This is a genomic window from Janthinobacterium sp. ROICE36, from assembly GCF_002869965.1.
In the GTDB taxonomy this organism is placed as follows: Bacteria; Pseudomonadota; Gammaproteobacteria; order Burkholderiales; family Burkholderiaceae_D; genus Janthinobacterium.
The window spans coordinates 1-54,291 of the sequence record NZ_PEBS01000040.1 but is presented as its reverse complement, the minus strand read 5'-3'; the positions used below and the strand labels follow the sequence as shown (position 1 = coordinate 54,291).

Below are 54,291 nucleotides of genomic sequence, written 5' to 3'. Positions count from 1 at the left end.
TAGCAAGAAGTGGACGATGCCAATACGGGACTGGAAAGCGGCACTGAACCGCTTCGCCATCCAGTTTGAAGACCGGGTACCGCAGACTTAAACGAAAAACCGTTTACACAGAATTCAGTACACCCCCGGGAAACGTGGATTTTCTCTTTTCTTACGCTCTGCCTCGGCCAACTTCGGCATCAACTCAACCTTACCGACAGGGTTGTCGCCCTTCATCAACGCCTTGGTACGAGCAAGCGAGAACATTTGGCTCAGTGCCCTTTTTACATGGCCGTCAACATATTTTTGTGACCATTTTTCGGGGGCGCTAAACAATTTGTATTCAAAGAACTTATACACGTCATTCGACGTTACTTCATCAAGAAGGACATCACCTTTGAAGTCAATGAACTTGTTCCAAATCGAGATTGCCATACTGAGTGGTTTGGGTCCCACCAATTTCGATTTGTAAGCGATGAATTCGTCATTCATGGCAGACAGGCACGTACCAGCTTGGGGGGCCATGCTCTGTTCAGCCGGTTGCTCGCCATTGTTGCGCGCAGCAATAAACTCATGGGCACTCTTCTCCGATTGTGCAAAAGCACGAATCAGGTCCGGGAACAGAGGGTCTGTTTGTTCGAGTTTATAACCCAAGGTGAGGCTCCAGTCATCGACCGCCTCAACAATATCAGCCCATCGCGACGAGGAGCGCCCTTGGGCCAAAATACTGCGCATGCCGGCATCGGTATGCTTGCAGAATGTCTCGATTTCACGAAGAAGTTCATCGTCAAGCCCGGCATCGCCGTATCGCTCTTTGTTGTCAGTATGGAGCCATGAGTTTAGACGAGCACCACATATTTGCTGAATGAGTGACTTCGTAAGCGGGGTCGACACCAACACTTCTGGCTTTACCGCCATTTCATGGAGGTCATGCCACTCGCGACGCTTCTTGGCAACAATTTCCGCGCCAATCACTTTTGCGCGGCGCAAGTCGGCAGTGCCGGTCGAGCAGCGAAAGGAATGGTCTTTTTTATTAAGGAAAGGCTGGATGGAGGTAGGTGCGGTAAGACGAACATAGTAGTTCACACTACGTCCGTCCTCACGACGATAGAGGTACTTTGGCAAGGCGTTTTCCTTATCTTTGTCACACTGTTTTGTCACACCTGTCTCCAAAAACGCTTTTAGAAACAGTAAGATAAGGGAAATCAACTACTTATGCAATTCTGGCGGAAGCGGTGAGATTCGAACTCACGAACAGTGTAACCCGTCGCTAGTTTTCAAGACTAGTGCCTTCAACCACTCGGCCACGCTTCCTGATGGCAGCATTATACATAAAGGTCAGTGGCTTACCAATGGCTAGTACTGTCGTGGTCCAATTTTTCCCAGCGGCAAGGGCCGTGGGCTCTACCTGCGCAGACGCCAAGGTAGAAGCCCTACAGGCCCCAGTTTTGCCGCAACGCTCTTTCAAACTCCACCGCCGGCAGCGGGCGCGAGAACAGATAGCCTTGCACTTCGTCGCAGCCAGAACTCTTCAGGAAGGCCAGCTGCTCCGCCGTTTCTACGCCTTCCGCGATCACTTTATGGTGCAGCTGCTGGGCAATGCTGATGATGGTACTGGCGATGGCGCAGTCGCTGGCGTCTGTCGGGATGCCGGTGGTGAACGAGCGGTCGATCTTGAGCGTGTTGATGGGGAAACGCTTGAGGTAGGACAAGCTTGAGTAACCGGTGCCGAAGTCGTCCAGTGACAGGGCTACGCCCAGCGCCGTGATGCGGTCCATGATGCCGATCACGCGCTCGATGTTGTGCATCAGGGTGCTTTCCGTGATTTCCAGCTCCAGCCAGGCTGCATCGAGGCCGTAGCGGGCCAGAGTAGTGGCCACCCTGGTGGGCAGGGCCGAGGTGAATTCGCGCGCGGAAACGTTGACAGCCAGACGGATGGGAGGCAGGCCGGCCAGTTTCCACGCCTGCGCCTGGGCGCAAGCCGCTTCCAGCACCCATTCGCCCACCTGCACCACCAGGCCCGTCGATTCGGCCAGGGGAATAAACTCGGCGGGTGGGATCATGCCGTGCTGCGGGTGGAGCCAGCGCACCAGGGCTTCGGCGCCGATGATGCGGCCGCTGCCCAAGGCGTATTTCGGCTGGTAGTGCAGCAACAATTGCTGTTCCGACAATGCCTGGCGCAAGCCTGTTTCCAGGCGCATGCGTGCCTGCATGCCCAGATTCATGTCCTGACTGTAAAAGGCCACGCTTTCCGCTTCGCCGCCGCTGTCCTGCTTGGCGCGGTACATGGCGATGTCGGCCAGGCGCAGCAGGGTTTCCGCATCCTGCCCATCCTGCGGGTAGACGCTGATGCCGATGCTGGCGCCCACGCGCAAGTCGTGGCCTTCGATCAGAAACGGTTGTACCAGGGAAGCGAGCAGCTTTTGCGCCACCATGCTGGCCTCGAAATGCTGGCCGATGTCGAACAAACCAACGGCGAACTCGTCGCCGCCCAGGCGCGCCACCAGGTCCTGGTCGCGCAATACCTTGCGGAAACGCAGCGAGACCTGGCGCAGCAATTCGTCGCCGATGCGCCGGCCCAGGGTGTCGTTGATCAGCTTAAAACGGTTCAGGTCGATAAACAGCACGCAGCCGAGCATCTTGCTGCGCTGCGCCACGGAAAGGGCCTGGTCGACCAGCTTGGCCAGCAAGGTGCGGTTGGGCAGGCTGGTCAGCGGGTCGTAATACGCCAGGTGGTGCAGGCGCTCTTCGGCCAGCTTGCGTTCCGTGATGTCCGTCAGGTAGGCGATGAGTCCGATGGGCTTGTCGTCCATGTCCTGCAGCGGCGACAAGGACAGGCTGGCCCAGAAGATTTCGCCTGACTTCTTTCGGCGGCGCACTTCCATCAGCCGTCCGCCCTGCTCCAGGAAGGCGTCGTGGAAACCCGTGTCTTCATCGTCGTACAGGAACAGGATGTTGCGCCCCACGGCTTCCACCGAGGTATAGCCGAACAGGCGCTCGGCGCCCTTGTTCCAGCTGGTGATGTAGCCGGTCAAGTCCATCGTCAGCACGGATTCATGCAACTGGTCGAGGATTTGCGTCTGCTGCGCCAGCAAGGCTTCGACTTGTGCGTAGGCATGCGTGGAACGTTGCGCCAGCGAATGCACCTGCAGCACACCGGCCGTCAGCAAGGCCAGGCTGGCCAGGTGGCGCCGGTCGACGTCGCTGTACAGGCTGCGTCCAGCCACGCTGAAATGGCCGAAGCAATGGCCGTCGAAACTGATTTCCTGCAGCAAGGCGGGCGTATCGCGCGCAAACAGCGCGGACGCTGCAGCGGCGTCCATGCTGGCCGCAGGCAGGAACTGGCCATGCGGGCTGGCCATCACGACACTGGCGATGCGGCCCAGTTCGGCCACCAGCGCGGGGCCACGCAAACGCACGACGGCATCGCACAGGGCGGCGCTGTCACCAAGGTAATCCGACACCGGCAGCAAGGTCATGCTACAGGTTCCGGCTGACCTGGATGGCCCATTGGTAGGCCTGTAGCAGGCTGCGCCAATAGGTTTCTCCATCGATGCCGGCAAGGCGCAAGCCTTCGGGCGGCGGCGTGGCGCTTTCGACCAGCGCCAGCAAGGTACCCAGCTCGCCATTGCGCTCCAGCAAGGCGTCGCTCACTTCGGGCGCCAGGTTCAGGGTGGCGATGATGTCCGGCATGGGCATGCCCAACAGGACGTCGAGCAGCGAAAACACGCCCGCCATGAAGGCCAGGTCTTGCGCATCGCGGTCGCCGCCGCGCAGCTGGCACAGCGCTTCCATCTGCGCCGCGCGCACGGCCGCCAGCGGCAGCAGCGCGTGGATCTTGCCATCGTCTTGCTGGCGCGCATACAGCAGCAGTTGCAGCCAGCGCTGCAGCTGGCGCCGGCCCAGCAGGGTGATGGCCTGGCTGAAGCTGATAATCGGCGCCGTGAAACCGAAGGAGGCTGAGTTGACCAGTTTCAATAAATGATAGCTGAGCGATGGGTCTTGCTTGAGCGGCACTTCCAGCTCGTGCGCGTCGGCATCGCGGGCCAGCAGGCCCAGCAGGCCCAGCAGACGCCGGCGCGAGGTGGCGTCTTCCGGCTCGCTTTGCTGGCGCGCATGGTGCAGGGCGTAATCGCCGGAAAACCAGCTTACGCCCAGCGCTTGCGAAGCAGCAAACTGCTCGGCGTCACCGATGTTGTAGGCCAGGTGCGGCCCAGGCAAGGGCAGCAGCTGATGCAGGGCCGGGCGTGCGCCCGCCGCGTCAAAACTCAGCGCGCGCGCGTCGACCTGCGCCGCCACCACGGCACCGGCATCGGCGCCATCGAGAAGGATGCGATAGCCGGCGTCGCGCCATTGCTGACATTTTTTCTGAATCTGCTTGTCGCCGGCAAACTGGGCCGGCAAACGGAAAATGGTGCGTTGCGGCGCCAGTTGCGCCAGCACGGCATCGTCCACGCCATGCGGGTCGGCCAGGGGAATAATGCAGTCGAGCGGCGCCAGGAAGGCATACGCATCGGCGGCTGCCAGCGCCGCCAGCAGCGGCGCCGTCGAGGCCTGCGGTACATGCAAGGTGACAGCGACCCACTCGTTATGAGCATTGGCCACTGCTTGTAATCCCACCAACGGAAACAGGTTTGATTCAGACGCTGACATCGGTATCTCAGTGTGGGTAGGGCGCCATAGTAAATAAACTGACCAGCATTGGCAACCCTGGCCCGACAGGGATGCCCTCGACAGTGAGAATCATTCTATCCGAATCTCACCCGTGAAACAGTTTAATTTTGGCAATAAATGTTCAAAAAGAACATTCCCCCGGGAGACCCGCCTGTCATGCGGGTTTGTAAAAACCCGCCGTGACGCCAGTGCCGTTCAGGCGCCGCCGCCATGCGCATGCTCGACCGCATATTTGATCAATTCGGCCTGCCCTTCGATGCCCAGTTTGCGCTTGATGTTCAGGCGGTGCGTCTCCACCGTGCGCACGCTCAGGTCCAGGTCGCGGGCAATCTGCTTGTTCGACTGGCCCGCCGCGATGTGCTGCAGCACTTGCTGCTCGCGCGTGGTGAGGAAGGAATCGTGCACTTGCGGGCGTGACAATTGCCGCGCCAGGGCTGCGCTGTAATAAATGCCGCCGGACATCACCGTCTCGATGGCGAAGACGATGTCTTTCCCTGGGGCATCTTTGAGCACATAGCCGCGCGCACCGGCGGCGATGGCTTGCGACACATATTCGAGCTTGTCGTGCATGGACAGGATCAGCACGGCAATCTGCGGAAACGCCTGCTTGAACAGCGCCGTCGCTTCGATGCCGTTGATGCCGCGCATATTGATATCCATCAACACGAGGTCCACCTGGTGAAGGCGCGCCTGGGCCAGCGCCTCGTCTGCACCGCCCGCCTCGGCCACCACGTCGAAATGCGCCACCTCCTCCAGGCGCGCGCGCAAGCCGTCGCGCACCAGGGGATGGTCGTCCACCAGCAGGATGTTGATCTTCTCGGTCATGTCTCGGTATCTTTGAATTAATGTGTCGGTGGAAGGGCGAGCCGCGCCAGCACTAGGGTGCCGGCCGGAGACGATGTGATGTGCAGGCTGCCGCCGATGGCTTCCATGCGTTCCGTCATGTTGCGCAGGCCGATGCCGCGCTGCGGATGCAGGGCGATGCCATCGAAGTCGAAGCCGCCGCCATTGTCGCCGATGCGCAACTCCACCGCCTTGCCCGCCTCGTGCAGGCTCACTTCCACGCTGCTGGCGTGGGCATGGCGCTCGCAATTGGTCAGCGCTTCCTGGGCGATGCGGAACAGCACGGTATTTACCATGTCGGGCAAGCCCTCGCCCGCCGCCGCCGGACTGGCCGTGAAACTGGCTTGCGCGCTGCTGCTGTCATTGAATTCGTGCACCAGGTGGTCGAGCGCGGCGGCCAGGCCCAGGTCGTCGAGGATGGCCGGGCGCAGGTTGTGCGAAATGCGCCGCACCTCGCCCAGTACCTTGTTCAGCTGCTCGGCGGCCCGTTCGAACGTGGCGGGCGCCTTGTCTTTCTGCTCGGCATTGCCGGCCAGGCGCGCGATGCCCGCCTCGATCTGCAATTTGATCGACACCAGCCACTGGCTGATGCCGTCATGCAAGTCACGCGACAGCCGCGCCCGCTCCTCCTCCTGCGATTCGACCACCCGCTGCGCCAGCACTTTCAGCTTGGCATCGGCCACGCGCAATTCGCGCAAGTTCAGCACCAGGCCGCTGGCGGCCACCAGCAGGGAGCCGAGGATGGCGATGGCGGCGATCAACTCCATGGTCGAGCGGATATTGCGCGACTGCTGGGCGTCCACCTTGGCCAGCGCCTGGTCCACGTCATCCATGTAGATGCCGGTGCCCATCATCCAGCCCCATTCCGGCATCAATATCACATAGCCGAGCTTGGGCGCGGACTTGTTCGTCGACGGCTTGATCCAGTTGTAGCGCTCGAAGCCGCCGCCGCTCTTCGCCCGCTGCATCAGGCGCTGGATGGTCAGATTGCCGTCCGCGTCGCGCAACTCCCACAGGTTTTGCCCCACCAATTCAGGCTGGCGCGGATGCATCAGCGACTTGCCCTGCAAATCATAGATAAAGAAATAGCCATCGTCGCCATAGCTGAGGGCAGACAGGATGCGCTTGGCGTCCTCTTGCGTGGCGGCATCCTTGCGCCCCGAACCATACAGCGAGGCGATGGAATGGCTGGCCAGGGTCACGTAATGCTTGAGTTCGGCTTCCTTGCTGGCCAGATACGCCTGTTGGATGGTGGCGCGCTGCTGCTCGGCCAGGGTGTTCGCTTGGTGCCGCACGGCAAATGCGATGGCGCACAGGGCGAGTATGAGCGGCGTGATGGCCAGGAAGATGACTTTCTGTCTGAGTTTCATGGCCTTGCGCGCTCCGGCGACGTCGATGCTGGTGGGAATGCGTGATTTTACGTCGCGGCGCCGCGATCGCCCTGCGTAGTAATACTGAGCGTTACTGCGTAGTCTTGCGCTTGCGGCAATTATACGATTCCTGAATACTCGCCATAAGCTGCAAATACACCAAAAGTAACATCAAACTGGCGACGACCAGGACCCGCAGCACACATCATCGCACGGCACAGCGCCCGTCAATCTCTGGAGGAAGCATGAACCGCATTTTCAAACAACTCGGCTGGGCAGCGCTTGCGCTGGCCGGCGCCGGGTCCCTGGGCGTCGTCGCCCTGCAACGTGGCGAACCGATCAGCGCGATCTGGATCGTCATCGCCGCCGTCTGCGTCTACCTGATCGCCTACCGTTTCTACAGCCTGTTCATCGCCGACAAGGTGCTGGGCCTGGATCCTCGCCGCATGACGCCCGCCTTCAAGCACAACGATGGCCTCGACCACGTGCCGACGAATAAATATGTGCTGTTCGGCCACCATTTCGCGGCGATTGCCGGCGCCGGCCCCCTGGTCGGTCCCGTGCTGGCCGCGCAGATGGGCTATTTGCCCGGCATGCTGTGGATTTTGGCGGGCGTGGTGTTTGCCGGCGCCGTGCAGGATTTCATCGTGCTGTTCATTTCCATGCGCCGCGACGGCCGCTCGCTGGGCGACCTGATCAAAGCTGAACTGGGCGAAATTCCCGGCATGATCGCCTTGCTGGGCTGCTTCATGATCATGGTCATCATCCTGGCCGTGCTGGCCTTGATCGTCGTCAAGGCGCTGACCGGTTCCCCATGGGGCAGCTTCACCGTGATGGCGACGATTCCCATCGCCCTGTTCATGGGCGTGTACTCGCGCTTCATCCGCGTGGGCCGCATCGGCGAGATTTCCATCATCGGCTTCGTGCTGCTGATGCTGGCCATCATCGGCGGCCAGTACGTGCAGGAATCGGCCGTGCTGGGCCCGATCTTCACCTTCACGGGCACGGAACTGACCTGGATGCTGATCGGCTACGGCTTCATCGCCTCCGTGCTGCCCGTATGGCTGCTGCTGGCGCCACGCGACTATCTGTCCACTTTCCTGAAAATCGGCACGATCCTGGGCCTGGCCATCGGCATCATCGTCGTCGCGCCGTACCTGAAAATGCCGGCCATGACCAAGTTCATCGATGGCTCCGGCCCCGTCTGGTCGGGCAATCTCTTCCCCTTCCTCTTCATCACCATCGCCTGCGGCGCCGTTTCCGGCTTCCACGCGCTGATTTCTTCGGGCACCACGCCGAAGATGATTGAAAACGAAAGCCACGCCCGCTTCATCGGCTATGGCGCCATGCTGATGGAATCGTTCGTTGCCATCATGGCCCTGGTGGCCGCCTCGACCATCGAGCCGGGCATCTATTTCGCCATGAACAGCCCGGCCGCCCTGATCGGCACCACGGCCGAGTCCGCCGCACAGGCGATTTCGCAATGGGGTTTCTACGTGACGCCGGAAATGCTGACGCAAACGGCCAAGGATGTTGGCGAGCACAGCATCATCTCGCGCGCCGGCGGCGCACCGACCCTGGCAGTCGGCATGGCGCAGATTCTCTCGGGCGCCATCGGCGGCAAGGTCATGATGGCCTTCTGGTACCACTTTGCCATCCTGTTCGAAGCGCTGTTCATCCTGACAGCCGTGGATGCGGGTACGCGTGCGGGCCGCTTCATGCTGCAAGACTTGCTGGGCAGCTTCGTGCCTAGCCTGAAGCAGACGGAAAACGTCATCGCCAACCTGCTGGCCACGGGCCTGTGCGTGGCAGCCTGGGGTTACTTCCTGTACCAGGGCGTGGTCGATCCCTTGGGCGGCATCAACACCCTGTGGCCGCTGTTCGGCATCGCCAACCAGATGCTGGCGGCGATTGCCCTGATCCTCGGCACTTGCGTGCTGTTCAAGATGAAAAAGGGACAATACGCGTGGGTCACGATCACGCCGACCATCTGGCTGCTGCTGTGCACCCTGACGGCGGGCTGGCAAAAGATTTTCGACGCCAACCCGCGCGTCGGCTTCCTCGCGCATGCCAAGAAATACTCGGTGGCGCTCGATGAAGGCAGCTTGCTGGCGCCGGCCAAGTCGGTGGCGCAGATGCAGCAGATCATCTTCAACGATTACCTCGATGCCGGCCTGGCCGCCTTCTTCGTCATCGTCGTGATCAGCGTGCTGTTCTTCGGCATCCGCACCGTCATGAAGGCGCGCGCCGACAGCCAGCCTAGCACCAGGGAAACGCCGTTCCAGGCCATGCCCACGGTGCAATGATGCTAGACGAAATCATCAAGGCTGGACGGTATCTGGGACAAAGCATGCGGCTGATGTGCGGCTTGCCCGAGTACGACACCTATGTGGCGCACCGGGAAGTGACCCATCCCGGCGAGCCGATGATGACGTATGAAGAGTTCTTCCGCGAACGCCAGGAAGCCCGTTACGGCGGAGCTGGTAAACGCGGCGGCTGTTGTTAATAGTGGGGTCAGCCCCTTCGGGACTGACCCCACCCCTCGTTGTTTCATCTTCAGTAAGTTCCCCTCCCCTCGCTCCCCTTAGACCCACATCAATATCTGGGTGTGTCTTCGCGTCTATATTTTTCCAATAGGCATTAAAAAACAAACAATGGGCCGACCGGGGAAGCGCCGCAACCATGTTCAATTTCCAACGCTCCAGCATCAGCCAGAAGCTGACCATGATTTCGGTGCTGTCGTCGGGCTGCGCGCTGCTGCTGGTGTTCGTGGCGTTTGCGCTGACGTCCGTGCTCAGCCACAAAAACGATGAAGGCAAGCAATTGCTGTCGCTGGCGGGCGTGATCGGTGCGGCCAGTGCGGTGCCTTTGCTGGCGGGCAAGCCTGCCCAGGCGCAGGCGGAGCAGGTGCTGGCGGCGCTGGCGGCGCGCGACGAGATCACCCAGGCGGCCCTGTTCGACCGGGGCGGGCGCCTGTTCGCCCTGTACCGCGCGCCGCAGCGCGCCGAGGGATTGGCTACGCCGGAAGACATGGACCCGGCTTTGCTGGCCGACATGGCCGTGCAGCCCGTCACGCAGGGCGCGGGCACGACCCTGGCGCCGGCCATGCGTTTGTACCGTCCCGTCTACCGGCCAGGCGAGGCGCAACAGCTCATCGGCGCCGTGCTGATCGAAGCGGACCTGAACCACATGTGGCGCGATATCGGCCGCCACGTCGGCGCCATCGGCGGCGCCACCATGCTGTCCTTCCTGGTGGCCGTATTCCTCGCGCGGCGCTTCAAGAGCGTGATTGCCGAGCCGATCACCAAGCTGATTGATACAGCGCAAAAAGTGTCGAGCAGCCAGACCTACAGCCACCGCATCGCGCACCAGCGCAGCGACGAGCTGGGCATGCTGATCGACAGTTTCAACGACATGCTGGCGCAGATCGACAGCCGCGACAGCACCCTGGCCGATTACCGCGACCAGCTCGAACGCCAGGTGGGCGTGCGCACGGCGCAGCTGGAAAAGGCCAAGGACGCGGCCGAGGCGGCCAGCCAGGCGAAGAGCGCCTTCCTCGCCACCATGAGCCATGAAATCCGCACGCCCATGAATGGCGTGCTGGGCATGACGGAACTGCTGCTGGCCAGCCCTTTGAGCCCGCAGCAGCGCCACTACACGAGCATGGTGCAGCGCTCGGGACAGAACTTGCTGGTGATCATCAACGACATCCTCGACTTTTCCAAGATCGAAGCGGGCAAGCTGAGCGTGGAATACATCCGCTTCAATTTCCGCGAATTGCTCGACGACATAGAACACGTGTTCGCGCCGCAGGCGGAAGCGAAGAATATCAGTCTGGAATTCGCTATCGCGTTTGACATTCCCATCGCCATCTGCGGCGACCCGAACCGTTTGCGCCAGATCATCGTCAATCTGCTGGGCAATGCCATCAAGTTCACGGAAACGGGCAAGGTCACCGTGAAAGTGGCCGTGTGCAGCGAAGATGCGCCCAGCGTGGGCTTGCGCTTCGAGGTGCACGACACGGGCATCGGCGTATCGAGCGAGGCGCAGACGCGCATCTTCGAATCGTTCTCGCAGGCGGACGGCTCGACCACGCGCAAGCATGGTGGCACGGGCCTGGGACTGACGATCTCGAAACAGCTGGTGGAACTGATGGGCGGCACTATCGGCGTTGATAATGCTTTAACGCAAGGATCGATCTTCTGGTTCGAAGTAAATTTCGATAAGCGGCGCGTCGACAGCGACGACCCGTCCTTCAACCTGAAAACCACGCGAGGGTTACGCGCCTTGATCGTCGACCACACACCCGCCACGCGCGCCGTGCTGGAACGGCAGCTGGCCAGCTGGCACATCGTCAGCGACAGCGCCGGCACGGCCAGCGACTGCCTGGGCAAGCTGCGTTCAGCGGCGCAGGCGGGCACGCCGTATGCCGTGGCCCTGCTCGACATGGAATTGCCGCGCACCAGCGGCCTGGTCCTGGCCGCCACCATCAAGAGCGACCCGCTGCTGGCCGACCTCAAGCTTCTGCTGCTGAGCACGGAGCAGGCGGCCGCCGACCCCGTGCAGCGGCGCGAGGCGGGCGTGGCCTTTCAGCTGATCAAGCCGGCGCGCGAATGCGACCTGTTCGACTGCATCGTCACGCCGCCGCGCGCCAGCGAGGGCATGCGCATCCATCCGCCATACGCGGCGCGGCAGGTGGGCCGGCGCCAGCGCCGCCGCGTGCTGCTGGCCGAGGACAATCGCGTCAACGTGGAAGTAGCGCTGGCCATGCTCGACAGCCTGGGCCTGGACGTGGTGTGCGCGGGCAACGGCGAAGAAGCCTTGCAAGCGGCGCAGGCCGAGGATTTCGATCTGATCCTGATGGATTGCCAGATGCCCGTGATGGATGGCTTTGCCGCCACGGCGGAAATCCGCCGCCATGAACAGCAGTGCGGCCACGCGCGCGTGCTGCCCATCGTTGCCATCACGGCCAATGCGCTGCAGGGCGACCGCGAAGCATGCCTGGCGGCCGGCATGGACGATTACCTGAGCAAACCGTTCACGCAGCAGGAACTGGGCCACACGATCGCGCGCTGGATCACCCTGCCGCGCGCGGCCACTGTGCACCACAGCGACGCGCCGGAACCGCAAACACCGCAGGAGGCGCCACCCGAGGCGCAGCAGCCGGCGTCCGCCACCGCGTCCACGGGCCAGCCGCTGAACCGGCAGGCGCTGGAAAACATCCGCGCCCTGTCGCGCGCCGATGGCGATGCGCTGCTCGAACGGGTCATCCACGCGTTTACCAGCGAGACACCGCGCCAATTGACCGCCATGCGCGCAGCGATTGCCGGCGCGGATGCGGAAGCGCTGCGCAAGGCGGCCCACAGCCTCAAGTCCGGCAGCGCCAACGTGGGCGCCGATGGCCTGGCGCAGCTATGCAAGGAGATGGAAAAACTGGGCCGCGCCGGCAGTACCGAGGGCGCCGCTATCCTGCTGCAGCAGATGCAGCAAGCCTTCCTGGCCGTACGCGAATCGCTGAGCGCCATCCTCGTGAAGGAACACTGACATGACAGCGCCCCTGCCTCCCCCACGCGGCCTGGTGCTGGTCGCCGACGACGATCCCATGATGCGATTGCTGATGCGGCAAATGCTCACGCAGGTGGGCCTGGACGTGATCGAGGCCGAGGACGGCGTGCAGGCGCTGGCCTGCTACAAGCACAGCGGGCCGGACCTGGTCATGCTCGACGTCGACATGCCGGCCCTGGACGGCTTTGCCGTATGCCGCGAAATCCGCCGCCAGGAAGTGGGCGGCAGCGTGCCCATCATCATGGTCACGGGCGACGACGAGCTGGAAGCGGTCACGCGTGCCTACGAAGTGGGCGCCACGGATTTCATTTCCAAGCCCATCAACTGGCCCATCCTGGGCCATCGCGCGCTGTACGTGTTGCGCGCCAGCGATGCCATCGCCCGCCTGCGCATCGCCGACGCGCACAACCGCGCCGTGCTGGCCGCCATCCCTGACACCTTCTTTCGCTTGAACCGCGAGGGCATTTATCTCGACTATGAACAGCGGCACGACGCCAGCGCGGGCTTTTCCATCAGCGACTGCGTGGGCAGCCATATCGGCGACGTGCTGCCGCCCGAAATCGCCGCGCGCCTGCTGGACCAGGCGCACGCCGTGCTGGCCACGCAGCACATCGGCTCGGTCGACTACACGCTCACGCATGAAAACAGCACGCGCCATTTCGAAGCGCGCCTGGTGGCGACGGGGGCCGACGAGGTGCTGGGCCTGGTGCGCGACATCAGCGAGCGCAAGCGCACGGAAGAACAGATCCGCCGCCTCGCCTACTGCGACAGCCTGACGGGCATCCCCAACCGGCAAGCCTTCCTGGAAACGCTGGAACGCGAACTGCTACGTTCCAAAGAGCACGACAAGAAATTCGCCGTGCTGTTCATGGACCTCGATGCCTTCAAGCGCATCAACGATACCCTGGGCCACGACGTGGGCGACCATTTGCTCAAGGTAGTGTCCGGGCGCCTGCGCGAAACCATCCGCCCCAGCGACCTGGTGCTGCGCGCCGAACACGAGTTTGAGGCCAGTTCCGGCGCCAGCAACCTGGCGCGCCTGGGCGGCGACGAATTCACGATTTTGATTCCCGACCTGGAGCGGGTGGAAGATGCGCTCAACGTGGCGCAACGCGTCAAGGAAGCCATGCGGCGGCCCTTCATGATCGAGGGGCACGAGATTTTCGTCACGGCCAGCATCGGCATTTCGCTGTATCCGGAAGATGGCGAGGACTGTAATTCGCTGTTGAAATATGCGGACACGGCCATGTACCACGCGAAGAACTGCGGCAAGAACAACGCCAAGCTCTACAGCTCATCGCTGACGATGGAAATCATGAGCCACGTGAAAATGGAAGTGGGGCTGCGCAAGGCCTTGCAAAACAACGAGCTGTACTTGCTGTACCAGCCGCAGATCGATGTGCCCAGCACGCAGATCGTCGGCGTGGAAGCGCTGGTGCGCTGGCGCCATCCCGAGCGGGGCATCATTTCGCCCACGGAATTCATCCCCCTGGCCGAAGAGACGGGGCTGATCGTGCCCATCGGCGAATGGGTGCTGCGCACGGCCTGCAACCAGGCCAAGGCCTGGCAAAGCGATGGCGGGCGCGCCATCCGCATGGCCGTGAACCTGTCGGCCAAGCAATTCAAGGATGAAAACCTGATGCAAATCGTGCTCTCGGCCCTGGCCGACACGGGCCTCGATGCGCGCCTGCTGGAACTGGAATTGACGGAAGGAACGTTGATGGACGATGCGCGCGCCACCATGGTGACCCTGGAGCAATTGCGCGGCATCGGCGTCTACCTGTCGATCGACGACTTCGGCACGGGCTACTCGTCGATGAATTATTTAAAACGCTTCGACGTGCGGGCCTTAAAAATCGACAAGAGTTTTATCGCCGGCTTGCCTCAGGATATGGAAAACGCGGCCATCACGCGCGCCATCATCGCCATGGCGCATGGCTTGAAGATGGTGGTGGTGGCCGAGGGCGTGGAGACGGACGAGCAGTTGCTGATGCTGGAAGAATATGGCTGCGACATGGCGCAAGGCTATTTCCTGGGCCACCCGTCGCCGCACGACACGATCACGGCCATGCTGGTCAGGCAGGCCGACCAGCTGGCCAGCCTGGAAACTAGAGCACTTCAAAGGCAAGGATTTGCGTGACTTGCTGCGCGTTGAAATTGTCGTCGGAAATCATCACCAGGCTACGGCGGCCATTTTCCAGGCGCGGTCCCCAGCTGATGCCTTCGATATTGTCGACTCTTTCAAGGCCGATCTTTTCCAGGTCCAGCAGCAATCGCTTGCGCGCCGGCACATAGGCCGCGCCCGCCAGAGCCGCGATGGACTGGATATCGGTGGCGCCATCCGTTTCCATCTCGTAGATGCGCACGTGATTCGTATACACGCCGTCGGCGTGTTCCACGCCGGCCCGCTCCACCACCAGCACCTGATGCTCATTCACGGCGAGGATTTCCGACACGCCATTGTCCGCTTCGCGTCCCGGCGCGGGCCGCGACGCCACCGGCTCAATCGGATAGGCATACTGGCGCAGCACGGTGCCCGCGCGGTCCAGGCGCGTGATGCGCACCACGGAGCCGCGCTCGGGCGTGGCCAACGGGCCATCCTGGTACAGGGCCGCTTCCATGCCCAGCCACAAACTCTTGCCATCCGACGAGAACGACAGTGCCTCGAAGCTCAAGTTGTTGCGCGAGCCGATTGCATCCTTCGAGACCTTGAACATGGCAGGCGTGGGCAAGGTGGCCAGGTAATGGCCACCGCTATCGGCGTGGCGCACGAAGGGGTGCAAGCCCACCTTGCGGTTGCCTTCGCTGCCGTACCACAGGCTGCCGTCCTGCGGATCGACGCGGATGGATTCGATGTCGGGCACCTGGTCGCCATTCTCCAGCATGGCATGTGCCAGGTTCGGATAGCGGCTGCCGTCGGGCTGCGTGAAGAAATGCACGCTGCTCAGGGTCACGCCCGTAAACGCCTTGCTGTCGTAGCGGAGCGCGGCGCGGTAAAAGCGGGCCGGATTGATTTCCGAGCGGTCATCGCTTTCCATCACCCAGCTCTTGTTGGCCGCATCGTAATCGATGCCGGACAGGCCGCCCACCGTGGTGCCCTCGAACGCGTGTCTGAGCGCGATGCGCTGTTCGCCGATCAGGCGCAGGGCCGTGATCGGCGCATCGTGGGGGAAGCTGGCGCAGGCGGAGAGGGCGATGGCGGCGGACGCCAGGGCAAGCACGCTACGCGCGCGGTGCAACAATGGAGGCATGATCGGTATCATTGAGTCAGCAGGGCGTGGCTTACACCACGCCATCGGTCTTGAGCCGCGCGATGGCGGCCGCGTCATAGCCGAGCGAAGCCAGCACTTCATCGTTGTGCTGGCCCAGGGTCGGTCCCAGCCACTGGGTCTTGCCCGGCGTGGCGGACAGTTTCGGGCTGATGGCAGGCAATTTGACGGGCGTGCCGTCGGCGAAATGGTGTTGTTCGAACATATTGCGGGCGAGAAACTGCGGATCGCTCAGCATGTCGCGCACGGAGTAAATTTTTCCGGACGGCACGTCGGCCGCCTTCAGCACGGCCAGCGCGCTATCGATCGTATGCGTGGCGCACCAGGCGCCGATGGCGTCGTCGATTTCCTGCGTGCGCGCCACGCGGCCATCGTTGCGCGCCAGCTGCGGGTCGCCGGCCATGTCGATGCGGCCCATGGCCAGCATCAAACGCTTGAAGATGGCGTCGCCGTTGCCGGCAATCACTATGTTTTCCCCGTCGCCTGTCGTGTAGGTATTCGACGGTACGATGCCGGGCAAGGAACCGCCCGTGCGCTCGCGCACCACGCCCGCCTGGTCGTATTCGGGCACCAAGGACTCCATCAAGTTGAACACGGATTCGTACAGGGCCACGTCGACCATCTGCCCTTCCCCTTGCTCGCGCCCGCCAGTCACGTCGCGGTGGCGCAGGGCCATCATGGCGCCGATCACGCCGTGCAGGGCCGCCACCGAGTCGCCGATGGACACGCCCACGCGCACAGGCGGCCGGTCGGCAAAGCCGGACACATAGCGCAGGCCGCCCATGGATTCGCCGATGGCGCCGAAGCCCGGTAAATCCTTCATCGGACCCGTCTGGCCAAAGCCGGACAGGCGCACCATGATGAGGGAGGGCTTGTCCTTCTTCAACTGCTCATAGCCGAGATCCCACTTTTCCAGCACGCCGGGGCGGTAATTCTCGACGATGATGTCCGCTTCCAGGGCCAGCTGACGGGCGATGGCCCGGCCTTCCTGCGTTTTCAGGTTCAAGGTCAGACTTTTCTTGTTGCGCGCCTGCACCGACCACCACAGCGAGGTGCCATCTTTCAGCACGCGCCAGGTACGGATGGGATCGCCGCCATCGGGCGACTCGATCTTGATCACGTCGGCGCCGAATTCAGCCAGCATGCGGGCGCAGAACGGCCCCGCGATCAGGGTGCCCAGTTCGAGGACTTTGATGCCCGTCAAGGGACCAGTGTTCGCGGAGGATACTGTCATATTGTGCTCAGGTTGCCCTGCGGTCGAGCATCGCGCGGGCAATCGTGCCAGCGTCGACGTATTCCAGTTCGCCGCCCACGGGCACGCCGCGGGCCAGACGGCTCACGCGCAAGCCCCGCGCCTTCAGCATTTCGCTGATGTAATGGGCCGTCGCTTCGCCTTCATTCGTAAAATTGGTGGCCAGCACCACTTCACCAACCACGCCATCGTTGGCGCGGCCCAGCAATTTTTCGAGGTGGATATCTTTCGGGCCGATGCCGTCCAGCGGAGAGAGCCGCCCCATGAGGACGAAATACAGGCCCTTGTAGGTCAGCGTCTGCTCGATCATCAACTGGTCGGCGGGCGTTTCCACCACGCACAGCAAGCGCTTGTCGCGCTCTTCGTCGAGACAGGTCTCGCACACTTCGTGTTCGGTAAAGGTATTGCACAGGCCGCAGTGATGCACGGCATCGACGGCCTGGAACAGGGCGCGCGACAGCATGGCCGCGCCTTCCCTATCGTGCTGCAACAAATGAAAGGCCATCCGCTGCGCCGACTTGGGGCCGACGCCGGGCAGGCGCCGCAGCGCCTCGGTCAAAAATTCAAGCGACTTGGACATGGATCAACCCTGCCCCGAGCCACAGATCGAGCGCATGCGGTATGGCATCAGAATGGCATTTTGAAGCCGGCTGGCAAGTTCATGCCGCCGGTCAAGCCTGCCATTTTTTCCGCGGACGTCGCTTCCGCCTTGCGCACGGCGTCGTTGAAGGCGGCAGCCACCAGGTCTTCCAGCATGTCCTTGTCGTCAGCCAGCAGCGACGGGTCGATGGAAACGCGCTTGACGTCGTTCTTGCACGTCATGACGATTTTCACGAGGCCGGCGCCGGACTGGCCTTCCACTTCCACCAGCGCCAGTTGTTCCTGAGCCTTTTTCATGTTGTCTTGCATTGCTTGCGCCTGCTTCATCAGGCCAGCCAGTTGATTTTTCATCATAAGAATGCTCCGTTAATTCAGTTTGTGAGTGTGTTAATCATCAATGCAGGGTCGGCGCGGCGGAGCCGGCCGGTGCAGGGGTAATCGTTCCCGGCACGACAAAAGCGTCGAATGCACGCTTCATGTCGAGCACGAAGGGGTCGCTGGCGATGGTTACTTCCGCTTGCAGCTGGCACGCCTCGCGGTGCGCCTGCGCTTCCGCGCTGGCCGTGTACCAGACGGCGCCCAGTTCCGTATCGACCGCAACCTTGCGGCCAAAGCGCTCGGTGAGCGCGGCCGCCAGTTTTTCCACGTTGGCCGGGCTGCGCCACGTGTCGATCGGTACGCGCAGGCGGAACGTGGTGCTGTGACCATCGTGCAGGCATTCGATCAGCTCGGCCTGCACGGCCAACTGCTGAGCCACGCCGCGCAGCGGCAGCACGGCGGCGACGGCCGGCCAGTTGCCATCCCAATCGAGGCCCGGCACGGGCGTGATCACATACGGTCCGCTGGGCGCGGCTTGCTTGGCGGCACGCTGCGGCATGACGACGGCGGGCTGCTCGGAACTCTGTGCGGCTGGCGCCGCCACGGCAGCAGAGGCGCTATCGTCGGAAAATTCGGTGACCCACGGCGGCAAGTCGTCGTCGGCGGGCGCCTGCTGTGGCGGCGGAGCGGCAGGACGTGCCTGCTGCACGGGCGCTTCCATGACGGCCACAGGCGGCGCATCGTCCCACGGCGCCGGCGCTTTCGCTGCGGCGGGCGGTGGTGGCGGCGCTGCCTGAACGGGCGCTGCCGGAGCTGGCGTGGCTACGGCAGCAGCCGGTGCCGGTGCGCAGGCAGCTGGCTTGGGCGCCGACGATGGTGCCGATGGCGTGCTGCCCGGACGGCCTTTCGAGGCCGCGCGGGCCGCTTCCAGCGCCGCATTGATGGCGGCGCGGGCGGAGCTGATGGGGACGCCCGATGCGGCCGGAGCCGCAGCAGCCGGAGCGGCGGCTGGCGGCGGGACAGTTACAGGTGCGGGTGCTGGTGCGGGTGCGGGCACGCGTGGCGGCGCTTCGCTGCGGGCCATGCTGGCGGCAGCGGCAGCCACCACGGCCGATGGCGCCGCGGTGCCAGCCGTCACGGCCGCGTGACTGGCCACGCTGTTCGTGGCAGCGCGGGCTGCCGGGACCGACGCCCCTGCCGCGGCGCGCGCGGCGGCCACGGCAGCGGGACGGTTGCCCGTTGCAGCGGCAGGTGCTGCCGCCGGCACGCCATCGGCGCCGCCTATGCCGGGCCGAAAGGCCAGCATGCGCAGCAAAGTCATGGTAAAGCCCGCGTATTCGTCGGGCGCCAGGCCCAGTTCATTGCGGCCATGCACGGCGATCTGGTAAAACAGCTGCACTTCTTCCGCGTCAAACGCGCCGGCCAGGCGCACGATGTCCGCGTATTCAGGCAAATCCTGCGGCAAGGCGGCCGGCACGGTTTGCGCCAGCGCAATGCGGTGCAATAAAGTGCCCAAATCTTGCAGGGCGCCGTTGTAGGACAGGCTGCGCGAGGCCATCTCGTCGGCCACTGCCAGCAGATCGGCGCCATCCTGCTGCGCCAGCGCGTCGAGCAGGCGCACCAGGTAGGATTGGTCAAGCGCGCCCAGCATGCCTTGCACGGCATCCAAGGTCACTGCGCCGGCCGCGTAAGCAATGGCCTGGTCCGTCAGCGACAGGGCATCGCGCATGGAACCGTGGGCGCCCTGGGCCAGCAGGCGCAAGGCCGGCTGTTCGAAGGCGATGCCTTCCTGTCCCAGGATATTGTCCAGGTGACTGATGATGTGGCCGGGCGGCATCTGCTTGAGGTTGAACTGCAGGCAGCGCGACAGCACGGTCACGGGAATCTTTTGCGGGTCCGTCGTGGCCAGGATGAACTTGACGTGCTCGGGCGGCTCTTCCAGGGTTTTCAGCATGGAATTGAAGGCGTGGTTCGTCAGCATGTGCACCTCATCGATCATATAGACCTTGAAGCGCGCATTGCTTGGCGCGTAGACCGCTTGTTCCAGCAACTGCGCCATTTCATCGACGCCGCGGTTCGATGCCGCATCCATCTCTATATAGTCGACAAAGCGTCCCGCATCGATCGCCGTGCACGCTTCGCACACGCCGCAAGGCTGGGCTGTGATGCCGCCCGTGCCATCGGGGCCGATGCAATTGAGCGATTTGGCCAGGATGCGCGACAGGGTCGTTTTGCCGACGCCGCGCGTGCCCGTGAACAAATAGGCGTGATGCAATCGACCGCTGTGCAAGGCATGCGTGAGCGCGCGCACGACGTGCTCCTGGCCGACGAGCGTCTCGAAATTCTTGGGGCGGTATTTACGGGCGAGGACTTGATAGGACATGCTGAGATTTTACCATGCGAGTTGCGGTGTGATCCTGCGCGGCGGGCGCAAGCCTCATGGCCGGGCCAAGTCATGTTTAAGTAAAACTTGGCAAACGCGGCAAAGCAGCAATTGTATAACATGGCCACCTAGAAACAGGGAAAACACGGCAAGCCCGGCCATGCTGCGGCGCCACGGGAAAATGTAGCCTTAAAAGCAAAAAAGCTGCCCATGGCAGCTTGATTGATGATACGGATAAAACATTCCCGAAGGAGGCGAGCCTGATCTGCGGCACTCATGGTTAATAGCCGTGGCTGCTTCGTTCCCGACCTGACCAGGTTAGCCATGCCACGATGCGCAGGGGCCCGCCAGGGACAATTATAACCGGTCTGGGGCAGATTGGGGAAGCAAGCTGAAATCCGGTGTCAGACCCCCGATCGCGTTGGCAATGCTCTTTGTGTTATCGGTGCTGAGGGTCTGACCCCAGCCCTTCAAGGATTGCCTTACAGCCCCAGTTTTTGCCAGATGCTGTCAACCTTCGCCTTCACTTCCGGCGTCATGGCAATCGTCGTGCCCCACTCGCGCGTTGTTTCGCCCGGCCATTTATTCGTCGCGTCGATGCCCATCTTGCTGCCCAAGCCACTGACCGGCGAGGCGAAGTCCAGGTAATCGATGGGCGTGTTGTCGACCAGCGTCGTGTCGCGGATGGGGTCGACCCGCGTGGTGATGGCCCAGATGACCTCTTTCCAGTCGCGGATATTCACGTCTTCGTCGACCACCACGATGAACTTGGTATACATGAACTGGCGCAAGAAGCTCCACACGCCGAACATCACACGCTTGGCATGGCCTGCGTACTGTTTCTTGATCTGCACCACGGCCATGCGGTAGCTGCAGCCTTCGGGTGGCAAGTAAAAATCCGTGATTTCGCTGAACTGCTTTTGCAGCAGGGGCACGAACACTTCGTTCAGGGCCAGCCCCAGCACGGCCGGCTCGTCCGGCGGTTTGCCCGTGTACGTGGAGTGATAGATGGGATCGCGGCGCATGGTGATGCGGTCGATGGTAAAGACGGGGAAACTGTCCTGCTCATTATAGTAACCCGTGTGATCGCCATACGGCCCTTCCAGCGCATGTTCGTAGCCGCTCGGATGGTTTTCATCCGGGTAGATATGGCCTTCGAGCACGATTTCAGCCGAGGCGGGCACGCGCAGCTCGCTGCCGATGGCTTTCACCAGCTCCGTGCGGCTGCCGCGCAGCAAGCCGGCGAACTGGTATTCGGACAGACTGTCCGGCACCGGCGTCACGGCCCCTAATATAGTAGCGGGATCGGCGCCCAACGCGACGGCGATCGGATACGGCTTGCCCTTGCTTTGAAGCGCATGCTCGCGGAAGTCCAGCGCCCCGCCCCGATGGGCCAGCCAGCGCATGATGACCTTGTTGCGTCCCAGCACTTGCTGGCGGTAAATGCCCAGGTTTTGCCGCTTCTTGTTCGGGCCCTTGGTGATCACCAGGCCCCAGGTAATCAGGGGGGCGATATCGCCGGGCCAGCAATGCTGGATGGGCAGGCGCGCCAGGTCGACGTCGTTGCCTTCCCAGACGATTTCCTGGCACTTCGCGCCGCGCAACTCTTTCGGCGACATATCCCACACGGATTTCACCAGCGAGCCCAGGCCCAGCAAATCCTTGAAATCCTTCGGCGGTTCCGGCTCCTTCAGGCGTGCCAGCACATGGCCGATCTTGCGCAGCTCGCTGACATCTTCCGCCCCCATGCCCAGCGCCACGCGGCGCGTGGTGCCGAACAGATTGCCCAGCACCGGCATCGTGTGTCCGGTCGGATGATTGAACAGCAAGGCCGGTCCACCTGCGCGCAAGGTGCGGTCGCAAACCTCCGTCATCTCCAAAATAGGTGAAATGGGGGTCGAAATGGGCTTAAGTTCACCCATTTGTTGCAGTTGGGAAATAAAATCTCGCAAATCTGAATATTTCATGTGTTTTTAATTTTTTTGACGTCGGACGCCGTTGCTGAAGGATCTATGCCAAGTAATTGATTTTATTGGCTTTTGGCACAATGCAAGACAAAAAGTAAGACATAAAAGTAATAAAGAATCGATTCTTTAGTATTGACTTGATATAAAACGGCTTCTACAATTCGCCCAACTTGAAAGAGCACGCCGGCCCAGAGCTTGATTTTAGCGTTTCTCTTTCATTCACGGAGTCGGGGCTCCACATGACATTTTAAGGAGTGTTTTCAAAAGGCGTCTGCCTTACCCCCGGTAAAAGTTGTATTGCGACTGATCCAATACCAAAACGGGACCGATCAGCTCAAGCAAGCAATGACGGCGTTTCTCGCACGCATCCATACGCGGCGGAAACGATGATATTTCTGATGCACGGCATTGGCAGCACCCACAACACCGCGAGACCGCAGAGGGACTGCCTGTTGACGCGACATTTCGGGGAACTCTATGACTCATCGTAGCACTGAAGCAGCATTGCCTGCTTCAACCGTGGCTGTCCAGCCAGCGTTGGCGCGTTTGCGCGCCCGCGCACAAGCCATTTCGGCACGTGGCGTATTGACCACGGCGCAACACACACTGACCGTCTTCGGCATTTCCGCCCTGGCACTGATCGCCCTGCTGATGTTCCGCCCCGACTTGGGCAAGCAACTGACGCACAGCCTGTTCCCGCTGCCCATGACAGAGGCGCAAGCCGTTGAAGCACCGGCCCTGTCGGCACTGATGGAAGCGCCGGCTTCCGTGCAAATGGCCGCCGCCGGCGAGGCGCCGCTGAGCAAGGAAGAAAAAGCCTTGCTGGGCACGCAAAAGCAGCAGCAATGGGTCACCAACTGGCTCTCCAAGCGCTACCGCGTGGCCAACGATGCCACCAATATGCTGGTATCGACGGCCTATCTGACGGCCCGCGAAATCAAGCTGGACCCGCTGCTGATCCTGGCGGTGATGGCCATCGAATCGGGCTTGAACCCGTTCGCCGAAAGCCCGGTGGGTGCGCAAGGCTTGATGCAAGTCATGTCGAAAGTGCACCATGAGCGCTTCCAGGAAATGGGCGGCGTGCAAGCAGCCCTCAATCCCGTGGCCAACATCCGTGTCGGCTCCCTGATCCTGAAAGACTACGTCACGCGTGGCGGTTCCGTCGAAGCGGGCCTGAAAACCTATGTGGGCGCCGCCAACTTCACCACCGACTCGGGCTACGGCTCGCGCGTGCTGGCAGAATACCGCCGGCTGAAACAAGTGTCGGCCGGCCAGCGCGTGCCAACCACGACGCCAGTGATGGCATCGAACACGCCAGCGCCAGCCAAGACCCCTGCAGCGGAAAGCGGCAACATGACCATCAAGATTGCACCGCACAACGAGATCGCGGGTCTCTGATCCCCCTGCGCCCCTTTAAAAGCCCTCACAGGGGCGTCCAAAAGAAAAGCCACCAGCACTTGCGTGCGGTGGCTTTTCTTTTGCCCTGCGGCCTTAGCCGCAGGAACTACTTTCTCTCTTACTTGCGCTTGTTGGCGTTGACTTCTTCCTCGCGGAATTTCACTGCCAGCTTGTCCAGCACGCCGTTCACATACTTGTGGCCATCGATGCCGCCAAACGACTTGGCCAGCTCGACCGCTTCGTTGATGACGACGCGGTAGGGGATTTCCATGTTGTTCTTCAGCTCGAAAGCGCCGATCAGCAGGATGCCGTGTTCGATCGGCGACAGTTCCGTGATATTGCGGTCGATCAAGGGTGCCATGCTGTCGCGCAGCGCCAGCGAATCCTTGATGGCGCCGTACAGCAGCACCGTGAAATGATCGCCATCGGCCTTGTCGAAACCATGCGCGGCGCGAATATTGTTCACGACGGTGGTCGCGTCTTCATTGTTCAGCAGCCACTGGTACACGCCCTGCAGCGCGAACTCGCGCGCGCGGTGACGCGGCGTGCGGTTTTTGCTGGGATTGGCGAGCAAATTTTTCTCAGTCATGATTGTTACCTGTTTTTAAATACGTATCTACTGCAAATAGTGACGAATACCGCGGCGCACTGTTGGACAGCACGCTGCGGCGCAAGCACGATTAATCTTCGTCTGTGTCTTGCAACTCTTCTAGCGCTTGCGCTAAATTAGCCATTTCCACTGCCACGCGTGCCGCTTCGGCTCCCTTGACCAGCATGCGCACTTCCGCCTGCTCATCGTTTTCGGTCGTCAACACTGCATTGGCGATGGGGATGCCGTAATCGAGACCGATGCGCGTGATGCCCGCGCCCGATTCGTTCGATACCAGCTCGAAGTGGTAAGTTTCACCGCGAATCACGGCGCCCAGTGCGATCAGGGCGTCGAATTGCTCGGTTTCTGCCATTTTTTGCAGAATCAGTGGGATTTCCAGGGCGCCCGGCACGGTCACGTGCAGGATATCTTCATCGGCCACGCCCAGCTTGCTCAACTCTTCCAGGCATGCCGACAGCAAGCCACCACCGACGATTTCATTGAATCGTGCCTGGACGATACCGACGCGCAAACCTTGGCCGGCAAAATTGGTTTCATAGGTTCCTACGCTCATCATATGCCTCTTTAATTTGGTGGTTCAGGGCGGCATGCACATGCCGTCATCGTTTACTTTCACATCGACGAATCGCGACGCGCAATAGATTTAGTCAGGCGTCTGGCCTGGATGGCACTGAAAACCCGTCACTTCCAGGTCGAAACCGGCCATCGACGGCATCTTGCGGGGGCTGGCCAGCAATTGCATCTTGCTCACGCCCAGGTCGCGCAGGATTTGCGCGCCGATACCATAGCTGCGCAAGTCCATGCTGGCGGCGCGGCCTTTCGGCTTGGATTGTGGCGTGTCCAAGGCGGCGAACTGGGCAAACAGCTCGCCCGACGTCTCGCCGCAGTTCAGCAAGACCATCACACCCCGTTCAGCCTGCTTGATGGCAGCCATCGAGGCAGCCACCGTCCACGAATGGGTGGTCGCTTCGCTTTCCAGCACGTCCAGCAGGGAAACCGGTTGGTGCACGCGCACCAGCGCTTCCAGGCTGGGCGCCAGGTCGCCATGCACGAGGGCCAGGTGGGCCGACGCGCTGGGCTTGTCGCGGAACGCGATCAAACGGAATTCACCATGCGCCGTGTGCAGGGTACGCTCGGCAACGCGCTCGACCAGGGACTCCGTCTGGCTGCGATAATGGATCAGGTCGGCAATCGTGCCGATTTTCAGGCCATGTTGCTCGGCAAACACCAGCAAGTCCGGCAGGCGCGCCATGGTGCCGTCGTCCTTCATGATTTCGCAAATCACGGACGCGGGCGTCAAGCCGGCCATGGCCGTCAAGTCGCAGCCGGCTTCCGTATGGCCTGCGCGCATCAGCACGCCGCCCTTTTGCGCTTTCAGGGGGAAGATATGGCCAGGCTGGACGATATCGCTGGGCTGCGTGCCCTTGGCCACGGCGACCTGGATGGTCTTGGCGCGGTCGGCGGCGGAAATGCCCGTCGTCACGCCTTCGGCCGCTTCGATCGAGACGGTAAAGTTGGTGCCGTAGGCGGTGCCGTTGCGCGACGTCATCATCGACAGGTTCAGCTCGTCGCAACGCTCTTCCGTCAGGGTCAGGCAGACCAGGCCGCGCGCATGCGTGATCATGAAATTGATGGCTTCAGGCGTCACGAAATCGGCGGCAAGCACCAGATCGCCTTCATTTTCCCGGTCTTCTTCATCGACCAGTATCACCATGCGGCCGGCGCGCAATTCAGCGACGATCTCTTCGGTGCTGGATATAGACATTATTCATCCTCTTAAGACGCCTGGCAAAAACCTGCTGCGCGTCGGTATAGGCAGCCTGCGATGCTCACCGTAGCTTCGTACGGTTGCGCTTCTCAGCCATCTTTCCCTTCCGCTCGCGACGGTTTTGCCGGGCGTTGTTAATGTAACTAAAAACTGAACCTGAAACTGAAACATCAAGCGCGAATATTCCGCAGATTTCCGGGAATTTTCTTATAACCTGCTATTTTAAAGGATTTAGCGCTTGCGGACCTGAAATAAGACAGGTTTTGCGGCACGGGCGCCGCCTGCCCCACAAAGCGCCGATTCCCCGATCCAGCGCAAACGGCGACGCTAACACGCGCGCCGCCGGCCTTGCAAAGAGCATAAGATCAGCCAGTCACCGCCACGGCGCTGACACCCCACTCGCAGCGATACCCCACACAGGAGCGGCAATATGAAAACCAACGGATCGGCCATCTGGTCAGGCGGCATCAAGGACGGCAAGGGCGCCATCAGCACGCGCAGCGGCGCCTTGCAGGAATATCCCTACGGCTTTGCCAGCCGCTTCGAAGGCAAGCCCGGCACCAATCCCGAAGAATTGATCGGCGCCGCCCACGCGGGCTGCTTCACCATGGCCCTGTCGCTGATCCTCGGCGAAGCGGGCCTGACGGCGGAAAAGATGGAAACGACGGCCGAAGTCACCTTGGACAAGGTGGACGACGGTTTCGCCATCACGGCCGTCCACCTGACCCTGAAAGCAAAGATACCGGGCGCCGACCAGGCCAGATTCGAGGAATTGACGGGCAAGGCCAAGGCCGGCTGTCCCGTGTCGAAGTTACTTAAAGCTAACATTACCCTGGACGCCAGCCTGCTGCCCTAGATTTTAGGCACCGGCTTGACGGGCGCCACGGCAGCGACGGGCGCCACCAGCGGCAGGCGCGAGTCGCTGGCCGGCAATGGCCGGTTCATCAAGCCGGGATTGAGGGCGGCAACATTCAAGTTATACGCGGCGATGGCCGCCGCCACGGACGGGTCTTGCGATGAAGGCGGCGGCACGACCATGCCCGCAGCTTGTGCGGCCAGTTCTTGCGCCTGGGCATTTTGCTGGGCCAGCTGGGCTTGCGCCGTCGCCAGGCCCGCATCGGCTTGCACTTGCGCTGCGCCTGCCAGCGATTGTGCCCGGTCGGACGCCGTCTGTATCGCCCGCGCGGCCTCCTCCTGCTGCGCCTGCTGATCGGTATTCATGCGTTCGCTGTCGATGCGCTGGGCATCCACGCGCTGGCTGTCTACCCGCTGCGCCTGCAGCAAGTCCTGCTCATCGATGGTGACGGCTGCCGGCACCGCCGGCCGCAATTCCTGCAAGTCGAGGTTTAGCTCTTCCGTTTCCAGCTGCTGCTGCAGTTCGAATTGCCGTTGTGCAATGGCAGCAGTTTGTGCCGGCGCCCCTTGAAGCGTGGCCTGCACGGCGCTGGCCGGCAGTGCTTCGCCCGTCAAATCCGCTACCACAACGGCAGCCAGCGGCGCGCCCTGTTGCTGGACCAGCACGGCACCCACCTGCGCCAACACATCCGTTCCCTGTTGCAGGGCATCCAGGGTGGCTTGGCTGTCGGCCGCATACGCGGCCTGCAAAGTGGCTGCATTAACATCTTCATTGCGCAAATCGATGCCCATGCGGGCCAGCTGTGCTTGCGTGAGCAAGCTGCCGTCCTGCGCCAACGCGGCCGTTGCATCCGTGGTGCCGTCGCCCGACAACAAATCGTAGCGCTGCGCCAGGCTGCCCGGCGTGTCGCCAGCCGTCGCCAGCTGGCTGGCATCGATGCCGCTCGTTTGCAACTGGGTGAACGATTCCGTCAGCTGCCGCGCCAGCGCCAGCAAGTCGTCATTGACATTCACGGGGGTATTTGCCGCTCTGGCCTCATCCGTGGCGCCCTGCAAGGCCAGCAGTTGCCGGCGCGACAAGGCCACGCCGGACAGGAACTGGCCCAGCGGGGAGATGTCGACCTGGGTCGAGGACAGGCTGGCAAGAGCCGCCGCCGCGCTGGACGGCGGCACGGGCAGCGCCGGCGCCAGCGGCGCTAGAGGTGCCGTTGCGCCCACGCCTGACGTTGCCGGGATGGTGTTGGGCACGGTTGCGCGCGAAATCGGGTCCATGGTTAGCCTCCACTGGGGAAAGCTTCATAGTATGCGCGTCTGCAGGAAAAGCAACACCCGCTTGGCAAGGCGGTGGCTGTGTTGCGGTGTTCTTATATCAGGCGGCAGCCTTGTCCAGCGACAGCATGCGCTCGACATAGCGGGCGATCAGGTCGATTTCCAGGTTCACCTGGCCATCGACCGTCAGGTGTTTCAGGGTCGTCATGGCGATGGTGTGGGGAATCAGGTTGATCGAGAAGCGGCAGCCATTGACGGCGCCCGCGCCCAGGTCTTCCACGCGGTTGACGGTCAGCGACACGCCATTGACGACGACGGAACCCTTGAAGGCCAGGTATTTCGCCAGTTCGTGCGGCGCTTCGATGAGCAGTTCCCACGATTCGCCCACGGCTTCGAACTTGCGCACGGTACCCAGGCCGTCGACGTGGCCCGACACCAGGTGGCCGCCCAGGCGCTCGGCCAGGGTCAGGGCCTTTTCCAGGTTCACTTCCGTGGTGGTATCGAGGCCCACGGTGCAATTGAGGCTTTCGCGCGAGACATCGACGGCAAAGCCCGTATCCGATTTTTCCACCACCGTCATGCAGGCGCCATTGATGGCGATCGAATCACCCAGGGCTACATCGGCCAGCGGTAGTCCGCCCGCGTGGATGCTCAGGCGCACGCCGGCATCGAGGCCGCCTTCGAGTGCTTGCACGGTTTCAATCTTGCCAATGGCGGCAACAATTCCTGTAAACATGGAGCTAACCCTATCGTTAAAAGTATGAAAATATTAATTGCGCTGGGCGAATCTTGCAAGGATACGCACATCTTCGCCCACTTGCTGAACCTGGTGAAATTGCAAAGTGCGCTGCTGTTTGATATCCGTCAATGCGGGCAAGGAAAACATGCCTTGCGCATCGCCCAGCAAGGTGGGCGCCAGGTAGACCAGCAACTCATCGACGCAGCCTTCGCGGATCAGCGAGCCGTTCAGCCGGGTGCCGGCCTCGACGTGGACTTCATTAATTTGCCGGCGCCCCAGCTCCAGCATCAGCGCGGCCAGGTCGACCTTGCCGTCCGCGTTTGGCAACAGAATGACTTCCGCGCCCAGGGCGCGCAGCTGCGCTTCTTTCCCGGGATGGGCGATGGCCGCCACGATCCACGTGCCGCCGCCCTGCAAGATGCGCGCATCGAGGCTGATGTCGAGCCGGCTATCGATGACGATGCGGCGCGGCTGGCGCGGCGTCTCGACGGCGCGCACGTTCAATTGCGGGTCGTCGGCCTTGACCGTGCCGATGCCCGTCAGGATGGCGCAGGCGCGCGCGCGCCACGCATGACCGTCGGCACGCGCTGCCGGCCCCGTGATCCACTGGCTTTGTCCATTGTGCAAGGCCGTCATGCCGTCCAGGCTGGCTGCCGTTTTCATGCGTACCCACGGCTTGCCGCGCTGCATGCGGGAAAAGAAGCCGATATTCATTTCATGCGCTTCGTCCGCCAGCACGCCCGTGGTGACGGCGATGCCGGCCGCTTGCAGCTTGGCCAGCCCCTGCCCCGCCACCAGCGGGTTCGGGTCCGTCATGGCGGCCACGACACGCCCCAGCCCCGCGCGCACGAGCGCATCGGAACAGGGCGGCGTGCGGCCATGGTGGTTGCACGGCTCCAGCGTGACGTAAGCCGTGGCGCCGCGCACATCGTTGCCGCGCGCCGCCGCATTTGCCAGCGCTTGCACCTCGGCATGATCCTGTCCCGCCGCCTGCGTCACGCCGGCGCCGATCACCTGGCCATCCCGGACGATCACGCAGCCGATGCGGGGATTGGGCGAGGTCGTGTATAAACCGCGCGCCGCCCATTCCAGCGCCAGGCGCATGCCATCGATATCGTTGAGTATTTCCACGGGCTTCTTTGCTAGTGAGTGATAAATGAGTGACAGGAGAGTCGCTTACGAACTGTCGGCCACGCCGCTGCAATTGGTCGCTTGCTGCTGCGGGTCGCACACGCGCACCCTGCCCAGCATATTGATTTTAATATGGCGCACCTGCTTTCCCAACGTCAGGGACAAGGTGCCCCAGCGCGCCGCCAGGCTATTGCTCGCGCTGCAACTGCGTCCTGCGCCATTGTAGGCGATATAAAACGGTGCCGTGGCCGATGAAAACGCGAACTGGGCCGTGATGCCCGCCGGCAGCGGCGCCTGGCGGAACAGCAACTCGTCGCCGTCGTCGAATGCCAGGTCGGTATTGCGGTCGATAAAGACCAGCCAGCCCGTGCCCCAGTCCGTGCCGCCAAGCCCGGCCGGCATCAGCAGTACGCGCTGTCCGCGCGCCATCGCCTGTGCCCGCGTCAATTCGATGGCCGAAAACAAGTCCGTGGCCGCCGCCCGCAGCTGCTGGCGCGCCAGCACCTGCTGCAAGCCGGGCATGGCAGCGGCCGCCAACAGCGCAGCCATCGCCAGCACGGCCAGCAATTCGAGCAAGGTATGCCCCGTCCCGGGTGGACGCTTGCGTGCAGCCATGGCCTAGGGCCAGCAATGGCTGGCGGGGCCGCTGCTGCCGCGCTGGCCCGTGCTGCTCAAGGACAGAATGCCGCAATCGGCATCCTGGAACTGCGCATCGACTTTGGCGGTGCCCGGCATGGCCCGCAAGAGCACGCATTGCCCGATCGTCAAGCCGGGACAGGCCAGCGCCTCGATTTCATACGCGCTGCCGGCCGCGCTGGCAGCCGGTCCGTCGCCGGACCACCACGGAAACGGCGGCGCCGGCGAAGCCGATGAAAATGCCAGATAGTGATTGTTTTGCGAATAATAGCGTTCCTGCTGCTGCATCAGCCGCAGCAGGGCAGCCTGCCCCTGCACGCGTCTGGCGCGCACGATATGGCCATGGTAGGCGGGCACGGCCAGCGCCAGCAGCAGGCTCATGATCGCCAGCGCGGCCAGCAGTTCGATCAGGCTGAAGCCCGGGAGGCCGCCACCGTTTGCAGCGGACCAGTTCCGCCTTGCCAGTGCCCCCATGCGACATCCCTCCCTTGCTAAAAGCGCCAGCCGATGCGATGCGCCGGCCTTTGCATCGTTAACTGTCTGCACGCCACCCATGCCCCGCCTATTTTTTCTTGACCGCCTCGTGCAATTCGCGCCAGTTCGCCACCTCGCGCCAGCTGAGGCGCCGCGCAGGCAGCGGTGCGCTGACGACCTTGAGCGCCTGCAGTGCTCCACTGCTTGCAGCAGGCAAGCCCGGTTGCAGCACGGCCAGTTCCTTGCGCACCTCGGCCCGCCCTGCCGCCGTCGCGGCGCCCACCGTGCTGTTCAGTTCCAGCGCCAGCGGCGGTGCGCGCGCCAGGCCGTCGAACAAACGCCCCGTCTGCGCGCCCGCCTGCACGACACCGGCAGCATCGGCGGCAAAGCCGCTCAGCACATCGAGCACGTACAGGCGCGTGGCCGGTTTGGCGCAAGGATCGCGCCCCGGCAGGACGGTATTGAACAACACCTTGCCGGCGGCCAGTACGGGACTGCTGACGCTGCGTTCGCCCGTCTGCGTGGTATTGAGAAAATCGAGATACCAGCCACGCATGGCGTCGCTACCCGTATAGCGCAGCTCCCCGCCGTCGACGCGCACGCCACCCACCGCCTCGCCCAAGCTGCGCGGCTCCAGGTCGGCCCGGCTACGCGTGGGGGACGCATCGCGCAAATCGTCGTGCACGGCGTAAAACGACTGCGGCAGAAAGGCGGCGGGCCAGGTATCGGCCGCTTCGACCAGCTTGCCCGTACCGAACAGCAACACATAGCCGCCACCAGGCGCGTACGCCACGCTCGGTTGCTGCGTCACGGGCTGACGCCTGCCCTGCACATCGCGCGCGACAAACACGAGCTTGCGCCCCTGGCCATCCTTCCACGGCGGCCCGCCAGCCATGTCGAGGCGCCAGATATTGCCTTGCAAATCGCCCACATACAGATACGCCAGCGCACCGTCGCTGCCCGGCACCACGGCGGGCGGACCCAGCGCCTGGGACATGGCGTCCGCGCCCGCGTTCGCGCCCGCGTTCGCATCCCCACCGCTTTCATGGCCGCCGCCGCTGGCCACGGGTAGCTTGAGGCGGAAGTAATTACTCCCTAACAACCAGGGCGTGCCGGGCGCCTTGTCCAGCGCCAGCAGGAAGATGGCGGCAGCCGATGCGGGCGCCGTCGTATCCTTGCCGTCGTCAACATGGTTGTTGTAGCCGCTGGCAACGATGGCAAAATCGCGGTAAGCCGGCACGCCCTCCTTGCCGCCCATATTAATGCGGGCAAAGGATGGCGGCGCGCGCACGTTGCCCATGAGCTTGTCGTCGCGATCCGTAAATTCCCACAGCGCGCCATCCTGCGCGAAGCGCGCCGGGTCGGTGATATCGAGCGCAAACACGCCTTGCGCCCCACCGCCCATGCCCGACCCCAGCACCGTCTTCCAACGTCCCAGCGCCAGCACTTCCGCCGTGGCCGCCGCGCCGTCGAGCAGCGGGCCGGGGCTGTAGTGAGTGCTCGCAGCGGCTGCAGCAAAGTGCAGCAGCGCCTGCGGCAGATAGGCAAACAATTCGCTGCCCGTGCGCGCATCGAACGCATGCAGCAAGCCATCGTTGGCGCCCAGGTACAATATTTTGCGCCGCTGCAGCAGCAACTTGCGGTGCAAGCCATAGTCGGCGCCTGGCATGCCCAGCCCCGGCGCGCCCACGTACACGAGATTGCCGTACGGCGCCACCCCCAGGCTGCCTGCTCGGCGCCGCAGGAAGCCGCCTGGCTGGCCCACCTCGTGCGTGCGCTTGCCCAGCAGATACGCCAGGCGCGCTTCGCCCTGGCCCGCCTGTCCATCGCCGCCGTCGAATGCGTCGCGCTGTTCCGCGTCGAGACGCTTCCAGACCAGCGGCATCAGGCGGCCCTGGGCGTCGAGCGTATAGACGGGACGCAAGGCTGCCGGCGCGCCATCCGGCACAGCCTTCTCCTGCCCGCCGACGCGCCACCCTGGCTTGCCAGCAAGCAGTGCGCCAGCGGCAGCCACGGCAAACGCGGTGCGCGACAAGGTCATGCTGCCATCGGCCAGGCGCATCTGCGTCTGAAACCAATATGCCTCTTCCGCGCCGCTGGCCAAGGCCATCAGCGCCGGCCCCGCCAGCGTCACCGGCAAGCTGCCCTTGTCGGCGGCCGCAAAAGCTGCGCGCAATCCCCCGATCAGGGCGGCCGGATCACTGCCCGGCAGGTAATGGCTAGGCCAGCGGCCGTCAACGCTCCACTCCTCCAGCGCGTTACCCGTTGCGCTCTTGTAGGGGTTGGCGTCGCCATTCGCATCGAAAAAGCCGCCATATTTGGCCGCCAGCAACAAGGAGGTGGAGGCGGGCACGTTGGCCTGGTCGCCCTGGCGCAAGTCGCCCGCATAGTGCTCGCCTTTTGCAAGGCCGTCGTTCTTGCCGCCAGGACGCAGCGCCTGCACATGCGACCAGTAGGCCAGGCCCGCCGCATGGTAGCTGGCGCCGCCCACTCCGTCAGCCAGCAATTCCAGTGCCGCCAGTTCGGGCCGTGGCGCGGGATTGCCCTGTGCGCCGCCGCTTTCCAGGCTGCCCACCGCATGCGTCCAGGCCATCGCATCGAACGGCGGCGCCACAAAACCATCGGCGGCGCGTGCGCGGTCGCCGTTTGATGCGGGCGTCGCCGGGACATTGCCGGGCACGTAGCGGTCGCCCGCCATGCCCGCATCGCCGAGGCTGACGACGACGTGGCGCTGGCAGCTGGCCGTCTGCGGGTCGCTCCATGCAGTCACGACCGGCAAGCCGCCATCGATGGCAGGCAGGGCCGGAGGCACCGCCGCGCTCGCTTGCCTTCCCTGCAGGTAGCGCAGCGATTCGTACAGCAATTCAGCCAGCGGCGCCGCCCTGGCGTACGCGCCCGGATACCCGGCGTTGCCGCGGCCCAGACTATTGATGTAAGCGATCACCCCGCCGCCAGGGCCCGCGCCTTGGGCCGCAGCTGGCGCTACATATACCCCAGTAGCGGGATTCCATTCGACGTCGGCATTGTCTTGCGGCAAAAAATCAGGCGCGCTCCAGCGCCGCTGGCCCACGTGGGCCAGCGGCGCGCGCAGCACGCCGCCATACACGGCGCCGGCGCCGGCGGGCGCGTCGTTCAAGTGGCCAAACACGCCCACGCGCACTCTGCCGCCATGGCGCTGCACTGCACCCACCGGCTTGTAGTTCTTACCATACGCCTGGCACAAATCGTCGCGCAGCGGCCCCTCATCAGCATCGCAGACGCGCACGCGCGCGAGAAACACGCCGTGCGTGGCAGCTGCGCCTGGCGCGTCGCAACTGCCGCCCGCAGACGGGCTGAGGCTGGCATCACCGAACAGCAGGCGGTTGCGACAGGAAACGATGGCCAGTTGCGCCAGCGCAAACGGTGTCGCCGCCGCCACGCCGGCCTGCAGGAACTTGCGCGGGAAAAAGGCGGGATGGGCAAAGAAGTCGATGGGGCCGTCGGCATCGGGCAGCCAGGCGCGCTGCAGCACCGTCTTGCGCACTTCGTCGATGACACGGTCGCCGCCCGTCAAGGCATAGCGCACGATGTCGAACATGCTGCTACTGGCCCAGTTGAGAAAGTTGCCGCTGAAACTATCACCGCCGCAACCGTGCAGCGCATCGGCCGGTTTCAGCACGGAGAAGTAAGCGGTCGCTACGCGCAAGTCCGGCAGCATGACACCGTCCTTGCTGCGATACGGATAGCTGTAGCACATGCGCGCATGAAAATAGCCTGCGTACTCGCGCTGCGGCGCATAGTCGCCGCCATGTGCGGCAGCGGCGGCCGCATGCGTGAGGGACAGGTTGAGCAGCAAATTAGGCGGCACGCGAGCACCGTGCAAGCCCGCGTCGGCCCGCGCCAGCGTCACCGTGGGAGGGGCCGCGACGGCGGCGCAAGCCAGGCAAGCCAGCAGCAGCAAACAGACGGAGCAAAGTGCCCTCATGGCCCCGCTCCCGTCGCCTCTTTGCGGTAGTAGCTTTGCAGCACGACTTGCGTGCTTTCCTGCGCGCCAAACCCCATGGCCGTGATGCGGTACACATAGCTTTCCGTGGCCAGGCCAGCTGCCACGGCCGCCGCCTGCGCGCCGGGCGGGTGAAACGGCAGCAATTCGATCAGGTAGCGGGGCCGGCGCGACGGCAGGAAACCCTGCCCCGTCTGCATGACGGCGCCCGTAAACTGGCCATACGGCACCGCGCGGTTGCCAGCGTCCGCGCCATCCAGGTTCATGCTCAACCAGAGCGCCGGCGCATCCGCAGCTGCGGGCAGGCAAAGGCCCAGTGCGCCTTCGTCGCCGCAGCCATCTGCGAACCCGGCTGCACTGCCCGGTGCGAAAAGGCTGCTACGTCCCGGTGCGCCGGGCAAGCCTTCGATATCGTTTTGCGCATCCACCAATGCCTCCTCTGCCGACTGAAATGCAATTTGCCGGTCGCGCTCGCCGCGTGCCGCCTTTTCGCCCTGCAAGGCCGTCTGCGCTGCCGATATGCCCAGCAGCAAGATGATCACCAGCAGGCAAAGCACATACACCAGGGTGGCGCCACGCCGCCGCGCGCCAGGAGTGCAGCAGCCTGGGCAACAGCGGGCGCCCGCGCCAGCCATCATGGCGCCCGCCTAGGCCGGCCCGTTGCGCAGCATGATGCTCGTCTGCACCAGTTGCCGCAGCCTGGAGCGCGTTGCAGCCGGCAAGGATGCGCGCACGATGCGCACGCCCGTGTCGCCGGCGCCGTGCGCCTCGGCATACGCCTTGCCGAACAGGTCGAATTGCGCCGCTCCCAGTTCCGCCATCTTGTCCTGCTGGCCCGCCTCTCCATGCAAGAGCAAGGCCACGCGCACGCTGGCGACGCGCTTCCAGTGCGTGCGCCGGTGAAAATCGCGCTGGCGTGCGGCCGCATCCGCGCCCGCCAGCAGCAGCGCCGCATCGTAAGCGTCGAGCGCGCTGGCATTGACATAGTGGTTCGCCACCCCATCGGGCGGCGTATCCGTGTCGAGGCCATACAGCACCTGAAAGCCGTCGACGCCACGGATGACGGCGTCCGCCCCCCAGCCGTTCGCGCCACGGTATTTGCAGCGCAGCTCGCCTTCGCCATCGGCGCCCTGCGCTACATAGAAAATGCTCCAGCCCCGCTGCGCCTCCGTTTGCGCGGCACCCACGCCGAAGCCGGCGCAATTGAGCACGGAACCGTCGCCGCCCTCCTCCTTGCCGGCGCCGTAATAACGCAAGGCCAGCACGTCGCTGCCATGCAGGGCGTCGGGCAGCGCGCCGCTGATACCCTCGCTGTTCTTGGCCAGGCCATGCGCGTCGAGGCCGGCGACATTCGCGCTGTCGTGCGCGGCATGGGCGACGGGCGCGACGCTGCTATCCCAATTCACATAGGCCGTCTGGCGCACGGCGCGGGCGATGGTGTCGAGCGCATAGCGGCCGTTGTCGTCCAGGCGCGCGCTGGCGGACTGCTCGCCATAACTGCCGCTGGCCGCCAGCAGCACGCTACTGGCGGCCAGCATCAGCAGCGCGCCCAGCGACAGGGCCACCAGCAATTCGACCAGGCCCATGCCACGATGCCGGCGCCAGCGGGCGTGCATGCCGTTCATGCGCCGCCTCCCCCCAGCTGGAATGCCAGCCTGGGCAGTGACTCGCTTGCCGCATTCACAGCGGGCGAGCCATCGGGATGGCGGCCGCGCCAGCCCAGCTTGATGACGATGGGCACGCCCTTGCCACCGCTGCACGCCCAATGCAAGCCCTGGGCGGCGGCGTCCCACGCGGGAGCATCGCGGCAGATATGCAGGCGCGCGCCGGGCAAGGCCGATTGCAGCTGCTGTTTCCATTCGGCGATGTCGAATTGCGCCAGCTCCGCCGCGCCGCAGACGGCAGCGCCGAAACAATCGGGCGCGCCGCCAGCATCGGTGCCGTCCACCGCCGCGTATTCCACGTTCAGGTAGGGGTTGTCCGCATCGGGACCGTACATGAGCACGCTGTTCGAGCGCATGCGTTCGGCCATGCCGGCGGCCAGTTGCACACCCGCAGACAACAGCGCCGACTCATGGCGCGCGCGCAGGGAGTTCAGTTGCAGAATGCTGGCGCCCAGCAGGCCCAGCGCCAATAGCAGCAGCGACACCAGCACCTCGACGAGGCTGCTGCCATCCATGGGACCACGCGCAACATAGTGCATGAGCTTCTCCTGCTGACAGAATCAAACCCGGACTGGAGCCGCAAGGACGCCCGGCCCAACTACACGATAGGCGCGCGCAAAAACGCAGACATGAGGCAGCGCAAACGTCTCAGAGAAAAGAGAAAAAGAAGGAGAAAGTGAAGGAAAAAAAGCGCCTGGATTGATCAAGCCGCTTGCCAGGCAAACGCTGGCGTGGTGAACACGGGGCGCAGGAGCGGCCCCATTTTCAATAAGGTGAACGTCAAGGCTTGCTGCGCGCCTGCCCCACTTCGGCAATCGCATCCTGGAACTCGGCCAGGTCTTCGAAATTCTTGTACACGGAGGCGAAGCGGATGTAGGCGATCTTGTCCAGTCGCTTGAGTTCCTGCATGACGAGCTCGCCGATATAGCCGGAATCGACTTCGCGCAAGCCGCTGGTCAGCAGTTTTTCCTGGATGGATGCAATGGCTGTGTCCACGGAGGCGGCCGCGACGGGACGCTTGCGCAAGGCCAGCATCAAACTGCCGCGCAACTTATCCGCAGCGAACTCCGTCCGGCTGCCATTCTTTTTGACGACGGCCGGCATGATAAGTTCAATCCGTTCGTAGGTGGTAAAACGCTTGTCGCATTTGCCGCAGCGGCGGCGGCGCCGAATGGCATCCCCATCCTCCGATACACGCGTATCGAGAACCTGGGTATCGCCGTGCTGGCAAAATGGACATTTCATGGGGCGGAGACAGCTTTATAGTGGTTAATGACGGAGAATCGCCGCCCTTGTACAAAGGGCGCCCGAATCACTCCGGGCGCCCTTGGGCAGCACTGGAATGTGTCAGACAGAATCTTACTCTGTATGACACATTCTGGACAAATAATTATGCTGCGTACACAGGGTGCGCGTCGGCCAGTACTTTCACGGCCGCTTTGACGCGCTCGATGGTGGCAGCGTCATGCGGATTGTCCAGAACGTCGGCGATCAGGTTGCCCACTTCTTCCGCTTGCGCTTCCTTGAAACCGCGCGTCGTCATCGCCGGGCTACCCAGGCGGATGCCCGAGGTAACGAAGGGTTTTTGCGGGTCGTTCGGGATGCCGTTCTTGTTGCAGGTGATGTGCGCGGAACCGAGGATGGCTTCGGCTTCCTTGCCCGTCAGGTTCTTGGCGCGCAGGTCGACCAGCATGACGTGCGATTCGGTGCCGCCAGACACGATGCGCAGGCCGCGCTTGATCAGGGTCTTCGCCAGCACGTCGGCGTTCTTGATCACTTGCTTCTGGTATTCGACGAAGTCAGGGCTCAGCGCTTCCTTGAAGGCGACAGCCTTGCCGGCGATCACGTGCATCAGCGGGCCGCCCTGGATGCCAGGGAAGATAGCCGAATTGATGGCTTTTTCGTGTTCAGCCTTCATCAGGATGATGCCGCCGCGCGGGCCGCGCAACGATTTGTGCGTGGTCGAGGTGACGAAGTCGGCGAACGGCACCGGGTTCGGGTACAGGCCGGCGGCGATCAAGCCTGCGTAGTGGGCCATGTCGACCATGAAGTAGGCGCCCACTTCCTTGGCGATCTTGCCGAAACGCTCGAAGTCGATCTTTTTCGAAAAGGCCGACGCGCCGGCGATGATCAGCTTCGGCTTGCGTTCGCGGGCCAGGCGTTCCATCGCCTCGTAGTCGATGTCTTCTTCCGCCGTCAAGCCATACGACACCACGTCGAACCACTTACCGGACATGTTCAGCGGCATGCCGTGGGTCAGGTGCCCGCCTTCGGCCAGCGACATACCCATGATCAGGTCGCCTGGTTTCAACATGGCAAAGAACACGCCCTGGTTCGCCTGCGAGCCGGAATTCGGCTGCACGTTCGCGCATTCGGCGCCGAACAGTTTTTTCACGCGGTCGATGGCCAGTTGCTCGGCGATGTCGACGAATTCGCAGCCGCCGTAGTAGCGCTTGCCCGGATAGCCTTCGGCATACTTGTTGGTCAGCTGCGAACCTTGCGCTTCCATGACGGCTGGCGACGTATAGTTTTCCGACGCGATCAACTCGATGTGATCGTGCTGGCGCGTGTTTTCTTTTTGAATGACGGCGAACAATTCCGGATCGACGTTGGCGAGGGTGTGATCTTTTGCGAACATGTAAAAACTCCAAAGATAAGGGTGCTTGTACTGGCAGGTTGGATCGAATGAGGGGAGCCGACGTTAAGTGAATAACAACATTGGACAGGCAGCCTCTTCGTGCTTTTCCATAGTGGCTACCCAGGCGAACGGCGGATAAAAAATCTCACGTTTCCCGGTGGGTGCCCACCTTTCGCCGGTTTGCCGATCGCCATCCATGGAGATCGCCCGACTTTTCGCCAGTCACGTGAGACGTAATGGAAGCCAAATTGTAAGTTAAGTGCCCAAATTGAGCAAGGAATGCAACCGTACAGCTATAATCGCCGCGCCAACGCAGCCCTGGCACGAGCACAGGCCGCCCCGAGACAAGACTGCGGCGCTTAAGCTGAACTTAAACCTGATCACGGCATGTAAGCGTATGTTACGAAGCTTGCCATTGTGCGCCCCGGATTTACAATGCTGCGGTGCAACTTATATGCAGCTTTTGCATGGCTTTCCAGCAAGCGCCCACAGTCACAAGAAGAAAAATCGCGTAAAATGTTGCTCAATCTCACTACTGGCGCAATAAACATGCCTTCAGTCTTTACCTGGAACGTACGTGTCTACTATGAAGACACCGACGCCGGCGGCATCGTCTATTACGCAAATTACCTGAAATTCTTCGAACGCGCGCGTACCGAATGGCTGCGCGCCGTCGACGTGGGCCAGCAGGAATTGCTGGAACAGCATGACGCGATGTTCGTTGTCAAAAGCGTCAACGCCGACTATCATGCGCCAGCCAGGCTCGATGACACGGTAAGATTAACCTTAAGCATAGAAAAAATGGGGCGCGCCTCCATCGTTTTCCTGCAACAAGCCTGGTGCGGCGACCGACTGCTGAACACGGCCCGCGTCAAGATCGGCTGCGTCGACTCGACATTGCGCCCGCGCGCCGTGCCTGACGCAGTGGCGGCCCGCATGCGCGCCGCCTGAGCCCTACCCGCCACCCCCGGACAATTCACCCAACAGACTGCCAGCCAATGAACGTTACACAAGATCTTTCTTTCCTCGCGCTCATCACCAATGCCCATTTGATCGTGCAACTGATCATGGCCCTGCTGCTGCTGATTTCCCTGACCAGCTGGACCTACATTTTCCGCAAGATGTTTGCCGTGCGTCAGGCGCGCAAGCAGACCATCGAATTTGAACGCAGCTTCTGGGCCGGCGGCAACCTGCATGCGCTGCATCAAAGCGCCAGCGGCAACCGCGACCAGAGCGGCGCGCTGGCCCGCATTTTTGACGCCGGCATGGGCGAATTCATCAAGGGCAAGGCCTCCTACGGTTCGCGCGAAGCGCTGGACGTCGGCGCCGTGCTCGACGGCGCCCGCCGCGCCATGCGCGCCGCCTTCCAGCGTGAAATGGACGTGCTCGAATCGCACCTGGCCTTCCTCGCTTCCGTCGGCTCTGTCTCGCCCTACATCGGCCTGCTGGGCACCGTCTGGGGCATCATGAACGCCTTCCGCGGCCTGGCCAACGTGCAGCAAGCCACCTTGGCCGCCGTCGCGCCCGGCATTGCCGAAGCGCTGATCGCCACCGCCATCGGCCTGTTCGCGGCGATTCCCGCCGTCGTCGCCTACAACCGTTTTTCGCATGACATCGACCGCCTGGCGATTCGCTTCGAGAGCTTCGTCGAGGAATTCTCCAACATCTTGCAGCGCCAGTCGCGCTAAGAGGGAGCAGCGTCCATGGGTTCCTCATTCAATAGCGGCGGTATGCGCGGCGGCCGTGGCCGCAAGTTCAAGTCCGAGATCAACGTCGTGCCGTATATCGACGTGATGCTGGTGCTGCTGATCATTTTCATGGTGATGCCATCGTCGAACAATCCCAGCGTGGTGAACTTGCCCAACGCGGAAAGGTCTGCGAAACCACCCGATGACTATATTCAGATCGTGCTGAAACCGAATGGTTCCCTGTCGATCGGCGTCATCGGCAAGGAACAGCTGTCGCCGGAAACGGAACCGAACCGCGACGCCCTGCTGCGCAAGCTGCGCGGCTTGCACGAGAGCAATCCTGACTATCCCGTGATGATTGCGGGCGACAAGGAAAGCAAGTACGACGATGTGATCCAGCTCATTTCGGAAGCGAAAAAAATGGGCATTACCCGCGTCGGCCTGGCCACCAAGTAAGCGCAATACCCTGTTTCCAGACTTGACCGTTTTTAGATAGACTAGACTTTGCAGACCAAACAAATCGACCATTTACTCGGCAAGCCCTACAGCGTGCCGCGCGAACGCAGCCGCTGGCCCTCGCTGGGCCTGGCGCTGGCGATGCACCTTGGCCTGCTGTTTTTCCTGTGGGTAGGCGTACACTGGCAAAATACGGAACCTGTGGCCGTCGAAGCGGAAGTGTGGGACCTGAAAGTGCAGACGGCCGCGCCGCCGCCCGACGTGGCGACGGAACCGGAGCCGACACCGGCGCCGCCGCCGGAACCACAAGTAGAACAGCCGGCCCCGCCGCCACCGCCGCCGGTGGCCGCGCCCGAGCCGAAGGTTGACCTGCGCGAGGCGGAAATCGCCCTGGAGCGCAAGAAGGCCAAGCTGAAGGAAGAGAAGGAAAAAGCGGCAGCGGAAGAGCGCCGCAAGCAGGAATGGAAGGAACGCGAGGAAGAAAAGCGCGAACTGGAAAAGCAGAAGCAGAAAGAAAAAGACAAGGCTGACAAGCTGGAAAAAGAAAAAGCAGAAAAAGCAGAAAAGGCCGACAAGCTGGAGAAAGCCAAGGAAGCCAAAGAGAAAGCGGCGGAAGAAAAAGCCGAGAAAGAACTGTCCGATAAAAAAGCGGCGGCGGAAAAAGCGGCCAAGGCGAAAAAAGCGGCGGAAGAGAAAAAAGCCGCCGACAAGGCGCGTGCCGCAGAAATGAGTCGCATCACGGGTGCGGCAGGCGCCGGCACAACGGGCACGGCCGCGAAAGCGACCGCGCCACGCAAGGACAGCGGCTATGTCGCTGCCCTGACGAGCAAGATCAAGAGCAATATCGCATACAGCGGTAGCACGGACGTGCCGGGCAACCCGCGCGCCGTGTTCAAGATCGAGCAACTGCCAACTGGGGAAATTATTTCGGTCCGAAAGATTAAAAGTAGCGGCCTGCCGGCGTATGACAGCTCGGTGGAAAACGCCATTAATAAATCGTCGCCACTGCCGAAGAAAAAAGACGGCACCGTGGAACGCGAGATTGAACTCATATTCGAGATGAAGGATTTGCCTAAATGATGACCATGAAAAAAATGAGCTATGTCATGCTCTGTGCCGGCCTGATGCTGGGAGCCTCCGGCGCCCAGGCGCAGCTGCGCGTGGAGATTACCGGGATAGGCAGCAACCAGATCCCGGTAGCTGTCGCCAGCTTTGTCAATGAATCGGCGGCGCCGCAATCGCTGTCGGGCATCATCAAAGCCGACCTGGCGCGCAGCGGCGTGTTCAAGCTGATCGACGCCGATGCACCCGTGTCGGAAACGGCGCCCGTCAGCTACGACCAATGGAAGTCGCGCGGCGCCGATGCGCTGGCGGCCGGCAGCGTGCAAAGCATGGCCGATGGCCGCCTGGACGTGCGCTACAAGCTGTTCGACACCATCAAGGGCGCCCAGATCTCCAGCATGAACAATGCGGCCGCGCCGCAGTTCAACCGCCTGCTGGCGCATAAAATTGCCGACGACATCTATGAAAAGTTGACGGGCGTCAAAGGCGCGTTCGCCACGCGCATCGCTTACGTCACGCAATCGGGCCGCGAATACCGCCTGGAAGTGGCAGATGCCGATGGCGAAGGCATCCAGGTCGCCTTGCGCTCGAACGAGCCGATCATTTCACCGTCGTGGTCGCCGGACGGCACCAAGGTGGCGTATGTCTCGTTTGAAAAGAAAAAGCCCATCGTCTACGTGCAAAACCTGGTGACGCGCCAGCGCACCATCGTATCGAATGAAAAAGGCAGCAATTCGGCGCCAAGCTGGAGCCCGGACGGTTCGCGCCTGGCCGTGGCCCTGTCGCGCGACGGCCATACCCAGGTCTACACCGTGAATGCCGACGGCAGCGGCTTGCGCCGCGTCAGCAGCAGCAGCGGCATCGATACGGAACCCCAATTCTCGGCCGATGGCCAGAGCATTTACTTCACCAGCGATCGCAGCGGCGGACCACAAATCTACCGCATGTCGGTCGGCGGTGGCGAAGCCAAGCGCGTGACGTTTGGCGGCCCCTACAACATCAGCCCGCGGATTTCCTCCGACGGGAAGACACTCGCTTATATTTCCCGTCGCGACGGCAATTTCCAGCTCTACGCGCTCGACCTGGCTAGTGGCCAGGAACTGCGCCTGTCGGACACCGCCAACGACGAATCACCGAGCTTTTCGCCCAACGGGAAATATATTATGTACGCGACCGAATCCGGACGACGCAAGTCGCTGGCAGTGGTATCGGTGGATGGCCGCGTCAAACAGCGTTTGACCACGCAAGCTGGCAATATCAAGGAGCCCACCTGGGGTCCTTTTATGAAGTAAATGCTGTACAGTTTCACCTTTAACCATGACCCGGAGAATAAAAATGAGTAATTTTAAAAGCTTGGCCTTCATCGCCGCTACCGCAGCTCTGCTGTCCGCCTGCAGCACCCCAGTCAAAGTCGCCGAAACGCCAGTCGTTGAGCGCGCTCCTGAAAAAGTCGTCGCTCCAGTTGACACCCGTCAAGTTCAGCCAGTGACGACCGCATCGGTCGATCCACTGGACGATCCAAAAGGCGTGCTGGCTAACCGCAGCATCTACTTCGACTTCAACAAATACGTCGTGCGCGAAGCGGACACCCCAGTCGTGCAAAACCACGCTGGCTATCTGGTGAAAACCCCAGCACGCAAGATCCTGATCCAAGGTAACACCGATGAACGCGGTGGAGCTGAGTACAATCTGGCCCTGGGCCAGAAACGTGCTGAAGCCGTGCGCAAGTCGATGGCCGCCCTGGGCGTGCCAGAAGGCCAAATGGAAGCCGTGTCGCTGGGCAAAGAAAAGCCTAAAGCACAAGGCAGCAACGAAGCAGCATGGGCTGAAAACCGCCGCGCTGACATCGTTTATTGATGTTCCTGGGTGAGCGCCGCAGCATTGACGCTTACCTAACTGGCCAGTCATAGGCATAATAATGGGGCGCAGCGCGGTGATTCACCGCCCAGCGCCCCGTTTGCATGTTTGCGTAACCTTTGAAAGCCCGACCCATGATGACATTCTCGAAAGCCGGCGTCGCCGCCGCCTTGATGGCCGCGTTTGCCTACCTGCCCCTGCACGCCAACGCCGCCCTGTTCGACGACGACGAAGCGCGCAAAGCCATCCTGGAGCTGCGCGCCAAGGTCGATGCCATGGCGCGCGACCTGAACAGCCGCGTCGATACCAAAGCCGACCAGACCAGCACCTTGAGCCTGATCAACCAACACGACCAGACCATGCAAGAGATCGCCCGCCTGCGCGGCCAGATCGAAGTGCTGGGCAACGACCTGGCGAATACGCAAAAGCGCCAGAAGGATTTCTACACCGACATCGACGCGCGCCTGCGCAAGTTGGAGCCGCGCCAGGTCACCATCGATGGCCAGGAAGCGGCCGTGGGCGTCTCCGAGCAAAGCGCGTACGAATCCGCGTTCGGCCTGTTCAAGTCGGGCGACTACAAGGGCGCCGTCACGGCCCTGGACGCCTTCGTGAAACGCTATCCGGAATCGGCCTACGCGGCCAACGCGCAATACTGGCTGGGCAACGCCTATTACGCCCAGCGCGACTGCAAGAGCGCCATCACGGCCCAGCAGGCAGTGCTGAAACACTACCCGGACAGCCCGAAGGCGCCCGACGCCATGCTCAACATCGCCAGCTGCTACACGGAGCTGAAAGACAAGCCGAACGCGACCAAGACACTGAACGCGCTGATCTCGCGCTACCCGGACTCCAGCGCGGCCCAGGCCGCCAAGGAACGGGGCGGCAAAAAGTAAAAACGGGGAAAAAGTTGCCCGTTAGGTTTGACAGAATCCCGGGCACCCCCTATAATCTTTCTTCTTCGGGTCGTTAGCTCAGCTGGTAGAGCAGCGGACTTTTAATCCGTTGGTCGCAGGTTCGAATCCCGCACGGCCTACCACGAATTCGCAGTACTGATCTGCTTGCGAGTTGTACTAGCAAGCATTTTTTTACGGCACAGTGTTACCGAAGTTGTTGTACAAGTTTTTGGGTCGTTAGCTCAGCTGGTAGAGCAGCGGACTTTTAATCCGTTGGTCGCAGGTTCGAATCCCGCACGGCCTACCAAATACTTCAGAGAAGCCAACCGTTCGCGGTTGGCTTTTTTGTTTTTCAAAAATAGAAACAGGCAGCATTATTTCCGGAAGACGAGCGCCATCGGCACTCTACGTCTTCGCTCTTAACGCGACACCAACGCCTGCCTCGCGGCCAGATGCGCCACTACGCTACCCATCACCCGCCCCAGCGGCAGCTCCACCCAGCGGTGAAACGCAGCCCCGGCCGCCAGGCTGGCGCCCCAGGCGGTCAGCATGCCCAGCGCTTGCCACTCCGGCTCCAATGGGGCATAGGAGGTAAACAAGGCATTCACCAGCAGGCTGACGGGAAAGTGGACGAGAAACACGGCATACGAGATGCGCCCCAGGGCGTTGATGATGTTCCAGGCGCGGCCCTGCGCGGGCGTGCGGGCGCGGCCAAACAGGAACAGGGCGCAGGCGACGATCAGCGCCAAGGCGATGCGGCTGCGGTAATCGACGGCCAGGGCCAGCAGCACGGGCACGGCGGCCATGACCATGAGCGCGGTCATGGCACCGGGCTTGCGCCTGGGGTCGCTGGCCCACCAGGCCATGAGTCCCAGGCCATAGCTGCCAAAGAAATACGGCGCCCAGTTGTCCCAATCCGCATCGAGATTGAAATACAGCAGGGAAAAGGTGATGCCCACGGTGACGGCCAGCGGCATCAGCCAGCCCATGCGCCGCTGGCCCGCCAGGCGACCGCCCAGCCACAGCAGCGATACCGTCAGCAGATACAACTGAAAATCGATGGCCACGTACCAGGCGCCGGCCGACAGCGATTCATAGCCCAGCATGCCGTGCAGCAGCAAGGCATGGGCGCTCAGCTGGCCCAGGGTGACGGCGCCCGACATGGAGTCGTGCTGCATCCAGATGCCCGCCAGGGGCGTCAGCACGGCGGCGAGCAAGGTGGCGGCAAGGAAAGGCGGCGCCAGCTTGGCATAGCGGCGCCAGACGGCTTGCAGCGGGGTGGCAAGGCCGGCGCGGCCGGCGGGCGAAAGGGATTTGGCGACCAGAAAGCCGCCGATGACGAGGAACACTTGCACGGCGATGCGCGCACTACCGCCCAGCCAGTCCAGCAACGCGGGCCACAGGGGTTGCACGTAGTCGGACATGGGGCCGTAAAACGCCAGGTGGTGCAACACGATCAACTGCGCCGCGCCCGCCTTTAAACCATTGATCCAGCCAAACTGCGGACGCTTTACCAGGTCCGCCTGAGATACCGCTGCTGCTACCGTCATTCCCATCCCTTGCCATGCCAGGTAGTGTCGCCAGCCCGTCGCGCAACAGGCGCGCGGCCGAGGAGCTACCGAAAGGCCGATATCATAGCCGAGCCTGCAAGATGGCGGGGCACGGCAGGCAGCTACAGGCCCTGCCCGCCCGCCTCTGGCGCCTCGGGGGACAATGGCTGCTGCGCCAGGATGGCATCGAGCAAGCCAGGGAAACGGCTCTCGATATCGGCGCGGCGCAAGGTATTCATATGCGTCGTGCCCGCGTTTTGCGTGTACACCAGACCCGCTTCGCGCAACACCTTGAAATGGTGGGACACGGTCGACTTTGGCCGCCCGCCGTCCAGATCGCCGCAGGCGGCAGCGTCCACTCTGGCCAGGTGGCGCACGATGTCGAGGCGGATGCTGTCACTCAAGGCGTAGAGCACGCGCTCGAGGACGAATTCGCTGGCGGAGGGATGTTTGTGTGGACGCATGAGCAGAATCATACAGCATGCGCTATACTAATTCCATTATTCGAATATTTACGAACTACCGAATCAGCATTCCTCTATTTTTCCACCAACACACACAAAGGTCACCATGTCCGCCCTCTTCCAGCCATTCAGTCTTAAAGACATCACCCTGCGCAACCGCATCGCCGTGCCGCCCATGTGCCAGTACATGGCCGTCGATGGCCAGGCCAACGACTGGCATCTATCGCATTACGCGGGCATGGCGCGTGGCGGCGCGGGCCTGGTGATCGTCGAAGCGACGGCCGTGGCACCGGAAGGCCGCATCACGCCCGGCTGCACGGGCATCTGGAATGATGATCTGGCGCAAGCCTTCGTGCCCGTCGTGAAAGCCATCAAGGCGGCCGGCTCCGTGCCCGGCATCCAGATCGCCCACGCGGGCCGCAAGGCCAGCGCCAACCGCCCATGGGAAGGCGACGACCATATCGCTGAAGGCGACGCGCGCGGCTGGCAAACCATCGCCCCGTCCGCCATCGCCTTTGGCGGCGGCCTGCTGAAAGTGCCGCGCGCCATGGACCTCGACGATATCGCCCGCGTGCAACAGAACTTCGTCGACGCCGCCGTGCGCGCCCGCGAAGTGGGCTTCGAATGGCTGGAACTGCACTTCGCCCACGGCTATCTGGCGCAAAGCTTCTTTTCCGCCCATTCGAACCAGCGCGACGATATCTATGGCGGCAGCGTGGAAAACCGCAGCCGCTTCCTGCTGGAAACATTGAAAGCCGTGCGTGCCGTATGGCCCGAGCACCTGCCCCTGACCATCCGCTTTGGCGTGCTGGAATTTGACGGCCGCGACGAGCAAACCCTGCTTGAATCGATCGGTCTGGTGCGCCAGTTCAAGGATGCCGGCATGGATATGCTCAGCGTCAGCATGGGCTTCACCATTCCCGATGTGGCGATTCCGTGGGGTCCGGCCTTTATGGGCCCGATTGCCGAGCGCGTCCGCCGCGAAGCTGACGTGCCCGTCTCGTCCGCCTGGGGCTTCGGCACGCCGGCCATCGCCGAGCGTGTCGTCAAGGAAGAACAGCTGGATGTGGTGATGGTCGGCAAGGCGCACCTGGCCAATCCGCACTGGGCCTACTTTGCCGCCAAGGAACTCGGCGTGGAGCGCGCCTCGTGGACCCTGCCGGCGCCCTACGCGCACTGGCTGGAACGCTATTGATCGTCCTTGAGCGTTGCCGGATGCCCTTCCAGGGGCAGTTCCGGCAGGAACAACAGGAAGACCAGCCCGAATAGCAGCAGCACGGCGCCGGCGCCAAATACGCTGGCGATCGCATGGCGGTACACTTCCACCGTCTGAACCGCCGTATGCGCGCCCAGCGCCGAGACGGCTTCCACGCCATGTTGATGTAGCTGATGTGCCAGGATGGCGCCGGAGGCCGTCACGCCCAGCAAGCCGCCCAGCGAACGGAAGAAGGCCAGCATGGCGGTGCCCACGCCGCGGCGCGCCAGCGGCAAGGCATTTTGCACGGCAATCGTCATGTTCGGCATCACCAGTCCCAGGCCCGTACCCAGGAAGAAAATGGCCGGCTCGATGATCCAGTAACCGCGCGACGTTGCCATGGCCCAGGCCAGCACGGCAAACGCCAGCAGCGCCACGGCCAACCCCGCCACCTGCACCATCTTGTACTTGCCCGAGCGCGACAGTACCCTGCCGTTGAACATCGACGAGGCCACCAGGCCCACCATCATCGCCACCGTCATCACGCCCGATTCGGCGGGACTGGTGCCCATCACCAGCTGGAAGAACAGAGGGAAAAAGACGCTGGCGCCCATCAAGCCCATGAAAGTCATGGCCATCACCAGGCTGGCGATATTGAAGGTAAGGTTCTCGAACAAGTCGGGCGGCAGCACCGGTTCATCCACCCTGCCCACGTGTACCGCCAGCCATATCCCCAGCAGCACGGCGACGCCGCCGCACACCTTGATGGCCAGCGCATCCCACGGCCACTCCGTGCCGCCCAGCGCCAGCACCAGCAGGGCCGCCGTGATGGCGCCCGTCAGCAAGAAGGACCCCAGGTAATCGATCTTGTGCGCATGCGTGCGCACGGGCTTGCGCATGGCGCGCGCGATGATGACAAAGGCGGCCGCGCCGATGGGCAGGTTGACATAGAAAATCCAATGCCACGACCAGGCATCCGTGATGACGCCGCCCAGCACGGGACCGAGCACGCTGGTGACGGCAAACACGATGGGCACCATGCCTTGCCGCTTGCCCCGCTCGGCCGGCGGCACGATGTCGCCGATGATGATTTGCGCCAGCGGCATGAAACCGCCCGCACCGAGACCCTGGATGGCGCGGAAAATGATCAGCTCCGTCATGTTCTGCGCCAGCCCGCACAGCACGGAGCCAAGCAAAAAGGTCAGCAGGGCCGTAAAGATCATGGGACGGCGGCCATACTGGTCGGCCAGCTTGCCGTACAGGGGCATGGTGGCCGTCGAGGCCAGCACATAGGCCGTGACCACCCACGACAGATGCGCCATGCCGCCCAGGTCATCGACGATGCGCGGCAAGGCCGTGGCGACGATGCTCTGGTCCAGCGCGCCCAGGCCCAGCACGGCCATCAAGCCCAGGTAGATGGCGCGCACTTCGCGTTCCGTCAGCGGCGCCTCTGCACTCGCTGGTTTTGCGGGGCTGCTCATGCTTGTCCAATCTCAAGCAGCGGCTGCATGGCGGCGGCCAGTGCCTCCATCTGCTGCGGCGACAAACGGGCGATGCGCCGCGCCAGCGCATCGCGGCGGCGCGCGCGCAAGGTTTCGAGCATGGCCAAGCCTTGCGCGGACACTTGCAGGCCAGAGCGGCGCCGGTCCTGCGGATCGGGCGCGCTGCGCTCGACCAGTCCCGCTTCTTCGAGCGACTTGACCTGCGCGCTGACGGTGGGCCCGCGCACATTTTGCAGGCGCGCCAGCGCGGCCACGCCGATGCCGGGCTGCTCGTGTATCAGCGCCAGCAACATATATTGCATCATCGACATGCCGCCTTCCAGTTCGCTCCCTTCACGCTGCATGGATCGCAGCAAGCGCTTGAACGCCAGGCGCAAGTCATCGGACAGCGCCAGCGCGCGTGCGGGGATGGGCAGGTCTTCGGTAGTGGACATAGGCATATATAAATAGGTAGGCTATCTACCTATGTTATGCCGTACCCTGGCATCACGCAAGGTTTTTTCCATCCCTGCCCTTCCCAAAACCGCCGTTGGCCGTCATAATAGCCGCCCTTGGGTCGTTAGCTCAGCTGGTAGAGCAGCGGACTTTTAATCCGTTGGTCGCAGGTTCGAATCCCGCACGGCCTACCAAGAATTTGCAGTGCGTTTGCATGCCTCCACGGCAAGCACGCACCGCACAGCGTTACCGCAGTAGTTGTAAAAAGTTTTTGGGTCGTTAGCTCAGCTGGTAGAGCAGCGGACTTTTAATCCGTTGGTCGCAGGTTCGAATCCCGCACGGCCTACCAAATACTTCAGAGAAGCCAACCGTTCGCGGTTGGCTTTTTTGTTAGCGCGCAGCTATTCCAATCCTTCCCCATACCTGCCCGGCGTCACGCCCATCACGCGCTTGAACATGGCGATGAAGGCGCTGACGTTGTCGTAGCCCAGGTCCAGCGCAATCGTCGTGACGGGCTGGCCGGCTGCCAATAATTCCAGGGCGCGCAGGATGCGGGCGCGCTGGCGCCAGGCGGAGGGGGTAAAGCCGGTCTCGATCGTGAAACGGCGCGCCAGGGTGCGCGGCGACAGGCCGGCCCAGGCGGCCAGCAATGCCACGCCACGCTCGTCGGCTAGGTCATCAAGCACGGCGCGCGCCACGCGCAGCAGGCGCGGATCCGTGGGCAAGGGCAAGCCGAAGGGCTCGTGCGGCGAGTCGGCGATCTCGTCGAGGATCACGCCCGCTACCCTGATCTGCCGCGCGTCCAGCGCGCCCTCGTCCCAGGTGCTGGCGCGGCCCACCGCCTCGCGCAGCAAGCCCGAGACGCGCATCACGCAAGGCGCGGCGGGCAAGCTGGCGCAATTGGCTTCATCCACATACACGCTCCAGCCCGCAAATGGGCCATGCGATCGCAGCGCATGGACGTGGTGGGGCGGCATCCACACGCAGTGGCTGGCCGGCACCACCCACTGCCCGCTGTCGGCGGCAACGGAAAGCAAGCCCCGCATGGCGCCGAACAGCTGGCCGCTGGCATGGGTGTGTGCCCCCGTCACCCGTTCCTGCGGGTGGGCAATGCGCATGGCACGCAGCGGCAGCGACTGCGTGGGCAAGATTGGCGGATTTGACGTATTGAATGACATAAACAACGCAGGCAAGACAATCTAGCCATCATACAGTGGAATCTTTCCATCGTTCAGGAGCTCATCATGCGTGCAAAAGACGTATTACCCGATCAACAAAACCAGGGCCAGTTCAATGGCGTCATCGTGCGCAAGGGCACGGTGGCTGCCTTCCTCGCCAATGCCAGGCTGTGGCTGGACGAGACCGCCAGCGTCGCAGAAAGGACCATTGCCGAGCGCGATATCCTCGATGCCTTGCCAGCGCTGCACGCGCTGGGACTGTTCGACATTGTGCAAGTGCGCGATGCTGCGCTGTGCGAACTGGTATCAGTTTCGGCAGCGCGACCGGGCTGACTCGTACCCGGTGCGCATTTCCTCTATCATGCTGCTTTGCCCCCTTCGCATCCGCCATGCCGTTCACCATTGCCACCCCCGTCCACAGCGAACTGATCATCAAGAAAAGCCGTTTCATCGGTTGCGTGCAGCCGATGACGGACCGCGCCAGCGCGCAGCAGGTGGTCAATGACTTGAAGGCGCAGCATCCGGGCGCCTGCCATGTGTGCTGGGCCTTGCTGGCGGGCGGGCAGTCGGCGGCCGTCGATGATGGCGAACCGAGCGGCACGGCCGGGCGGCCCATGCTCGACGTGCTGCGCCACCAGGATCTGGAAGGCGTGCTGGCGACCGTCGTGCGCTACTTTGGCGGAATCAAGCTGGGCGCAGGGGGCCTGGTGCGCGCCTACACGGACAGCGTGGCGCAAGCGCTGTTGCAGGCGGAAAAGACGGCCATCGTGCGCCAGCGTACCCTGCGCTGCACGGTGCCGTATGCGATGGAAGGCATGCTGCGGCGCGAACTCGATGGCGCCGGCGCCACCTTGCTGAACGTGGAACACGGCGACGCCGTGCTGTTCGACTTCAGCCTGGCGGAAACGGCGGCCACAGCCCTGCTCGCTCACCTGCATGAGGCGGGCAATGGGCGCATCGCCTGGCTTGACGCCGAGGACTGAGACTGAGACTGAGACTGGGACTGGGACTGGGACTGGCGCAGCTTATTGCACGCGGCGTACCTTGGGCGAGTTGTTCGTGCCTTCGATCTTCAGGAAGAAGGTGCCCATGAAATTGCGTTCGAGCGTCACCTTGGGATTGTTCAGCGGCGACAGCACGGCGGAGCTGCCATCGACGATGCGCCACACCTGGCCATTGCTCAATTTGATCAGTTCGTTGCCGCTCCAGCCATCGAACTTGCCGGCGATGCTGCTGCTGATCGACTTGTTTTCTTCCGGCTCGGCCGCCTTGGGCGCCTTGACCGTTTCCATGCCAAAGCTTTGCTCGCGCTGCTGCGCGTTGGGCACCGCAGTAACGGGGGCGATGGGCGCGGCGGCGCCCAAAGGAATGGCGTCATAGCATTTCACGCGGCTGGCGATATCGGCCAGCGAACGGCATTGCAACATGGCGGCATCATCGGCCAGGGACGCGCCCGATACGAACAGCAGCAAAAAGAGAGCTTTCATCGAAATTCTTTCAAAATAAGAGAAGTTACGCCAAGCATGCCGTTTGCCATGCATGCGGGGAATGATTATATCGATAGCCAGGGGCCGTGGCATGACGATCTTGCCACGGCTTGCGGTGCTTGTACGAAACTCAGACGCCGCGCGGCCGCTTGATCTGCAGCAAAATGAAATGTATCCACGCCAGCGCCGGCAGCACCATCAATACCAGCATCAGTCCGGCCGGCATGTCCGGCACAAAACGCACGAAGCAGGCGAGAAAACCGGCGATGGCCAGCCAGAAGCGCCAGTTGAACGCATACGCCTTGCGCGCCACCGTCGCCAGGGCGATGCGCCAGAATTCCAGCAAGGCCCACAAGCCGCCCGTCAGCAATAGTGCGGCCAGGGCATGGGCGCCGGGGGCGTCGGCCCAGGTGCGCACCAGGTTGTACAGCAGCACGGGATAGCCGGCCGTCATGGCCAGGGTGGCCGGGCCGGCGGCGATGACAGCTTCAAACAACTGCCCTTTGGAACGATGATCCACTACATCCCCCTATGCCACGACGCCCGAATGGGCGGCGGTCACTTGCAGCGCGCCGGCCGCGTCCTGCGTCCAGACGCGCGTAAAACGGAAGTCGCCATGCGTTTCCACGTCGTGATAACTGCCCGTCAGCTGCATGCGCACGGAGACCACGGCCACGTTGCCGTTGATGCGCACATGGCGCTCGGAGGCGCGCAGATCGGTGATGGTCAGCAAGCGCTGCTCGTGCGCCGCCAGGTCCGCATGCTTGCTCAGCAAGTGCCCCAGGTGATTCGTAAACAACAAGTCATCGGCCAGCAATACATTCAGTACAGCCACGTCGGAGGCCATCATGGCCAGGCGCAAGCGCTCTTCCGCATCGATTACTTGGGCTTCCGTTAACAGGGTGTTGAAAAAGGACCCCAGTCCTTCGGATTTTGTCGCCAGACATGCGAATTTTTCGGGCTGGAAGCCGCATTTTTCCTAAAAAGCAGTTTTCAGCCACTTTTCAGGCCGTTTTTTGACATTTTTTAGCGCTTTCCGTACTCTATGGACGGAGTTATCCAACCACCGCCGATAAACGCCAGCCAAAGATCGTCGCCATGCGTGTCAGGTTGTAAGCGGCGAAAGTGAACGTGGTTTGT

The 54,291-nt window shown here is 62.6% G+C and carries 49 protein-coding genes, 5 tRNA genes, 1 other RNA gene and 1 riboswitch; of the genes, 20 read left to right on the top strand and 35 right to left on the bottom strand.

Annotation, left to right across the window (positions count from 1 at the left end; genetic code table 11):
* Positions 1-114: 114 nt before the first annotated feature.
* The 6 genes from CSZ94_RS16900 to CSZ94_RS16875 form a co-directional block, all read right to left on the bottom strand.
* Positions 115-1,188, bottom strand: coding sequence for a hypothetical protein (locus CSZ94_RS16900; RefSeq protein ID WP_102122569.1), 1,074 nt, complete (start codon positions 1,186-1,188; stop codon positions 115-117).
* A gap of 15 nt (positions 1,189-1,203) precedes the next feature.
* A tRNA-Ser gene (locus CSZ94_RS16895) sits at positions 1,204-1,293 on the bottom strand.
* A 119-nt stretch (positions 1,294-1,412) separates the two neighbouring features.
* Positions 1,413-3,458 carry a putative bifunctional diguanylate cyclase/phosphodiesterase gene (locus CSZ94_RS16890; RefSeq protein ID WP_102122568.1) on the bottom strand — a complete coding sequence of 682 codons (2,046 nt, stop codon included), beginning with the start codon at positions 3,456-3,458 and terminating at the stop codon, positions 1,413-1,415.
* A 1-nt stretch (position 3,459) separates the two neighbouring features.
* Positions 3,460-4,584 (bottom strand): EAL and HDOD domain-containing protein, encoded by a 1,125-nt coding sequence (locus CSZ94_RS16885; RefSeq protein WP_308410569.1) that lies wholly within the window; start codon positions 4,582-4,584, stop codon positions 3,460-3,462.
* A 264-nt stretch (positions 4,585-4,848) separates the two neighbouring features.
* A complete protein-coding gene (locus CSZ94_RS16880; RefSeq protein ID WP_102122566.1) occupies positions 4,849-5,478 on the bottom strand; it encodes a response regulator transcription factor in 630 nt (209 codons plus the stop codon).
* A 17-nt stretch (positions 5,479-5,495) separates the two neighbouring features.
* Positions 5,496-6,866 (bottom strand): cache domain-containing protein, encoded by a 1,371-nt coding sequence (locus CSZ94_RS16875; protein WP_102122565.1) that lies wholly within the window; start codon positions 6,864-6,866, stop codon positions 5,496-5,498.
* Positions 6,867-7,111: 245 nt separating this feature from the next.
* Between CSZ94_RS16875 and CSZ94_RS16870 the strand changes: the two genes are divergently transcribed.
* From CSZ94_RS16870 to CSZ94_RS16855, 4 genes are all read left to right on the top strand, one after another.
* Positions 7,112-9,172 (top strand): carbon starvation CstA family protein, encoded by a 2,061-nt coding sequence (locus CSZ94_RS16870; RefSeq protein WP_102122564.1) that lies wholly within the window; start codon positions 7,112-7,114, stop codon positions 9,170-9,172.
* A complete protein-coding gene (locus CSZ94_RS16865) occupies positions 9,172-9,372 on the top strand; it encodes a YbdD/YjiX family protein (RefSeq protein WP_076570667.1) in 201 nt (66 codons plus the stop codon). The genes CSZ94_RS16870 and CSZ94_RS16865 overlap by 1 nt, the downstream gene beginning before the upstream one ends.
* A gap of 176 nt (positions 9,373-9,548) precedes the next feature.
* A complete protein-coding gene (locus CSZ94_RS16860) occupies positions 9,549-12,410 on the top strand; it encodes a response regulator (protein WP_102122563.1) in 2,862 nt (953 codons plus the stop codon).
* Between the two features lies 1 nt (position 12,411).
* Positions 12,412-14,571, top strand: coding sequence for a putative bifunctional diguanylate cyclase/phosphodiesterase (locus tag CSZ94_RS16855; RefSeq protein WP_102122562.1), 2,160 nt, complete (start codon positions 12,412-12,414; stop codon positions 14,569-14,571).
* Here the strand turns inward: CSZ94_RS16855 and CSZ94_RS16850 are convergent.
* The 7 genes from CSZ94_RS16850 to ubiD all read right to left on the bottom strand — a co-directional run bounded on the left by CSZ94_RS16850 (position 14,540) and on the right by ubiD (position 22,220).
* Positions 14,540-15,682, bottom strand: a complete 1,143-nt coding sequence (locus CSZ94_RS16850; RefSeq protein ID WP_102122576.1) for an esterase-like activity of phytase family protein — start codon at positions 15,680-15,682, stop codon at positions 14,540-14,542. The genes CSZ94_RS16855 and CSZ94_RS16850 overlap by 32 nt on opposite strands.
* Positions 15,683-15,713: 31 nt before the next feature.
* The gene (locus CSZ94_RS16845) at positions 15,714-16,934 is read right to left on the bottom strand and encodes a CaiB/BaiF CoA transferase family protein (RefSeq protein ID WP_102122561.1); all 1,221 of its coding nucleotides are present in this window, start codon (positions 16,932-16,934) and stop codon (positions 15,714-15,716) included.
* A 7-nt stretch (positions 16,935-16,941) separates the two neighbouring features.
* Positions 16,942-17,532 (bottom strand): recombination mediator RecR, encoded by a 591-nt coding sequence (recR, locus tag CSZ94_RS16840; RefSeq protein ID WP_071078710.1) that lies wholly within the window; start codon positions 17,530-17,532, stop codon positions 16,942-16,944.
* Between the two features lie 47 nt (positions 17,533-17,579).
* Entirely contained in the window at positions 17,580-17,906 is a 327-nt protein-coding gene (locus CSZ94_RS16835) for a YbaB/EbfC family nucleoid-associated protein (protein ID WP_034759121.1), read from the bottom strand.
* Between the two features lie 40 nt (positions 17,907-17,946).
* Positions 17,947-20,253, bottom strand: a complete 2,307-nt coding sequence (gene dnaX / locus CSZ94_RS16830; protein ID WP_102122560.1) for a DNA polymerase III subunit gamma/tau — start codon at positions 20,251-20,253, stop codon at positions 17,947-17,949.
* A 250-nt stretch (positions 20,254-20,503) separates the two neighbouring features.
* Positions 20,504-20,602, bottom strand: an RNA gene (gene ffs / locus CSZ94_RS16825) — signal recognition particle sRNA small type.
* Positions 20,603-20,735: 133 nt separating this feature from the next.
* Positions 20,736-22,220 carry a 4-hydroxy-3-polyprenylbenzoate decarboxylase gene (gene ubiD / locus CSZ94_RS16820; protein WP_102122559.1) on the bottom strand — a complete coding sequence of 495 codons (1,485 nt, stop codon included), beginning with the start codon at positions 22,218-22,220 and terminating at the stop codon, positions 20,736-20,738.
* A 477-nt stretch (positions 22,221-22,697) separates the two neighbouring features.
* Between ubiD and CSZ94_RS16815 the strand changes: the two genes are divergently transcribed.
* Positions 22,698-23,618 carry a lytic transglycosylase domain-containing protein gene (locus CSZ94_RS16815; protein WP_180977511.1) on the top strand — a complete coding sequence of 307 codons (921 nt, stop codon included), beginning with the start codon at positions 22,698-22,700 and terminating at the stop codon, positions 23,616-23,618.
* Positions 23,619-23,736: 118 nt separating this feature from the next.
* On the opposite strand, the gene nusB is transcribed toward CSZ94_RS16815, so the two are convergent.
* The 3 genes from nusB to ribBA all read right to left on the bottom strand — a co-directional run bounded on the left by nusB (position 23,737) and on the right by ribBA (position 25,993).
* Positions 23,737-24,207, bottom strand: coding sequence for a transcription antitermination factor NusB (gene nusB, locus CSZ94_RS16810; RefSeq protein ID WP_102122557.1), 471 nt, complete (start codon positions 24,205-24,207; stop codon positions 23,737-23,739).
* Positions 24,208-24,298: 91 nt separating this feature from the next.
* Positions 24,299-24,781, bottom strand: coding sequence for a 6,7-dimethyl-8-ribityllumazine synthase (ribH, locus tag CSZ94_RS16805; RefSeq protein WP_102122575.1), 483 nt, complete (start codon positions 24,779-24,781; stop codon positions 24,299-24,301).
* A 90-nt stretch (positions 24,782-24,871) separates the two neighbouring features.
* Complete coding sequence (gene ribBA, locus CSZ94_RS16800; protein WP_102122556.1) at positions 24,872-25,993, bottom strand: bifunctional 3,4-dihydroxy-2-butanone-4-phosphate synthase/GTP cyclohydrolase II; 1,122 nt, start codon at positions 25,991-25,993, stop codon at positions 24,872-24,874.
* A gap of 433 nt (positions 25,994-26,426) precedes the next feature.
* Here ribBA and CSZ94_RS16795 point away from each other — a divergent pair, with 433 nt between their 5' ends.
* The gene (locus CSZ94_RS16795; RefSeq protein ID WP_102122555.1) at positions 26,427-26,852 is read left to right on the top strand and encodes an OsmC family protein; all 426 of its coding nucleotides are present in this window, start codon (positions 26,427-26,429) and stop codon (positions 26,850-26,852) included.
* Here the strand turns inward: CSZ94_RS16795 and CSZ94_RS16790 are convergent.
* The 11 genes from CSZ94_RS16790 to glyA form a co-directional block, all read right to left on the bottom strand.
* Positions 26,849-28,123 carry a hypothetical protein gene (locus CSZ94_RS16790; RefSeq protein ID WP_102122554.1) on the bottom strand — a complete coding sequence of 425 codons (1,275 nt, stop codon included), beginning with the start codon at positions 28,121-28,123 and terminating at the stop codon, positions 26,849-26,851. The two genes, CSZ94_RS16795 and CSZ94_RS16790, sit on opposite strands and share 4 nt — an antisense overlap.
* 97 nt (positions 28,124-28,220) lie before the next feature.
* Positions 28,221-28,856, bottom strand: coding sequence for a riboflavin synthase (locus tag CSZ94_RS16785; RefSeq protein ID WP_102122553.1), 636 nt, complete (start codon positions 28,854-28,856; stop codon positions 28,221-28,223).
* A gap of 33 nt (positions 28,857-28,889) precedes the next feature.
* Positions 28,890-29,963 carry a bifunctional diaminohydroxyphosphoribosylaminopyrimidine deaminase/5-amino-6-(5-phosphoribosylamino)uracil reductase RibD gene (gene ribD / locus CSZ94_RS16780; protein WP_180977513.1) on the bottom strand — a complete coding sequence of 358 codons (1,074 nt, stop codon included), beginning with the start codon at positions 29,961-29,963 and terminating at the stop codon, positions 28,890-28,892.
* 72 nt (positions 29,964-30,035) lie between these two features.
* Positions 30,036-30,605 carry a GspH/FimT family protein gene (locus CSZ94_RS16775; protein ID WP_258001036.1) on the bottom strand — a complete coding sequence of 190 codons (570 nt, stop codon included), beginning with the start codon at positions 30,603-30,605 and terminating at the stop codon, positions 30,036-30,038.
* Between the two features lie 3 nt (positions 30,606-30,608).
* Positions 30,609-31,100 carry a type IV pilin protein gene (locus tag CSZ94_RS16770; RefSeq protein WP_102122550.1) on the bottom strand — a complete coding sequence of 164 codons (492 nt, stop codon included), beginning with the start codon at positions 31,098-31,100 and terminating at the stop codon, positions 30,609-30,611.
* Between the two features lie 88 nt (positions 31,101-31,188).
* The gene (locus CSZ94_RS16765) at positions 31,189-35,064 is read right to left on the bottom strand and encodes a pilus assembly protein (RefSeq protein ID WP_102122549.1); all 3,876 of its coding nucleotides are present in this window, start codon (positions 35,062-35,064) and stop codon (positions 31,189-31,191) included.
* Positions 35,061-35,720, bottom strand: a complete 660-nt coding sequence (locus CSZ94_RS16760) for a pilus assembly PilX family protein (protein ID WP_102122548.1) — start codon at positions 35,718-35,720, stop codon at positions 35,061-35,063. The genes CSZ94_RS16765 and CSZ94_RS16760 overlap by 4 nt, the downstream gene beginning before the upstream one ends.
* A gap of 9 nt (positions 35,721-35,729) precedes the next feature.
* Entirely contained in the window at positions 35,730-36,707 is a 978-nt protein-coding gene (locus tag CSZ94_RS16755; protein ID WP_258001035.1) for a PilW family protein, read from the bottom strand.
* Positions 36,704-37,285: a type IV pilus modification protein PilV gene (gene pilV, locus CSZ94_RS16750; RefSeq protein WP_102122547.1), complete on the bottom strand. Its 582-nt coding sequence runs from the start codon at positions 37,283-37,285 to the stop codon at positions 36,704-36,706. Before pilV ends, CSZ94_RS16755 begins: the two co-directional genes overlap by 4 nt.
* Positions 37,286-37,526: 241 nt before the next feature.
* A complete protein-coding gene (gene nrdR / locus CSZ94_RS16745; RefSeq protein ID WP_102122546.1) occupies positions 37,527-37,991 on the bottom strand; it encodes a transcriptional regulator NrdR in 465 nt (154 codons plus the stop codon).
* Between the two features lie 145 nt (positions 37,992-38,136).
* Positions 38,137-39,384, bottom strand: coding sequence for a serine hydroxymethyltransferase (gene glyA / locus CSZ94_RS16740; RefSeq protein WP_102122545.1), 1,248 nt, complete (start codon positions 39,382-39,384; stop codon positions 38,137-38,139).
* 111 nt (positions 39,385-39,495) lie between these two features.
* A riboswitch (ZMP/ZTP riboswitch) is annotated at positions 39,496-39,620 on the bottom strand.
* Positions 39,621-39,933: 313 nt separating this feature from the next.
* Here glyA and ybgC point away from each other — a divergent pair.
* The 9 genes from ybgC to CSZ94_RS16695 all read left to right on the top strand — a co-directional run bounded on the left by ybgC (position 39,934) and on the right by CSZ94_RS16695 (position 45,647).
* Positions 39,934-40,335, top strand: coding sequence for a tol-pal system-associated acyl-CoA thioesterase (ybgC, locus tag CSZ94_RS16735; RefSeq protein ID WP_102122544.1), 402 nt, complete (start codon positions 39,934-39,936; stop codon positions 40,333-40,335).
* 47 nt (positions 40,336-40,382) lie between these two features.
* Complete coding sequence (gene tolQ / locus CSZ94_RS16730) at positions 40,383-41,072, top strand: protein TolQ (protein ID WP_102122543.1); 690 nt, start codon at positions 40,383-40,385, stop codon at positions 41,070-41,072.
* Between the two features lie 15 nt (positions 41,073-41,087).
* Entirely contained in the window at positions 41,088-41,528 is a 441-nt protein-coding gene (locus CSZ94_RS16725) for an ExbD/TolR family protein (protein ID WP_242428498.1), read from the top strand.
* Between the two features lie 48 nt (positions 41,529-41,576).
* The gene (gene tolA, locus CSZ94_RS16720) at positions 41,577-42,608 is read left to right on the top strand and encodes a cell envelope integrity protein TolA (protein ID WP_102122542.1); all 1,032 of its coding nucleotides are present in this window, start codon (positions 41,577-41,579) and stop codon (positions 42,606-42,608) included.
* Between the two features lie 5 nt (positions 42,609-42,613).
* The gene (gene tolB / locus CSZ94_RS16715) at positions 42,614-43,882 is read left to right on the top strand and encodes a Tol-Pal system beta propeller repeat protein TolB (RefSeq protein ID WP_374703586.1); all 1,269 of its coding nucleotides are present in this window, start codon (positions 42,614-42,616) and stop codon (positions 43,880-43,882) included.
* Positions 43,883-43,925: 43 nt separating this feature from the next.
* The gene (gene pal / locus CSZ94_RS16710; RefSeq protein ID WP_102122540.1) at positions 43,926-44,447 is read left to right on the top strand and encodes a peptidoglycan-associated lipoprotein Pal; all 522 of its coding nucleotides are present in this window, start codon (positions 43,926-43,928) and stop codon (positions 44,445-44,447) included.
* Positions 44,448-44,581: 134 nt separating this feature from the next.
* Positions 44,582-45,340: a tol-pal system protein YbgF gene (ybgF, locus tag CSZ94_RS16705; protein WP_102122539.1), complete on the top strand. Its 759-nt coding sequence runs from the start codon at positions 44,582-44,584 to the stop codon at positions 45,338-45,340.
* Positions 45,341-45,407: 67 nt separating this feature from the next.
* Positions 45,408-45,483: transfer RNA gene (locus CSZ94_RS16700), tRNA-Lys, on the top strand.
* 88 nt (positions 45,484-45,571) lie between these two features.
* Positions 45,572-45,647, top strand: a tRNA-Lys gene (locus CSZ94_RS16695).
* A 112-nt stretch (positions 45,648-45,759) separates the two neighbouring features.
* On the opposite strand, the gene CSZ94_RS16690 is transcribed toward CSZ94_RS16695, so the two are convergent.
* Both CSZ94_RS16690 and CSZ94_RS16685 read right to left on the bottom strand, forming a co-directional pair.
* The gene (locus CSZ94_RS16690) at positions 45,760-46,890 is read right to left on the bottom strand and encodes an acyltransferase family protein (protein ID WP_102122538.1); all 1,131 of its coding nucleotides are present in this window, start codon (positions 46,888-46,890) and stop codon (positions 45,760-45,762) included.
* A gap of 122 nt (positions 46,891-47,012) precedes the next feature.
* The gene (locus tag CSZ94_RS16685) at positions 47,013-47,354 is read right to left on the bottom strand and encodes an ArsR/SmtB family transcription factor (RefSeq protein ID WP_102122573.1); all 342 of its coding nucleotides are present in this window, start codon (positions 47,352-47,354) and stop codon (positions 47,013-47,015) included.
* 106 nt (positions 47,355-47,460) lie between these two features.
* On the opposite strand from CSZ94_RS16685, the gene CSZ94_RS16680 reads away from it, so the two are divergent.
* Positions 47,461-48,549: an NADH:flavin oxidoreductase/NADH oxidase gene (locus CSZ94_RS16680; RefSeq protein WP_102122537.1), complete on the top strand. Its 1,089-nt coding sequence runs from the start codon at positions 47,461-47,463 to the stop codon at positions 48,547-48,549.
* On the opposite strand, the gene CSZ94_RS16675 is transcribed toward CSZ94_RS16680, so the two are convergent.
* Positions 48,543-50,030, bottom strand: a complete 1,488-nt coding sequence (locus CSZ94_RS16675) for an MDR family MFS transporter (RefSeq protein WP_258001034.1) — start codon at positions 50,028-50,030, stop codon at positions 48,543-48,545. The two genes, CSZ94_RS16680 and CSZ94_RS16675, sit on opposite strands and share 7 nt — an antisense overlap.
* Positions 50,027-50,485 carry a MarR family winged helix-turn-helix transcriptional regulator gene (locus tag CSZ94_RS16670; RefSeq protein WP_180977510.1) on the bottom strand — a complete coding sequence of 153 codons (459 nt, stop codon included), beginning with the start codon at positions 50,483-50,485 and terminating at the stop codon, positions 50,027-50,029. Before CSZ94_RS16670 ends, CSZ94_RS16675 begins: the two co-directional genes overlap by 4 nt.
* Before the next feature lie 119 nt (positions 50,486-50,604).
* On the opposite strand from CSZ94_RS16670, the gene CSZ94_RS16665 reads away from it, so the two are divergent.
* Together CSZ94_RS16665 and CSZ94_RS16660 are read left to right on the top strand one after the other, a co-directional pair.
* Positions 50,605-50,680 (top strand) — tRNA-Lys (locus CSZ94_RS16665).
* Positions 50,681-50,759: 79 nt separating this feature from the next.
* A tRNA-Lys gene (locus CSZ94_RS16660) sits at positions 50,760-50,835 on the top strand.
* Positions 50,836-50,887: 52 nt separating this feature from the next.
* Here the strand turns inward: CSZ94_RS16660 and CSZ94_RS16655 are convergent.
* Positions 50,888-51,664, bottom strand: a complete 777-nt coding sequence (locus CSZ94_RS16655; protein ID WP_102122571.1) for an AraC family transcriptional regulator — start codon at positions 51,662-51,664, stop codon at positions 50,888-50,890.
* Positions 51,665-51,730: 66 nt separating this feature from the next.
* Between CSZ94_RS16655 and CSZ94_RS16650 the strand changes: the two genes are divergently transcribed.
* Together CSZ94_RS16650 and CSZ94_RS16645 are read left to right on the top strand one after the other, a co-directional pair.
* Positions 51,731-51,997 (top strand): hypothetical protein, encoded by a 267-nt coding sequence (locus CSZ94_RS16650; protein ID WP_102122535.1) that lies wholly within the window; start codon positions 51,731-51,733, stop codon positions 51,995-51,997.
* A gap of 56 nt (positions 51,998-52,053) precedes the next feature.
* Complete coding sequence (locus tag CSZ94_RS16645; RefSeq protein WP_102122534.1) at positions 52,054-52,647, top strand: IMPACT family protein; 594 nt, start codon at positions 52,054-52,056, stop codon at positions 52,645-52,647.
* Positions 52,648-52,689: 42 nt separating this feature from the next.
* Here CSZ94_RS16645 and CSZ94_RS16640 read toward each other — a convergent pair whose 3' ends face one another.
* The 3 genes from CSZ94_RS16640 to CSZ94_RS16630 all read right to left on the bottom strand — a co-directional run bounded on the left by CSZ94_RS16640 (position 52,690) and on the right by CSZ94_RS16630 (position 54,031).
* The gene (locus CSZ94_RS16640) at positions 52,690-53,151 is read right to left on the bottom strand and encodes a hypothetical protein (protein WP_102122533.1); all 462 of its coding nucleotides are present in this window, start codon (positions 53,149-53,151) and stop codon (positions 52,690-52,692) included.
* Between the two features lie 130 nt (positions 53,152-53,281).
* A complete protein-coding gene (locus CSZ94_RS16635; protein ID WP_146009818.1) occupies positions 53,282-53,671 on the bottom strand; it encodes a hypothetical protein in 390 nt (129 codons plus the stop codon).
* Positions 53,672-53,680: 9 nt separating this feature from the next.
* Positions 53,681-54,031, bottom strand: coding sequence for a nuclear transport factor 2 family protein (locus CSZ94_RS16630; protein ID WP_258001039.1), 351 nt, complete (start codon positions 54,029-54,031; stop codon positions 53,681-53,683).
* Positions 54,032-54,291: the final 260 nt, after the last annotated feature.

Bases quoted from the DNA above. Each gene is read 5' to 3' on its own strand.
- CSZ94_RS16890 (WP_102122568.1), bottom strand. From the start codon at position 3,458: ATGACCTTGCTGCCGGTGTCGGATTACCTTGGTGACAGCGCCGCCCTG.
- CSZ94_RS16880 (WP_102122566.1), bottom strand. From the start codon at position 5,478: ATGACCGAGAAGATCAACATCCTGCTGGTGGACGACCATCCCCTGGTG.
- CSZ94_RS16875 (WP_102122565.1), bottom strand. From the start codon at position 6,866: ATGAAACTCAGACAGAAAGTCATCTTCCTGGCCATCACGCCGCTCATA.
- CSZ94_RS16870 (WP_102122564.1), top strand. From the start codon at position 7,112: ATGAACCGCATTTTCAAACAACTCGGCTGGGCAGCGCTTGCGCTGGCC.
- CSZ94_RS16865 (WP_076570667.1), top strand. From the start codon at position 9,172: ATGCTAGACGAAATCATCAAGGCTGGACGGTATCTGGGACAAAGCATG.
- CSZ94_RS16860 (WP_102122563.1), top strand. From the start codon at position 9,549: ATGTTCAATTTCCAACGCTCCAGCATCAGCCAGAAGCTGACCATGATT.
- CSZ94_RS16855 (WP_102122562.1), top strand. From the start codon at position 12,412: ATGACAGCGCCCCTGCCTCCCCCACGCGGCCTGGTGCTGGTCGCCGAC.
- CSZ94_RS16850 (WP_102122576.1), bottom strand. From the start codon at position 15,682: ATGCCTCCATTGTTGCACCGCGCGCGTAGCGTGCTTGCCCTGGCGTCC.
- CSZ94_RS16845 (WP_102122561.1), bottom strand. From the start codon at position 16,934: ATGACAGTATCCTCCGCGAACACTGGTCCCTTGACGGGCATCAAAGTC.
- recR (WP_071078710.1), bottom strand. From the start codon at position 17,532: ATGTCCAAGTCGCTTGAATTTTTGACCGAGGCGCTGCGGCGCCTGCCC.
- CSZ94_RS16835 (WP_034759121.1), bottom strand. From the start codon at position 17,906: ATGATGAAAAATCAACTGGCTGGCCTGATGAAGCAGGCGCAAGCAATG.
- dnaX (WP_102122560.1), bottom strand. From the start codon at position 20,253: ATGTCCTATCAAGTCCTCGCCCGTAAATACCGCCCCAAGAATTTCGAG.
- ubiD (WP_102122559.1), bottom strand. From the start codon at position 22,220: ATGAAATATTCAGATTTGCGAGATTTTATTTCCCAACTGCAACAAATG.
- CSZ94_RS16815 (WP_180977511.1), top strand. From the start codon at position 22,698: ATGACTCATCGTAGCACTGAAGCAGCATTGCCTGCTTCAACCGTGGCT.
- nusB (WP_102122557.1), bottom strand. From the start codon at position 24,207: ATGACTGAGAAAAATTTGCTCGCCAATCCCAGCAAAAACCGCACGCCG.
- ribH (WP_102122575.1), bottom strand. From the start codon at position 24,781: ATGAGCGTAGGAACCTATGAAACCAATTTTGCCGGCCAAGGTTTGCGC.
- ribBA (WP_102122556.1), bottom strand. From the start codon at position 25,993: ATGTCTATATCCAGCACCGAAGAGATCGTCGCTGAATTGCGCGCCGGC.
- CSZ94_RS16795 (WP_102122555.1), top strand. From the start codon at position 26,427: ATGAAAACCAACGGATCGGCCATCTGGTCAGGCGGCATCAAGGACGGC.
- CSZ94_RS16790 (WP_102122554.1), bottom strand. From the start codon at position 28,123: ATGGACCCGATTTCGCGCGCAACCGTGCCCAACACCATCCCGGCAACG.
- CSZ94_RS16785 (WP_102122553.1), bottom strand. From the start codon at position 28,856: ATGTTTACAGGAATTGTTGCCGCCATTGGCAAGATTGAAACCGTGCAA.
- ribD (WP_180977513.1), bottom strand. From the start codon at position 29,963: ATGCGCCTGGCGCTGGAATGGGCGGCGCGCGGTTTATACACGACCTCG.
- CSZ94_RS16775 (WP_258001036.1), bottom strand. From the start codon at position 30,605: ATGGCTGCACGCAAGCGTCCACCCGGGACGGGGCATACCTTGCTCGAA.
- CSZ94_RS16770 (WP_102122550.1), bottom strand. From the start codon at position 31,100: ATGGGGGCACTGGCAAGGCGGAACTGGTCCGCTGCAAACGGTGGCGGC.
- CSZ94_RS16765 (WP_102122549.1), bottom strand. From the start codon at position 35,064: ATGAGGGCACTTTGCTCCGTCTGTTTGCTGCTGCTGGCTTGCCTGGCT.
- CSZ94_RS16760 (WP_102122548.1), bottom strand. From the start codon at position 35,720: ATGATGGCTGGCGCGGGCGCCCGCTGTTGCCCAGGCTGCTGCACTCCT.
- CSZ94_RS16755 (WP_258001035.1), bottom strand. From the start codon at position 36,707: ATGAACGGCATGCACGCCCGCTGGCGCCGGCATCGTGGCATGGGCCTG.
- pilV (WP_102122547.1), bottom strand. From the start codon at position 37,285: ATGCACTATGTTGCGCGTGGTCCCATGGATGGCAGCAGCCTCGTCGAG.
- nrdR (WP_102122546.1), bottom strand. From the start codon at position 37,991: ATGAAATGTCCATTTTGCCAGCACGGCGATACCCAGGTTCTCGATACG.
- glyA (WP_102122545.1), bottom strand. From the start codon at position 39,384: ATGTTCGCAAAAGATCACACCCTCGCCAACGTCGATCCGGAATTGTTC.
- ybgC (WP_102122544.1), top strand. From the start codon at position 39,934: ATGCCTTCAGTCTTTACCTGGAACGTACGTGTCTACTATGAAGACACC.
- tolQ (WP_102122543.1), top strand. From the start codon at position 40,383: ATGAACGTTACACAAGATCTTTCTTTCCTCGCGCTCATCACCAATGCC.
- CSZ94_RS16725 (WP_242428498.1), top strand. From the start codon at position 41,088: ATGGGTTCCTCATTCAATAGCGGCGGTATGCGCGGCGGCCGTGGCCGC.
- tolB (WP_374703586.1), top strand. From the start codon at position 42,614: ATGAAAAAAATGAGCTATGTCATGCTCTGTGCCGGCCTGATGCTGGGA.
- pal (WP_102122540.1), top strand. From the start codon at position 43,926: ATGAGTAATTTTAAAAGCTTGGCCTTCATCGCCGCTACCGCAGCTCTG.
- ybgF (WP_102122539.1), top strand. From the start codon at position 44,582: ATGATGACATTCTCGAAAGCCGGCGTCGCCGCCGCCTTGATGGCCGCG.
- CSZ94_RS16690 (WP_102122538.1), bottom strand. From the start codon at position 46,890: ATGACGGTAGCAGCAGCGGTATCTCAGGCGGACCTGGTAAAGCGTCCG.
- CSZ94_RS16685 (WP_102122573.1), bottom strand. From the start codon at position 47,354: ATGCGTCCACACAAACATCCCTCCGCCAGCGAATTCGTCCTCGAGCGC.
- CSZ94_RS16680 (WP_102122537.1), top strand. From the start codon at position 47,461: ATGTCCGCCCTCTTCCAGCCATTCAGTCTTAAAGACATCACCCTGCGC.
- CSZ94_RS16675 (WP_258001034.1), bottom strand. From the start codon at position 50,030: ATGAGCAGCCCCGCAAAACCAGCGAGTGCAGAGGCGCCGCTGACGGAA.
- CSZ94_RS16670 (WP_180977510.1), bottom strand. From the start codon at position 50,485: ATGTCCACTACCGAAGACCTGCCCATCCCCGCACGCGCGCTGGCGCTG.
- CSZ94_RS16655 (WP_102122571.1), bottom strand. From the start codon at position 51,664: ATGTCATTCAATACGTCAAATCCGCCAATCTTGCCCACGCAGTCGCTG.
- CSZ94_RS16650 (WP_102122535.1), top strand. From the start codon at position 51,731: ATGCGTGCAAAAGACGTATTACCCGATCAACAAAACCAGGGCCAGTTC.
- CSZ94_RS16645 (WP_102122534.1), top strand. From the start codon at position 52,054: ATGCCGTTCACCATTGCCACCCCCGTCCACAGCGAACTGATCATCAAG.
- CSZ94_RS16640 (WP_102122533.1), bottom strand. From the start codon at position 53,151: ATGAAAGCTCTCTTTTTGCTGCTGTTCGTATCGGGCGCGTCCCTGGCC.